This window comes from Paenibacillus auburnensis, assembly GCF_927798115.1.
Taxonomy (GTDB): Bacteria; Bacillota; Bacilli; order Paenibacillales; family Paenibacillaceae; genus Paenibacillus_AQ; species Paenibacillus_AQ auburnensis.
The window spans coordinates 1-57,671 of the sequence record NZ_CAKMMG010000007.1; the positions used below are offsets into that span (position 1 = coordinate 1).

The window sequence follows — 57,671 nt, forward strand, 5'->3', positions numbered from 1 at the left end:
ATAAAATACAATAATAAAATTCATAATCTATGAATCATAAAGAAAGCCTGAAAGCCCACATTGAAGATTGCGGGCTTTCAGGCTTGTTTTAATGCTGTAGAAAATCATTTGAGAAGACATTTTATTACACGGCGGGACGGAAGCCTTCTTCCGCCAGATACTCGTGGGCTTCTTCGAGGGTTTCGAAGGCCATTTCCAGCTGGAGTCCGGCATAGAGATACCACAAGTCTTCTTCGAATCTCAGGCTAAGGCTGTTGCCGTCCTCATTCACCCAAAGGGTCTCAGCCGAATCTGCCGCCGGTTTCTTCTTGCGCTTACTTGGCGCAGGAGCTTCCGGAATGTACATAGTCAAAGAGGCAATGGATGCCTCAATCAGCTCCCGCAGTCCGGCTTCGGAATAATCGCGGATATTTACAAGACCCTTGTTATCCGTTTCATAGCCCCGCAGCAGCCCTGCGTATACAAAGCCGTTGCCGTTAGGATGCAGATGGGAAGCAACGGTTTTTTTGTCATGCCGGCTGCCTTCGTAATGATAGTTCACCCGGCCAAGCGAGACATTCCTCCGCTCAAGCTCCGGATAGGAATCAAATATCGCTAATTTCTGTTCAAAAGTAAGCATATACAGCCTCCGGTTCACGGTTCTTCTAAGGTTATTGTTATGTCGGTGCAAGTGATTATACCACGTTGACGGCCCGCGGTACTACAGCTGCCGCCTCGTCACTGTATTAAGCGTAGAGCGGCAAAATCAGCTCGAAGGTGGAGCCTTGGGCAAGACTGCTCCCCAGCACCAGGCTTCCGCCCATCGCCTCAGCCAGCAGGCGGCTGAAGGTCAGGCCCAGCCCCAGCCCGCGAAGTGTGCTCTGCTTGTCGCTGCTGCGGAAGAACGCTTCGAAAATTCTGCCGCTGATGTCCGAAGGGATGCCCGGCCCGTTATCGGTGACGGTAATTTCAGCATATCCTTGCGGAATGGCGGTCAGACTGATGATTAGCTGGAGATTTTGTCCAGGCAGTGTAGCCTGCACACTGTTGTTCAGCAGATTCACGATGATCTGCTGGATGCGCAGGGGGTCTCCCCGCACATAGAGCGGCTTCTCCGGCAGCTGAAGCACCGGTTCATTGACCGATTCACACTGCGTAAGCTTCCATTGGTAGACGATCTCCGCCAGCAGCGGAGCGGCATCCAGCCGGTCATGCCGGACGGCCACGATGCCTGCGGTCAGGGCATTGTAATCCAGCAGATCGGCCACCATGCGCTGCAGCCGGCCCGCTTCCTGCAGGGCGATGTCGAGGAATTCTTCGGCTTCTTCGCCTTCAACGACACCCTCACGGACGGCATGAACCAGTCCTTTGATCGAGGTGACCGGTGTTTTCAGCTCATGGGAAACCCCGGCCAGCATAACCGCCCGGGACTGCTCGAACTGCTGCAGCTTGCCCGACATCTCCTGAAAGGAGAGCAGCAGCTCATGGATTTCCCGCTCCTTGGCCCCTGTGTCCAGAATGATATTGTACTCCCCGCTGCTAATCTGTGCCGCTGCGGCAGCTACCCGCTGAATCGGCTTTGCCAGCTTGCTCGACAAGAGGTAGATGGTCAGCCAGCTCAGGATGATCAGGAACAGAATCAGAATGGAGAAGAACGTAATCTCCTCCCGGGGAATATGGCGCAGTGAACGTTTGGACTGGAGTACGATTACCTGCCCCAGGGTTTCACCGCCATGTTGAATTTGGGCCACCGCAGCCTTGAATTCCGGACTGCGCGAGTCGGACAGCGTGTCATTAAGCTTGTGGTTCATCTCTTCCTGGGTCAAGGACGGCTCAGAGAAGAGCAGCTTACCCTCCGGGTCTGTAATAATCACGCACATTTCCAGCGTTAATTTGAAGAAGCGTTTGCGGTCTTCGACCAGTTTAGCCAAGGTTGGACTGATCTGCATATTTCCATCGCTGCTGACGCTGCGGTCAGCAATTTCCTGGGCGAGCAGGGCGGTGGTCTGCATGCGGTTGTTCATCGCTTCCTGCTGAATCCACCAGAAGGTCACCAGTGCGGTGAGCAGAAGCCCGATGCTGATAATAATAAGATAGCGGAGCGTCCAGTAGGAGAGGATGGAGGTACGCCTTGGCGGCTGCTTCATACGGTCCATAACTGGTACCCCGTCCCGCGCAGGGTGCGGATCTCCCCTTCTTCCGCCGGCCAGTGTGAGAGGGCCTGGCGCAGCCTCTTGATCGACAGGTCGACAGCCCGGTCACTGCCCTCATAGTCCATTTCCCACACCTGCTCGATCAGCTGGTCTCGGGTGCAGATCTGGTTCGGGCGTTCCGCGAGGAACAACAGGACTGACATGTCACGCGGGCTCAGACTGACCTCGGCGTTATTCAGGAAGACGCTGCGGGCGCTGAAATCGACAAACAGGCTGCCGAAATGGCGTTTGCCGCTTCCATCCGACCACTGGGAAGGACGGCGCAGCACGGCGTTCACCCGGGCGACGACCTCTTCGGGGATGAACGGCTTGGACATATAGTCATCGGCACCGCCGTCGAGTCCGGCCAGCCGGTCTTTAATGCCATCCCGAGCGGTGAGCATGATGACGGGGCAGCTGCTGATTTTGCGGATCTGGCCCAGCAGTTCAAAGCCGTCCATGTTCGGCAGCATAATGTCGAGCAATATAAGAGAAGGAGGCGATGCCTCGAACACTTCAAGTGCGGCTATGCCGTCGGCGGCATGGGTAACCTGGAAGCCGGCTTTTTTCAGATAGGCACCCAGCACACGGGCAATTGCTGCCTCATCTTCAACAATCAGAATGGATTTCATGAGAAACAAGCCTCCTTTAGCGGACATTTTACCACAGAACACCGGGCGGCGCTTTGACTTATTCCCGACATATTGCTTTGTTAGAATGGGAGCTAGCCGGACAAGGCAGAGAAAAATTTCTAGATGGAGGGAATCAGGATGAAGAAGAAAACATGGGTGTTGGCAGCCACAGGTGTTGTAATCGTGGGGGCAATCACAGCATTTACGTTACTGAACAACAGCTTGGGCAATAACGTGGAAATCGAGTCCGTCATTCCTGCACAGGAACAGGGAACGAATAACTCTGGAACGGCGGTAGCGAATGCGGCGGCGGCAACAGGCGCTGCAGTTACAGCAGAACAATTAAATGGTGCCTGGAGTATTGCCGACACTTCGAAAGTATACTGGTCGGTTACGACCTCCAAAGAAACGGTCAACTTCGTAAATGCCTCCGTTCAAGGGACATGGAATGTCAATCTGGATGACACAGCCTCTATGACTGGCGAAGGTTCGATTGAGATGAGCGCGCTGGATTCCGGAGAAGGAAAACGGGACGAGCACGTAAAAAGCGCGGATTTCCTAAGCGTAGAAGAGTTCCCGCAGTCGACATTTACGGTGAGCTCCTTCTCTGAGCTGCCGGCAGAATGGACGGAGGGTACTGCGGTGCCGGTTCAGATGACAGGTACGCTTACCGTAAAAGGAATTGAGAAAGAGGTTACCTTCGATTCGCAGGCGGTGTACAGCGGTGGACAGCTCATGCTGTCGGGGACGACAACCGTGACCTTTGCAGACTTTGGCATGAAGAACCCGCACTCGATCGTGCTGGATACTGAGAATGATCTTGAAGTGCGTCTGGAGCTTGTGCTAAGCAAGTAATATAGTTGGCAGGCCAAGTATCATAAAAAGAGTATTTACCCACCATATATTCGCTATTATCAGCAAAACAAGCTCATTCCGTCTATGGAATGAGCTTGTTTTTGTTCTTGTATAAGCGTGCGTAAGCTTGAGGTTTTTGGAGAAAAACCTTTCTCCAAATCAACGAAAGAGAGCTGAGGAGCGAAATGTGCGGTTCAAAATCTATTGAATTTGAATTCGCAGAATTTCGCTCAGCGCACGCTATTAACACCTTTTGAAATTTACGAAAGCTAAGCCTAGTCTCAAGAGAGTATATACGGAAACCGGCTAATGCGTCGATTCTACAGCCGCCCCATCACCGGCAGTCTGCTCAGCTTTATCCTTCACAGGCGGGATATTCTTCTTCGGTGTTCCGTCCAGCCCGTATTCCCAATCATAAGCGTCAAAAATTTTGCGGGCAACGGGCGCGGCGCTGTTGGAACCGAATCCCCCTTCGGGGATAACGACGGCGACGGCCAGCTTGGGATTCTCGCGCGGGGCGAAGGCGATAAACACGCCGTTGTCGGCCAGGTAACTGTTCTTTTTAACCGTATATTGCTGCTGGGAAGTACCGGTTTTACGTGCAAAATCATAAGGGAAATCCTCAAATGCACTCACAGAGGTGTTCATACCCTTGATGACTTCACGCCAGTACGCTTTGTCGAACTTCACTTCGTTCAGCACTTCTCTGCTGAAGGTCTTGACGGTATTTCCGGACTGATCTGTGACTTTGCTGACAAGCTGTGGCTTGATCCGGACTCCCTGGTTCGCCAGAGTAGAGGCATACTGGGCCAGCTGCAGCGCCGTGTAACGGCCTTGCTGCCCGAATGATGCAAAGACCAGCGCGGACTGGGCGCTACCGCTTTTTGCCTCTTTAACATAGTTGATAAGGCCTTTATGCTCATTCGGCAGTCCGCTGCCCGGCCGCTCACCCAGCCCGAACTCCCTCATGTATTTATCCCAGACATTGACTCCTTCAGAGCCGTACTTCTCATAGAGTTTTTTGCCGACCATATCGATCATGAAGACGTTGGAGGATTTCTCAATGGCCATGGCCGGAGATTTGAAGTATCCGTAGGCATGGCCGCCTGCGTTGCGGACGGTAGTTTCATAACCGGCTCGGCCGAAGGTTGTGCTGCCTTTGTCGGTATAGGTTGTATGTGTGGTAATGAACCCTTCGTTCAGACCGATCAATACGGTCAGCGGCTTGATCACTGACCCGAGGAATACAGCGGAATCGAAATTGTGCCCGGAACGTCCGGAGGAAATGGGTGTGACGGTACCGTTCTGATAATTCAGTTGAATCTCGTTATATACCTCTGTTGGCAGAGTGCCTGAAGTCCATATATTGGTGTCATAATCCTCCATGCTGGCCATTGCCACAATATTGCCGGTATCGACTTCCATGGCAACGGCATACCCGGTTTTGGCATCAGGGTGAACCTTTCCCTGCACAGGATTGCTGTGGACCCATTTAATCTGATCCCGAATCGCCTGCTCCGTCTTCAGCTGAATGTTCTTATCGATGGTGGTCCATACATCATTGCCTTTAACAGGAGGTACAATGGCTTCAATACCCTCGGCCATATTCTTGGCATTAACGCCTACGGTCAGGTAGCCGTTGCGCCCGCGCAGCTCCCGCTGATACTGCAGCTCAAGGCCGTCGAAACCGACGAATTCATCATCCCTGTAGGCCAGACCGGGGTCAGCGTCCTTTCGCATAGCAGCCTGAATGTTCAGATAGATATCAAGGCTCTCTTTGGATTTCTTGAATGGCTTGATATATCCGACCGTCTGTACAGCTACTGTGTCCGGATCATAGTGACGTTCATCCTCCTCGCTGACGGTGAGATTCGGATACTTGTCCTTATGCTCCATGAAGTAGGCGATTTCCTCTTTAATCAGACCGCGTTTGATCGGCCGCAGCATGAAACCCGAATAGACTTTGGAGTCAAGGTCCATGGCTTTCAGCACGGCATCCTTTGTAATCACTTCATCTTCCGGTACTTTGGCCCCGTATTTGGCGAAATCGGCAGCGAGGTTGGCGGCAAGCTGATTAGCTTTGGCGGTAGCTTCGGGGGACCGTGAGGTTAATTTGGTTTTTTTGTCCGTAACGGTTTCCGTATAGTCACTGGTTAAGGAGAAATAAAGCGTTTGCACCGAGGTGGAATAGGCCAGCTTTTCTCCGCCCTTTGCAAGAATACTTCCGCGTATCGAAGCAAGCGGTACGTTTTTGGTATCCCGGCTCGTTTCGACCTCGGTGAGCGTGGGCCCCTGAACAAACTGTACAATGGCAAGACGGACAATAATAATACAGAATATAATAAAAGTACCGAAGAAAAATATATTGATGCGCAGACTAAGCGACGGGTTCGCTCTTTGATCCTCATTCCTGTCATCCGGCCTGAAAATAGATTTCACGTTTAGCCTCCCCGAAAGATACATTTACTCCATGAAGCCAGTGAACAGTTAATTAGTATGCAATTCATATTTTACCATATAAAACCACAATATGGCATCTCTCGTAAATGTTGAGTGCCGGTCCGGAGGAGCAAAAAATGAGGATTGAAGTAGCGGCGGCGATTATCCATAATAAAGAAGGACAGCTGCTGATCGCCCGGCGGAAACCAGGCAAAGCGCAGGCAGGGCTGTGGGAATTCCCCGGCGGCAAGCTGGAAGCCGGCGAAGATGCCGTGCAGTGTCTGCGCAGAGAGTTAATGGAGGAAATGAGGATCGCCATCCGGCCTTATGAAGCATTTGGACGCCATGAGCATGATTATGGCAGCGTACAGATTACGCTGATAGCCTGGAAGGCAGAGTATCTGGGCGGGGAGATTGCGATGAGTGATCATGATGCCTGCATATGGGTGAAACGGGACGAGCTGGTAGAATACGAATTTGCCCCGGCGGATATTCCTTTTGTGGAGCGCCTGAGGAAGGAGCTTGGCTGAAGGGTAGCCGATTATAGAATGAAAGGCGGCTGATTGATTTTGACCGAGTATTTCAAGCTTGTAAGAGATGGCATTCCGGCGCTGATTGCATCGCAGGGGAAGACCTGTGCCACCAGAATACTGGACACTGAGGAATACATAGAGGCACTGCGTGCGAAGCTGCGCGAGGAAGCAGAGGAATACTTCCGGGAAGAGGAGGACGGGCATGCCCTCGAGGAGCTGGCAGATATGCTTGAGGTCATCCGGGCATTAGCTGTAATCCATGGCGGAGACAGTGAGGTGCTGGAGAGGATCCGTGCTGAGAAGGCAGAGCGCCGCGGCGGATTCAAGGACCGTATTCTGCTGCTTCAGACAGAAGGGGCTGCAGCTGATGTTCAAAAATAAAATAACGCTCACCCTAAGCAGTATCGCTGCCATCATTCCTGTATTGCTATATATGTATCTCTACCGGCAGATGCCCGATTTTGTACCTATTCATTACAATGGTGAGGTGGCGGACCGGTTTGTGGACAAAGGGAGCTACGAGGTCCTATTAGTAAGTTTATTCGGCTGGCTCAGCTTTGGGTTCATCCGGCTGCTTCAGCTGCTGCTGCGAAGGCTGTTTCTCCGCAGCTATATTGAGAATCTCGCGCTGAACCACCAGATCTGGAACGCCGCAACGCTGCTGGTGACGGTTGGATTTTCTGTAATAAGCGTGTTTGCGCTACTGGCTATGGTCTAAGCTTAGCGGCGATTCTTTTACACAAGAAGCACAGTTTGATAGAATCAAATAGACTGAAACTATTGCAGGAGGAGACTTTGATGCCAATGGATAACGCTTACAAGGTGAAATGGGGAATTCTCAGCACCGGCTGGATTGCCCACCAGTTCGCAACGGATCTGGCCCATGCCAGTAACGGTATTGCTTACGCTGTCGGATCACGCACCCAGGAAAGCGCGGATGAATTCGCCAAGAATCACGGTATTCCCGTCGCCTATGCTACTTACGAAGAACTGGTGAACGACCCGGAGGTGGATGCCATCTATATCGGGACTCCGCATCCGTTCCATAAAGAGAACGCACTGCTGGCCCTGCGCGCCGGCAAGGCTGTACTGTGTGAGAAGCCGTTTACGGTGAACAGCGGGGAACTGGAGGAAGTCGTGGCCTATGCCCGCGAGCATAAGCTGTTCCTGATGGAGGCCATGTGGAGCCGCTATATCCCGGCTAACGTCAAAGTCAGAGAGTGGATTGCTGCTGGTAAGATTGGGGACGTCCGTCTGGTTCAGGCAGACCTGGGCTTCCGCGCAGACTGGAATCCGGAAGGCCGTCTGCTGAATCCGGCGCTGGGCGGCGGAGCGCTGCTGGATGTCGGGATCTATCCGATTTCCTTCGCTTCCATGGTTTTAGGGCCTCATCCTGAGTCCGTATCCAGTACGGTACATATCGGTGAGACCGGGGTGGATGAGCACTTCTCACTGCTGTTGTCCTATGGCGGCGGAAAAAGCGCTATGCTTAACGGGGGAATCCGGCTCAAGCTGCTGGAGGAAGCTCACGTATTCGGAACCGAGGGCCATATTATTGTGAAAGGCACACTGGTGAATCCGCGGGCGGCCGAGCTGTATATCGGCGGTGAACTGGCGGAGACCTTTGAGGATGATCGTGCTTCTGTCGGCTATTCGTTTGAGGCGGAGGAAGTAGGCCGCTGTCTGCAGGCCGGTCTGACGGAAAGTCCGGTCATGACGCTGGATGAATCCGTAGCGATTCTGAAGCTGCTGGATCAGGTCCGGGCACAGTGGGGACTTAAATATCCTGGCGAACAATAAGTAAATGCTTCTGAAGAAACCGGCAGCCCCCAGAGAATGTTGTTTATAGCTCTGGGGGCCGCTGTGTATAAGGAGGATGCAGGTATGACATTGAATGCCGATCGTTATCAGGGGTGTCTGCATGGGCTGGCGGTTGGAGATGCGCTAGGAACTACGGCCGAATTCAAGGCTCCAGGCACCTTTGCACCGCTGGAGGATATCATAGGGGGCGGCGTCTTCGGCTTGCAGCCGGGGCAGTGGACAGATGACACATCCATGGCGCTCTGCCTGGCGGAGAGCCTGCTCTCGAAGCAGGGCTTTGACGCTGCTGACCAGATGCAGCGTTATTTGAAATGGTTCCGTGAGGGGCATCTGAGCAGCACCGGGGAATGCTTTGACATCGGCAATGCTACGCGGGCAGCGCTGCTTCATTATGAAGCGAGCGGAGAGGCCTACAGCGGTTCGGCCGATCCGTTCGCTGCGGGGAATGGCTCGATTATGCGGCTGGCTCCTGTCGTCATGTATTACGCTGCTCATCCGGCCGATGCCATACGATATGCGGCCGACAGCTCCAGAACAACACATGCCGCAGCGGAATGTGTCAGCGCCTGCCGCCTGCTGGCTGCTTATATTCTTGCCGGACTGCACGGGTGGAGCAAACAGGAGATGCTGGCTCCGGAGGCCTTCGGCGGCTGGCTGCAGGAGGATCAGCTGACACCGCATATTCTGGGCATAATGAATGGTTCTTACAAGCTAAAGGAGCCGCCTGAAATCCAAGGCTCCGGGTACGTGGTGGAATCGCTGGAAGCGGCGCTGTGGGCGTTTCATAACTCCGACAGCTTCGCCGAAGGCGCGCTGCTCGCAGTCAATCTGGGCAATGACGCCGATACGACCGGGGCGGTCTACGGCCAGATTGCCGGAGCTTTTTACGGATTGAGCGGAATCCCGGAGCACTGGATCTCTATACTTGCTATGCGTGAGCTGATTGCCGACTATGCGGGAAGACTGTTTGCGGATGAAACAAGGGACCTTGGGGAAAAGTAAAGGAAAGACACCAAGGGAGTGATCTGGATGGCAAGAAGAAACCGGAAATATGCAGTACCGGGAGCAGCACAGGGAATGCAGACCTTCAAAGCGGATGTAATGAGGCGCGAAGGGTACACCGTTGATCCGAACCACCCGGACGATGTGAAATATGAAGTCGCCAAAGAGCTGGGCATCCCCCTTCAGCCGGGTAATAATGGCGGTCTGACTACGGAATCTGCCGGCCATATCGGCGGTAAAATCGGCGGCTCCATGGTCCGCGAAATGATCCGCCTTGCCCAGGAGCAGCTCGCGGAGAAGGGGCAGTCTTAGGACTTTTCCGGTCTTGCCGTTGTAGTTCTAAGAAAGAGTCGGAGTTCAACTGTGATCTACAGAATCCCGCCAGATCTAACAATTATATAGTTGTTCTACACAAAAAGGAGCTTCCCCGCACGGGAAGCTCCTTTTGCCATCTATACCCGCTGATCAGCGCGGATTTAACTTCACCTTCGAGCCTTTGCCGCCGGTCTGGAGGCCGGTTTCCTTGACTCCGGCTTCCTTCAGGTCGGTGACCAGTCGCTCAAGTACAGCCTTGGCCGCAGCTGCCTCCTTGGCGCCGGAGGCCTGCACAACCAGCTGCACCGGCTTGCCGGAGCGCAGATGCTTGTCCGCCTGGCGCAGCTTCGTCTCGTAATCATGCTCCTCGATATGGGCAGTGAAGCGCAGCTCCTTGACCTTCTCCTTGCTCCCGCTCTTTCCGGCTGCCTGGCCGGGGGCTGCTTTGCGTGCCGAAGCGGCTTCCTTTTGCGCGGCTGCCTTTGCTTTGCCTTTGGCCATCAGGCTGCAGGGTGGGGGGCTGCTCATCAGCGAGGTGCAGACCAGATCCGCCCCTTGGGACCGGGCCATCGCCAGCGCCTCCTCACGGGAGACAACCCCGAGCTTCTCGCCTCTTAGTCCGGTGAGCACGACCTCGGATGCTCTTATTTGTTCATTCATGAATACTGCCATTCCTATGAAACCTCCTGCTTAAGCCATGATACTGATATCATAACGGGAAGTGGCCTGCTGTTCAATCGGGAAGCAGCTGCAAGTCCTGTATAATAAAAAAGAACCCGGCAGACTCTGCCGGGTTCGGTCTATAAAATAAATTGCATACAAAAAGACGGTATGATATAGTTAAATCTGTATCGGTTTTTTATTTAGAAAACTTCATAGTTATTGCATCTTATTTACATCTTAATCTTACCATGCGGATTAAGGATTTGTCAAACCTATTTTTTGAAATCCGGGTCAGACTGAAAAGGAGCGTGTTGAGGAGAATGGTTAACGCGAACGATTGGCAGCAGGAACAGGAACGGCTGGAACGGGTTGAAGAAAGCCTGCGGGCGGCAATCAGCGGGTTGGAGCCGGAGGTAACCGGACTGCACGAGCAGGCGGCGGATATCCGCAAGCGGTTCTGGGAGGAAGTTACGGTCAATACCAGCACCCACGAGGATTTCGAAGAGACGTTCTATAGTATCAGGCAGCAGGAGGCGATGCTGTCTGAACGGGAACGGAGTCACCGGCTGCGGCTGCAGCGCTACAGAAGCATGCAGCGGCTGCTGCCGTCCCCCTATTTCGGACGGATTGATTTTCGGGAGGATGGCTTCAGCGGCAGTGAGCAAATATATATCGGCGTAGCCTCTTTTGCCGATGACGACGGTATGAGCTTTCTGGTATACGACTGGCGGACGCCTATTGCAAGCATGTACTACGATTACTCTCCCGGTGCAGCCGCTTACGAAACGCCGGGCGGATCAATTGCGGGCGAGATGACGTTGAAGCGGCAGTATCAGATCCGCGGCGCACAGCTCCACAATGTGTTCGATACGAGCCTTACGATCGGCGATGAATTGCTTCAACAGGTGCTCGGTAAAGGTGCAGACTCACAAATGAAGAGCATCGTGGCGACGATTCAGAAGGAGCAAAATACGATTATCCGTGACGACACGAGCCGAATGCTCATCGTGCAGGGGGCAGCCGGCAGCGGCAAGACATCTGCTGCTCTGCAGCGGGTAGCCTACTTGCTGTATAAGCACCGCGGGCGGATCCGGGCCGATCAGATCGTGCTTTTCTCGCCGAATCCGATGTTTAACAGCTATGTATCCACGGTGCTTCCCGAACTGGGTGAGGAAAACATGCAGCAGACGACCTTTCAGGAATATCTTGCTCACTGGCTGGGCTCGGCGTTCCGGCTGGAAGACCCGTTCGAGCAGATCGAATATGCCATGAATCCGGCGTCTGCCTCCGGGTATGAAGCACGGATGAGCGGGATGCGGTACAAAGCTTCGGAAGATTTCCTGCAGGCTCTCCAGCACTACGCGTTGTGGCTCGGAAATGAAGGGATGTTATTCCGCAGTATCTCTTTCCGGGACCGTGAGCTGATTACTGCAGAGAAGATGAAATTGCAGTTTTACAGCTATGACAGATCCATCCGACTGGCTAACCGAGTTGCACTGCTGCAGGAATGGCTGCTGCGGGAGCTGGCTTCGCTTGAGCTTAAGGAGCAAGAAGAGCCATGGGTTCAGGATGAGCTTGATTATCTCGACAACGAGCAATATGCCGAAGCTTACAGCGCCCTGCTCAAGAAGGTTCAGCGGGAGACCGTCGTCTTTGATTTTACTCAGGAGTATGTGGAGCAATATGGAGACCTTCGCGGACAAGAGCAGGGAGAAGAAAATGTCTTCGACTTCGGCCTTCAGCAAGAAGAACTGCTGCAGCGGATGATTGTGAAGGAACATTTCAAACCGCTGAAACGGGAAATAAAACGGTTCATGTTCATAGATGTGATAGGGCTCTATAGCCAGTTGTTTGGAGAGGAGGCTGCTTACCGGACAATGGCGGATGAGGCCGGGGTGCCTGATCATTGGACTGAAATCTGCAGGCAGACGAAAGAAAAGCTGGAGCGCAGCGAGCTTTTCTATGAGGATGCAACCCCGTTCCTGTATTTAAAAGAACTCTTAGAGGGTGTACGGACGAACACAGTGGTAAGGCATTTGTTTGTCGATGAAGGCCAGGATTATTCGCCGTTCCAATATGCCTATCTCAAACGGCTGTTTCCCCGCGCGCGAATGACCGTGCTGGGCGATTTCGGCCAGGCGATTTTTCCCCAGGCCACGAATCTGCATGAGGCGGATTCCTCGCTGATCCGGCTGCATGGCGAAGAAGACACAAGACTGATCCGGCTTGTCCGGAGCTACCGCTCAACACGGGAAATTGTTGAATTCACGAAATCCATGCTGCCGGGCGAAGAGATCGTGCCGTTCGACAGACTCGGCAGTAAGCCGTTTCTCACGCAGACTGGTGGGAGCGCCGCGCGGGCGGAACGGATCCTTGAAGATGTCGCAGCACTCCAGGCAGAGGGCTACGACTCCATCGCCATCATTACGAAGACCGCTGCGGAGAGCTGTGAGGCTTATGAAGCATTAACGGCGCAAGGCCCAGGGGCTCTGCGGCTTATTACGAAGGAGACCCTTACCTTTGAAAAAGGGACACTGGTTATCCCAGCTTATCTTGCCAAGGGAGTGGAATTCGACGCTGTGCTCATCTATGATGCTTCTTCGCAGACGTATCACCGGGAGAGCGAGCGGAAGCTGTTTTACACAGCATGCACGCGGGCAATGCACCGTTTAATGTTGTACACCACAGCGGACTGGACACCTTATCTCCAGGCAACGGATGCTTCGTTGTATGAAGTAGGTTCTTTGGAACCGTCATAGATTTAAGCCCGATGACGCTCCATCCAGGCTGTTGCCCAGTCGACGAGCGGACGCTGTTCCAGCAGCCTGACCTCAGCGTTGCCGATGCGATGAACCGGAACCCTCATTTCCTCCTCGTATGCGGTTCCTAACCGGACAAAGTCGCTGTCGTCCACGGCCTGGGTGGGATAGGTAATCCACTCCCGCTTGCCGTCTACCATAACTGCACTGCTCTCATAGACCGTTTGTTTGCTTGGGAAGGAAGCCCTGGTCTCTGCTAAATGCAGTGAAGTGTTCTTGTCATGGCCGACACCGACCAGGAGCACAGAACCATTCAAGCGGTAGAGTTTATCCAAGGGAGAGCCCTCGCCAAAAATATTGCTCAGATCGTGATTCTCCGTAAGGTAGGATGCATATTTGCCGACCGCTGCGACAGAACGGGCAGGATGATCCGATCTTCGGGCCCCCGGCCATTTGCGGAGCATTTCGGCGGCAACGCCCATGCCGATAGCCGGGGTCACCTCTTTGTCATACGCCGGCCAATGCTCCCGGATGACGGGCCACCATTCTGCCGGCGCTTCCCAATGCACACCGGTGGCGGGATCGAGATTCTTCCACGTCTGCGAAGGCATCATTAGGGTGCCCTCAGGCCCGACGATTTCCAGAAGCGCCCGGATAAGAGTCTCGGCTCCACCAACGACAAACCCCAGCTTGCTGAGCGAGGTATGCACAAGCAGGTGCTGTCCTTCTTTGACTCCGCAGCTTTTGAATTGACTGATTAACTCATCCCTGGTGAAAATTGTTCTTGGTTCCTGCTCCATACTCATCTTTACCTCCACCTTTCATAACCCCGAAATATCTATATAAAAAAAGACAACCCCGCAGCAGTCTGCGGGGTTGTCTTCGGATAATCTGAAGAACATTGCCCTTCGGTTAATAAGGATTAGTGTATACCACTTTAGCTCAGTTAGGGATTACAAAAAGTTCATTTTTCTGCATGTTATTTCCAAAGCGAATTGATCTCAGCGCAAGGAAATATTAAGGCGGACTTAGCGGGAGAACAGTTCTTCAATGACCTCCAATGGATTAAGCTTCTACACTTATTCACCCGCCAGGGTTAAATTACCTGCAATATCATGATTTGTCATAACCTGTTCAGATTTAGCATGGTATAATTTTCCTGTGTATTCCTGTTGCGATATGGGATATAGCATAGTTTTTATCCGTGACTGGAGTGATTGATTATGCTGCTCAGACAAATGGCCGTGGCCTTTTTATTTAATGAAGCGGGGGAATTATTATTTCTGCAAAAAAAAGTCCGCAAGCCGGTTTCTTGGCGGATATCTAGTCCCTATCGGAGGGCATCTGGAGGACGGGGAATACAATGATCCGAAGCGTGCCTGCATAAGAGAGATTGAGGAAGAGACAGGATTAACGGAGCGGGCAGTCCAGGGACTGACGCTTCGATACATTGTTAACCGGAACAAGGGGAATCAGGAAATCCGTGTACAATACGTGTTTATAGGAAGTGTATCTGCAGACTACGGACTGGTGGAAAGTGAGGAAGGAGAGCTGCTATGGATAGATAACAGCAAGCTTGCCGGGCTGGAAATGACTGCGTCAACTAGAGCTATTATGGAGCATTATCTGGAGACAGGAATACATAACAAGCAGATCTATACGGGAACGATGTACCCGCTGCAGGGAGAACCTGCGGTGGGCTGGAATGTGCTTGAAGACTGGGAGGACAGGTGATTATGAGGAATTCTGTTTCGATTTTGGGCGTGCCGTTTTCCAAGCTGACGCTTGAGGAGACGACACTGTATCTGGCTGAGCAGATCCGCAAGGAGCGCTCCGGCCTGTTTCATTTGATCACAGCCAATCCGGAAATAACGCTCGCCAGCCAGTCCGATGAGCTGCTGCAGGAAATTATCCGCTCTGCGGATCTCGTGGTTCCTGACGGCATTGGCATTGTGCTGGCAGCCAAAAGAAAAGGTGAACCCATCCCTGAACGGGTGACCGGGTATGATCTTTTACTGCGGCTGTTGGAGAAGGGGAACGAGCGGGGCTGGAGTTTTTATTTTCTGGGAACAGACGAGCAGACGAGCAGACAAGCTGCAGAGAAGATTTCCTGGACTTATCCGGAGGTAAAGCTTGCCGGCAGGCATCATGGATTTTTCAGTCCAGAGGAAGAGCCGGGAATTATTGCGGAGATTCAGCGCAGCAAACCGGATGTGCTCATTCTCGCCATGGGTGCGCCTTATTCGGATAAGTGGCTGCACAGGCACAGACAGGAGCTGTCCGGGGTTAAGCTGGTGTTTGGTGTCGGCGGCAGTCTGGATGTCATCTCAGGCAAAGTGAAGCCTGCTCCTGCGATGTGGAAAAAGCTTAATCTTGAGTGGGCCCACCGGCTGCTGTTCGCTCCTGTTGCCAAAGGCCAGAAATCCCGCTGGCGCAGACAAGCTGCGCTGCCTAAATTTGTCTACCGGACGATCATCAGAAAATAACGGATAAGGGGCAAACGGAGTGATGGAAGAACGTAATAACCGGATTTTGCAGCTAATTTCGCTGATTTCCACCGGGGCTGTGGAATATGTCCGGTCCGCTTTTGGAAGAGAGGCCGTTTCGGTGCTGTATTATGGGGATTCTGGCACCAATCAGGGCGTATTCTGTGTGGCGGAGGATGAAGGCTGTGTGATTGCCTACGCGGCATTCAGGAAGTGTGATGAGCCGGATGTGCTGCTGGAAGTAATGGAGCAGACGATTACCCCTTATTTACAGGCAAGGGAGCAGCGGGAGATCTGCTTCAATGTATATGGAAGCAATACGGAAATTGTTCTATTTGTGCGGGAGTTAGGCTTTGTGTCTGATTTGGAAGGTTATCAGCTGCAGTATGTGAATGACCGGCCTGTTCCTGCCGAAGAGGCCTCCTTGCTCCAGGAACAGGGCTTTACGCCGGATATGCTGGAGCCGTTCATTGCTTTGTTTGATACAGCCTACGAGCAGCTGAACCTTGAGAACGGCTGGAGGACGGATAGATACCGGAGCGAGCCTGAACTGTTTTTGCGGATGCTGGAGGGGTTTGAAGCTTCTGGACAGGTACGCTCCTTTTGGCTGCAGGACAGCTTGTTAGGCGCGTATATTACAGATGGAGTGTATATCCGCGATCTTGTCGTTGCTCCGGAATTTCAGAATTGCGGGTATGGCAGGACCATCCTGCACCGCTGTGTGAATCAGATGTGGAGCAGGACGGAGAGAGGGAATATCTATTTGCGGGTAGCGGGCAGTAATACGGGAGCCAAAAGATTTTACGAACGAAATCAGTTTGTACCTATAGCAAGGTTTGCAGAACATACCTACCGCCGGCAGGAGCAGTAAGCACAATTTAAATAAGGAAGAGCGCCTTATGGATATGAGCAATGGCAGAAGGTTTGACTTGATTAAAGATACCGTGTATTGCTTCGTTTGTCCTGAAGCGGAGGTGCTTAGTGTAGAGAGCGTACCGATGCATGCAGGGACTCGGGCCGTTGAGCTGATACGCAACAAGGTAAGGCTGCAGCGAAGAGCGGGAATAAAGACGGGCCCGGATGCAGCTGAAGAGGTCTCGCTTGTTACGAAACAGGCTACTTTTGTGGAGCGTTCGGCACTTTCGCGGCTGTTCTCACAGGCTGCCAATGTTCCTTTCAGCCTGTCCGGCCAGCCGCTGCATGAAGGGCGAAGCCTGCTGTGCATTGAGGACGTGGACTACCGGACGGATTACGGCACGCTGGATATAGCTGCGCTCCAGGATAAAGAGTTGCGGGCGCTGGCTTATATTCATTATGCCAATCTGGGCTGTACTTGTGACCTGCCCTGGCTGCCGAAGGTGGATGAAGACTACATTGCCAAAAGCATTAATGAATGGTGGAGACCTTCCTGGGAGCGCGCCAAGGAGAACCCGGTCTTTGCTGAAACGTTCGGGACGGAGATCATCTCCAGGATTGAGGATATTGCCGGACGGATCGTGGAAGACATGGCACCTGTGATTCATGATGAAAGCACCTATACGATGATCCATAATGATCTGAATCCGGGCAACGTTCTGGTGAAGGGCAATGATGAAGTGTATTTCATTGACTGGGAAGAGGCGCGGTATGGTTCGCTGTTCATGGACATCCCCATGCGCTGCGGGACCCTGCAGCAAGCGGAGGATTACCGCAGGTACCTTGGTTTTTTCGGCTGCGACATTCCGGATCAGCATTTTGCCAAGCTGTTCCCTATAGCTTCCCGTTACCTTGGGCTCCGATTCATGGGCTGGAACTTAGGCGTATGGCAGCAGAATGAACAGGCTAAAAGCGGACTGATCAAATACATGGATATGGTAACGCATCCTTTATTCAGCTGATATTTTAAAAGACCTCTGACCGGTAGATATCCGGTAGAGGTCTGTTTTTGAATGATGAAACGGATGCTGTTTTAAATAGTATATGGTGTTGCTTCCATCGTTTCCGCCAGGGCCACCGCTGCTTCCAGCGTCATGCCGGCAAAGGCTTGGGCGTGGAGAAAACGTCCGCTTTTCTTGTCGTCCACAAAGGCGCCGACAGCAATTCCCGGAATAACGCTTTCGACCGGACTGGTGGCATTCGGGCCGCCGAGATCGGTCCGGCACCAGCCCGGATCCGTTAAGCTGAGGATGACATCGGTTCCATCCAGCCGGGAAGCCAAATCTTTGGTGAATTTATCTAGCGCCGCTTTGCTGGCTGCATAACCCGCCTGCTCCGGCTCATTTTTAATGCCGCTGGTTGTATTGATGACCCGTCCGAAGCCGCGCCCGATCATCTGAGGAATAAAACGGTTACATATCGTTGCGACGGAAATGAAGTTAATCCGGAAGCTCTGCTCAAAATCCTCCACCGGCGTATTCCAGTAATCGGTTCTGTAGGCGATCTGTACAGCCGCATTATTAAAGACAATATCTACGGGGGTGCCTTTGCCTTCAATTTCATCCAGCATGGCGACCACTTCTTCGTGATTGGCCAGCTCGGCCTGCACACAGTAGACATCAACACCGAGTGCCCGTACCTCTTGTTCCACTTTTGCCGTATGGGTTAGTTCCCTGCTATGGAGAATAAGATTACAGCCTTGTCCGGCCATAAAAAGTGCAGTCTGGTAACCGACGCCTCTACTTGCCCCTGTAATCAGGGCCCATTTGCCTTGTACATTTACCACGAGTATCTCTCCTTATATTGACAGATTAAATGAATATATAAGAATCAATGGCCTTGCAAATCCAGTGTTCCAAAAGCAAGTGTAGCATATTATACGGCGCTATGGATCTATCAAAAAATAGACTAAATGTGGAAAAGGAGTTTTTGCCATGTCCCAACGTTTCCAGGTTGAACTGAAAAAGCTAGTCGACAACTCTTACGAAATTGAGATCGGCGAAAGGCTGTTCCCGTCGTTGATCCGTGATTTACAGGAGGGACTTGTGCCGGGTGTGAGCAAATTCGCAATTATTACGGATTCTTCGGTTGAGCCGCTGTATGGCCAGCCCCTGCTCAAGCTGATGCGGCAGAACGGCTTTGCGGCTGAGCTGTTTGCGTTTCCGGCCGGGGAGCCATCCAAAACCCGTGAAACCAAGGCGCTCCTGGAGGATCAGCTGCTGAGCCATTCCTACGGAAGGGATTGCTGCATCATAGCAGTCGGTGGTGGTGCCGTAACAGATCTGGCCGGCTTCCTGGCAGGGACGTTTGGCCGGGGAGTGCCGAGCCTGAACTATGCAACAACGCTGCTGGCCGCAGCCGATGCTTCTGTTGGCGGCAAAACAGGCGTGAATACGCCGGTCGCCACCAATCTGATCGGTGTATTTCATCAGCCGCGCAAAGTGTACATTGAACTCGCAGCCTGGCGAACGCTCCCTGTCCGTGAGTTCAGAAGCGGCCTGGCGGAAACGATCAAGCATGCCTGTCTGGCTGATGCGAAGTTTTTTTTTGAGTATCTGGAGAATAATATCGGCAAAATTGTTACGCCGGACGGAGAACTAATCCTTGATCCGGAGACTTGCGAACAGATTGCGCTGCACAACTGCCGGATCAAATACGAAGTAGTGGAGCAGGACGAGCATGAGAGTAATCTCCGCCAGATCCTGAACCTCGGTCATACGGCGGGCAGGGCGCTGGAAGCGGTCAGTGGTTATACGCTGCTGCATGGGGAAGCCGTTGCGGTCGGTCTGGTGATCCAGGCGAAGCTGGGAGTGAAGCTGGGGTATATGACTGGAGAACAGGCTGAACGTGTCGCAGCACTCCTGCGCAGAGCGGGGCTCCCGACCGAGATTCCGGACGCCATTACAAACCGGATGCTGATGGATAAAATGTACACAGATAAAAAAGTGCGCAGCGGCCGGATCCGCTTCGTCTTCCAGGACGGAATCGGGGCGATGAAGCGTTTTGCAGATGGTTCCTATTCTACTCCGGTGGAAGAAGCGACGATTATGGAGCTGCTGGAAGAGATCCGCGGCTAAGCGGTTGGTTGTAATCCGGTGAATCCGCCTCCGCTTATCCGGGTAAGTATAGGTAAAGGATAAGTATATAAGCTGAACGAGGCGCCACCCAAAGGCGAAAGCAACGGAGGGGAAGTTTGGAACTGTAGGAGCGAATGCGTCCGGAAGTCCAAACATTCCCCGTAGTCGCATATTACGCCGGATTGGTTAATCCAATGTTCAGTTTATAAAGGAGGAGATACGCATGGGCAACCCGATTAAGGAATTTAAGAACAGTATCGACGGATTGAAGCAGTCGCTAGAAGGCGTGAAGCAGTCTGTAGACGGCCTGAAGGAACCGGTGGATGAAGTGAAAGCCAATATTCAGGAGACAGTAGATGAGGCGAAATCCCGTTCGGATCGCGTGAAGCTGCAGGTTAGACGGATGAAGGCCTCCATGCAGGAGACTAAGGCGGTGCTGGGCGAGGTCAGGGAGACGATTTCGGCGGCTGGTGAAGTTCTCTACACACAGAAGCGCCATAGAAGATTGCTCAGCCGCAGGAAGAAAGCGAAAACGATCGGATAAAGCCATTAGTCATCACTCAAAGTCATCAACCACATATAGCCTGAAAACGCAGAGCAGCGATTCCCCGGTAACGCAAGAATCGCTGCTCTATTCTTTTTGCCCATGATAAGTCAGCTGCGGCAGCCAATGCTTCAATCCGTAGCCGCTTCTTCGTTGAGATTTGCACTCAGGCTTCCCAGTGAATCAACGACAAAGACAGGAACATACTGCTCACCGATCTCTGTCTCTACATATTCATAGCTGTTTTGATACTGGCCGCTGACGACAGCGGGTCCCGTAATGGAGCCGACATTTCCTTGCAGGGAGATATAACGGCCATCAGAGCTGCCGACGCTTCTGCCTGCGGAATCGATATAGATTTCGCAGTTCAGGGTGACCTTCTCGAACGGGTGAAGCTCCAGCTCGGAAGCAGGGATGAGCGGGGAATCCTGCTGAATTTCAGCCAACTGGTAACTACCATCCTCACTTAGGCGGTACACTCCCGTCTCGCCAAGCACATCATCCCCGGTATCCGCGTTGGTTACGAGGATTAAGTTATCGTCCAGCTGCAGTTCATAACTGTCACCGGCAAAGGAGAACAGCAGGGAAATGCCCTCCGGCTTAATTTGATAGGCGGAAAAAGCGGTCCGCCCGTTCTCCTGGCTTCCTATAGCTAACACGACCGGCACTCCGGACACAGCAGACAGCTGATCGTCAAAGGCCAGCCCGCTTAGCCGTTCGAAGCCGGGAAGGATATCCCCGGTCCGTGTAGAGACTCTGCCGTCATCACTTAAATCGGCGTAATATAGCCTGCCGGTGTTATCCGTGCCGGCTACAACGGCCTTGGCGCCGTAGCGTCCGGAGGCTGTGGCCACATGGATATATCTGCCGGCTTCATCCCCTCCCGGCAGCAGACGGACGGGTTCAGCGGTGTTCCAGGCGAGCTGTGCGGCGGCAATCTCGGCTGAGGTATCCTGCAGCTGGGCGAGGCCGCTGTACAGCTGAATGGCCTCGGCATATTGGCCTCCCCGGATCAGCCGGGCGGCGCTCTTCAGCAGCTTCGCTGCGCTGCTGTCGATGAATGCCAGCACTTTGGACGAATCAGGAGCAAGTGCTGCAGATGCGGCGTAAGTGCGGTAGGCGGCAGCGTGTCCGGCGAAGGCGGATATATTATCGCCTTCCAGATCCTTGTCCAGAATAACCTGGGCACTATCCTCCGCCTGCTTCTGCACCCACGGCGCCTGATAGCTATGATTGCTGTAAGCTTCTATCATTGATAGGGAGCTGTCGAGCATAGGGCCAAAGTTGCCTCCAGCGGCCAGAACCTTCAGTCTGGCTGTATCATGCGCCTTGAACCCCGTGGCCAGCAGCTCATTCTTGGCGTCTGTTCCTCCATAATAAGCATCCGGAATCTGCAGCAGATTCCATTTGAAGAGATCTCCGTTCTCTTCACTGCCGCTGCTTTGGCTTGCAGCAAGTTCGTCGAGAAACTGGCTTTTAAACTGCCCGAAGCCTGCCGTCAGCTGTGCGGAAATGCCTGAATCCTCAGACAGCTGGCGATAATAGGATGCATAGGGTCCTCCGCTGATGAAATACTTGGACTTTAGGCTGAGCAGGGAAGCATAGCTCTCCATAAATTCGGCAAAATCCCTGGTTACAAGCTGGTCCGTTACCTTCTTCACCAGCGTGTTTAGTCCGCTGCGGATGGCTGAAATCGGCGCCAGTTCTTCCAGGCGTGCAGCAATCTGCTCCTCTTTATAATGAATGGCCGGGTTATCCGCTGCCTGGCGGTACAGATTCTCGGCCGCGATCAGATCCCCGGCGGCATAGAGCCGCTCTGCATCCTGCACCTCACGGATCTTGTCTCCGATCCGCAGAGCCTTGAGTCCGAGCAGCACCAGCATACATATACACAGAATAATCATAATATTCCGCAGGGATATGGCTTGTTTGAACGTCATAGTATAGTAGCCCCTTTTTCTAAATTAAAGTATGCCTCCAGCTTGCGGCATCCATTTAAAATTCGGGGTCCCAGCGGTACTTGGCTTCCCGCACTTCTGCTACCTTGAGATCCAGGCCGTTCCACGGCTCATAAGGACTGGCGGAGATCAGCCTGGACAAGCGCAGAAAGCGGTCCTTAGGCAGATCCTGTATGTATCTTCCGATCAACCCGGAGTAGAGCAGCGCATACCGCTTCAAGCGGACTGCTGCCCCGGCAACACTGATCAGGATGGTTTCGCCTTTGTCCATTTCAAGAATTTGCGCCTCATAATTCTTAACATAGCGAAGCGTACGGTCTTTGATCAGCTCGGGACGGATCTTGGCAATCTCGCCGATATACTCGGCGAGCAGCGGCTCGAAATCCTTCAGCAGCAGCTGCTCAAGCTCCAGGTTCATATCCTTGCGCAGCTGGAAGCCGTGCAGCAGGGCGACGCGCTGGCGGGAGATCCGGTCACCGCGCAGCAGGATAGAGATTTCGCGCAGCTTCTCATAAGCCAGCACATCGTCCTCGCGAAGCACAGCTACAGCCTCCTGGCGGTTGATCTCCAGGCCTTCCTTGATGCTGTCGATGTTCCGGCCCAGCAGCTCGTTCAGCGCAAAGAGATTCTCATTCTGCCGGACCTTCCGCTGCATATAATAGAGGGCCCCGGCCAGGACAGCTCCTCCTGCACCGCACAGTGCCATTTGCTGCAGGCTCTGGCCGAAGTAGACTGCAGCCAGGGTGAGCAGCACGATAAGCAGCAGGCGGGTATGCATTTTGCGTCCGGCGATAGCCGTGGCCTGCTTCTCGAGCGAAGTTAAGGTAGCGCGTCCGCACCCGCTGCAGCGTTCTTCGCCGAGTGCGGTAAAACGGCCGCAGCGGCGGCAGATCCGCAGCTTGTCATAAGCATAACGCGGGACTTTGAACGGCCGGAAGGTCACGGGTCTTTTCTTATTCACGGGTGCCAGTCCCTCCATTCAGTGCGGCCAGCAGCCTCTCGTCAATATCGTCACGGGTAAGCGGCTTCCGCCGCCTTGATGCATAAATAGAGATCTGGATTACGGCATATAGAAACGTAATACCGAGAATAACGTATGAAATCATGGAACTCTTCCTTTCACTGGGAAGTAGGGCTGCCTTGAAAGGCTCATAGAATGACGATTCTACCCTTGTCGGCAGCTGTCAGACGGGCACAAAGTTGAAGTTTACAATGTTTAATTATATCATAATGGCATGCTATTTACAGATTTTAGCTAACTGATAACCCCGTCTCTATTACCGAATATAACACAAGAGGAGCCATCTTTATGCTTCGTACACAGCTTTGCCCTAGAACAACCAAGAATATGCTTAAGCGGCTAATCCCTGTACTATTTCTGATTCTGTGCCTGTCCGCCTCTCCGTTTGCTGTATTGCGGGCCTCGGCAGCCTCGGCGGCTCCATCCCGTATTGATGCGGTGCTGCTGATTGATGTCAGCAACTCGATGAATAAGAGTGACAAGAACAATATCGCCGGTGAGGCGATGAAGATGTTTATAGATATGCTGTCCACGCAAGGTGATAAGGTCGGCATTGTAGCCTATACCGACAAGGTCCAGCGCGAGAAGGCCCTGCTGCAGATCGGCTCAGCCGGTGACAAGCAGGATTTGAAGGATTTCATCGACGGGCTGGACCGCGGCCCTTATACGGATATTGCCGTCGGTGTGGAAGAAGCCGTCAAAGTACTGGAGAACGGCAGCGATCCCGGCCATGAGCCGATGATCGTCATGCTGGCCGACGGCAACAATGATCTCAACGAGTCGGGCAGCCGGACCCAGAGCCAGTCTGACCAGGAGCTGTTCGCTGCTGTGGATGCCGCCAAGCAGAAAGGCTATCCGATTTATACTATAGGCCTGAATGCTGATGGCAAGCTGAATAAAAACATTCTGGCCGGACTGTCGGATGAGACAGGCGGTAAAGCATTTACTACGGATTCAGCGGATGATCTGCCGCAGATTCTCAGCGAGATTTTTGCCAGTCATTTGAAGCTGAAGGTTGTGCCTGTACAATCGATTACGGCGAACGGCAGCTACCAGGATGTTACGGTGGGCGTGCCCAACAGCAGTGTGCTGGAAGCGAATATCTCCATTATGTCGTCACAGCCGGTGACCGCGAAGCTTACCGATCCGTCGGGCAAGGAAGTCGCGATTCCGTCAAATGATGTGCTGCTGTCCAAATCGTCCTCGTATAGCTTGATCAAGCTGCTCTCACCGGAGCAGGGTGACTGGAAGCTGCAGGTAAAGGGTGTTCCCAAGGACAAGATCGACATCAATCTCGTATTTAACTATGATCTGGAGCTCAAGATAGATGCGCTGCCGTCAGCATCCTACAAGAAGGGTGACACTATCGATATCGTCTCCTATCTGTACAGCAACGGTGCTCAGGTAACACTCAGCAATTTGTATCAAGATATGAAGGCGGTGCTGCTTGCCACGGATACTGATACAGGCGCTGTACAGGAGATTCCGCTGGACAATTCGGGCGCGGAATTTAAAGGAAGCTTTAAAATTAAGGAGAGCCATAACTATGAGCTCAAGGTCCGTGCGGAGGAGAGCAGCTTCTACCGCGAGAGCGATGTGCTCAAAATCGATGCCAAGACTGGGGCTGTAAGCACAGCGCCAGCTGCGACAAGCAGACCTGCCGGCGAAGAGCCTGTTCAGGACAAAGAATCCTCGAACACCCTGTACTTTATCATCGGCGGCGTACTCCTGCTGATCATTGCGGCGGTGGCAGTGTGGATGATGCGCAAACAGGCGAACCGCGGCTTTGTCGGGCAGATGGTCGTAGAGGTGCTGGATGGCAACACCGGGGAGAAGACGTATCCGCAGTACAAGAAGCTGTCCGGGTTCCGCGGCAAATTCACGCTGCACCAGCTGCTTCAGCTGGCTCCTGAACTGAAGGAGAGTGAAAAGGTCGTATTCACACCCGGTAAAAATGACCGGCTGCTCCTGCGCAGCAGCGAAGGCATCACAGTAGAGAGATCCGGGCGGGCGGCTGACACCTCGCACGGGCTGGAGTTAAAGAGCGGGGACCGCATTTCGGTGCCGCTGCAGACAGTAGACAAAACGATTCTGCTTGAGTTTTTAATATAGAGGGGGAGAACCTATGAAACCGGTAGTAAGAGAGCATATACAGCAACTCGATGTATCACTTGGCGGGGGGATCGTCAGCGACAAAATCAGAGTAGACACGATCGATAACCCGATCCTGATCATCGGACTCGGCGGTACGGGTATCGATGCCCTGCTGCGGCTGAAATACCAGATTAACCGCCGCTTTAAGCTGCCCGAAGATCCGCTCTCCAAGAAGAAGCGCGATAAGCCGGACAACGTGGAATTCCTGGCTTTTGAGACGAATGAACAGGACCGCGGCAAAAAATACAAAGGTATCGGCCTTGATCCGCAGAACGAGTTCGTGCTGCTGGCAAACGCGGAAATCGGCGGCCTGCTGCAAAACAGAAGCATTCTCGACCCCTACATTACCGAATGGCTGTCGCCGGAGCTGAGCATTACCGATGGCATGAACGGTGCCGCCGGTGTACGTCAGGCCGGACGCCTGCTGTTGTTCACCAAGATCAATCAGGTCGTGGGTGCAATTGACAAGAAGATCAAGACGCTGTCCGTCGGCACCAGCAAGAAGCTGATGGTGTTCCTGCTCACCGGCCTCTCCGGAGGTACGGGAAGCGGAGCTTTTCTGGATATTGCTTATATCGTGCGCGGCATTATTGAACGCGACTACGGCGCGGCGGGCATTGACCGGGTCAATACACTGGGCTACCTGTTCACACCGGACGTCAATCTGGCGAATAAAAGCCTCAGCGAGCATACCCGCGAGTATATCCGTAAGAATGGCTATGCGGCGCTCAAAGAGCTGGATTACTGGATGAATGTGGACAGCCGGGGCGAGCGGTTCCGTCAGCAGTACGGAAATATTCTCACCGTGAATTCGCCGCTGCCGCCGTTCAACCTGTGTCATCTGATCTCCGCGACCAATACGGAGGGCAAGCTGCTGGAGAATGCCTATGATTACTGTATGAACGTCACGGCAGAGAACATCACCAACTTTATGGCCAGCGAAGAAAAAGCATCGGGCGAGGAATTCGCCATCCACGACTATATCAGCAACATCCGTACGAACATTGCGCAGATGAATAAGACGTACCCTGCCAATTATGAATACAACATTATCGGGGCTTCGTCGGCTGTGCTGCCGATTGAGGAAATGACCACCTATCTCGCCTACCGCCTGTTCGACAAAATGGACAAGATGTTCCAGCAGGCACCCGGCCAGGAGGATGTGGAGAAGTTCGCGCGCAAGCTTGGAATCGACCTCGATACCATGGTCAAAACCTTTGAATCCCGCGTACCCGAACCGCTGCCCGGCTATCAGAACAGCGAGCGGCTCAGCCACGCCAATGTTATCAAAAATCAGGTCGTGGATATGGACACCGAGCTGGAGCAGAACTTCCTGTCCCGGGCGCGTGAGGAATATATCAAATCCAAAAAACAGCTCCCCGGCGAAATCACCGGACGTTTCAGTGAGGAGCTGGAACGCATCTTCCTGCATCCTGAGCAGGGACCGTTCTATGTCTCGCGGCTGCTCTATACCGAAAAGGGCTTCTGCATCCTGAAGCTGATCCAGTCTTATATCGAAGCGCTGCGTGAAAGTCTTCTGCGCCTGCCGCGTGATATTGAGACAGCGCAGGACAGCGCGGAAGAGAAACTGGGCGATGCGCGCAGCGCTTTTGTCTCCAAGGAGAAGAAGAAAAACGCTTATATCGAAGCCAAGATCAACGAGTACTGGCTGCATGCCGATGTGGAGCGCACAGAGCAGATGATCCAGTTCTACGAGGATCTGTTTGAGCTGCTGAATGAGGAGAATAACCGGATTTACGGCGTGTTTACAGAGATTCTTAGTGCGCTGAGCTCGATTTTCGAGAAGAACGGGGATATTCTGCTGAGCGGTGAAGAGCAGGCGGATCACAAGGGCAACAAAACCTACTATTGGAATATCGTCAACGTGCCGGATATTTCCGCGACGATCTCTAAGGTGATGGACCAGAAGGACGGCGATGACCTGATCCGTGACTTTACTCGTGAAATGCTTAAGCATTCCGGACGCTGGGTCAGAGAGCAGGAGATCGATATTGTCCGTTCTATTTCCGAGTTCCTGAGCGATAAATTCGGGGATCTGATTACCCGTTCCATGGAAGATTTCCTGGTGATGAAATACGGCCGCGAGGAGCCGCTGGACAAATTCGTGGAGCGGATTATCGCCGGCCGGCTGGATGAGGATGCGGTTCCGATTTTCCATCTCAGCAACAGCTCGGGCAGCCTGCACTTCCCGTCATGGGGCTTCGTGTCTGTGCCGGTCAAAGCGCCTGGCATCCTGAAGGGGATCCGCAATTACCAGAATAACGCGCTCGGCAAGTCACAGTTTACAGTTAAGGAGAGCGAGGTCAAGAACCGGATTTTCTGGCTCAATACCCGCAACGGGGTGCCGCTCTTCGTCTATACGCCGCTCCGGGTGTTCGAGGAGAATTATGAACGGACGATCCTCGACAAGGAAGGCATCGGCCGCCATCTGGTAATGACCGACAAGAATAACTGGACCTACCTGCCGTCTCCGATTCCGGAGAAGTCATGGGGTGACACCTATGTTAACCCGCGTGTCCGTGAATACAACGCCAGAGTGCGGGCAGATTTCGCCCGGGCGCTGGCGAGCGGCGTTATCATCGAGAAGGGCCCCGACGAAAATACGAGCAGCCGTTTCTCGGTCATCTTCACCAAGCCGTTTGATCTGGAGAAGCTGCTCGGCGGCTATGATCTGCAGCTGGGCTCGTCCCGTCCGAATCTCGGAGAAGTGAAAAAGGCAGCCGACGAGCTGCGGACGCTGCGTGAGAACGGGCTGGAACGCGAAGGGGTCAAGGATATTTTCGGGAGCATCAACATGGAGCTGGCCCAGGAGAACCTGATCCGCTCCCCGCAGCTGATCACCCGTGTCCGCGAGGAGCTGCTCAAATATGACGCGCTGACAGCCAAAGCAGCTGAGCTGGACGCTCTACTCCGACAGTATCTCGACGAAGATAAGTGGCTGGACCAGTTCATCGAGGCGCTTTATACCGATACCATCGTCAAAAAAGGCGCACTGTATGTCTATGACCGTGACGAGGAAGAAGAGGCCTGGGAGCCGTTCGCTAATTTAATGAAAGAACGCAGCTATGTGGAATATGCCGTATACCGCCATTTCCGCGAACTGGATGAGAAGAGCCGTAGTGTGCTGCTGCGCAAAGCGGCGCGCCGCTCCGGGGAAATGACAGCAGCTGAAGATGTGACCCCGCTGCTGTATAAGCTGGAGGGACTGTATGTTTCCTTCCTGGAGGCACGCGACAGTCTGGAATACGAGCGGGTAGAGCATGCCAATGGTGATGAAATGTATGGCTTCTACAAGAGTCTGACCGGCAAGCTCGGCAGTATCCGCAGGAAGCTGAAGTAAGCCTATGATTAGAACAGAAGCGCTTGGATATGCCGAACAATACGCGGCGCAGGAAGAGGCGCAGCACAGCAAGGGGGATGGGCGCAGCAGCATCCATTACCCTGCGCTGTTCCTGTTCCTGGGCGACAAAGTAACCCCGGCCATCGGCCCGGTGCTGGAGCGCTGTGAGCGGAAGTGGGACAATGCCGCTGGCGTTCTGGCGCTGCATGCGGCCGCTCAAGGCAGCAGCGGGCAGGGCAGCGGCAAAGGATATGGCGTTAAGGTGCAGGAGACGGGTAAGGATTATACCGATGATAGCAGCAGGGAACGGGTGATGACCATGGGTCTGCCGGACACGGCAGGCCGTGACCCCCGCACGGTTCGCCAAGATGTCTACCGTGAGTTCCACGAAGACAGCCGTTATCTGGCCGGGATGAACCGGACGCTCCGGCGTCTTGGCAACAGCATAGCGGACTATGGACGGCTGTACTCTTCCTTCGACGTTATCCATCTCTCCATCATTACGCGGGTCGATGACCCGCTTAATGTGCTGCTGCCGGAAGTTGCCCTGCTGGCCCGCGCGGTGCTCGGACAGTCGTTCAAGTCGGTGCAGACCGACCTGTACGTTCTGATCAACGAGCGGGAGCAGGGGGACAACTTCGGATATTCCAGCTCGGTAGGGCTGGCTTTTCTGCGTGAGCTGGACGGAATGCAGCTGCCTGGCTACAAGTTTAATGCTCCGCTTCTGGTTACAGAGGAGGGGTTATCCATTCCGGTAGCCCATGGTCCATCTGCGATGTTTGATCTCGTCTATCTGCTCTCGGATAAAAACGAGCGCGGCATGATGTCTGCGGGCGGCATGGAAGACAACTATGAGATTATCGCACATATTAGTCTGCTCAAGAACCGAGTGCGGCCATTGTCGGACCAGGCCACCGGACACGGCGGCTATAACAATATGACGTTCAAAAGTGGGATCCGCGGCAGCACGGGCAGAGAAGGGTATGCTTCCGCCGGCTTCTCCGCGGTGCGCAGGCCGAGCAAGCCGATTGCTTTAGCGGTGCTGTACCATGCTTTTCATTACCTTGCCGCAGAGCTGCGCGGCGGGGGCAGCAGCTGGAGTCTGCGCGAGCGGCAGGCACTGCTAGGCCTCACTCCCGAAGCGCTGCGCGAGCGGGCCGCCGGCCTCTTGCCGGATGAGGCGGGAATCGCCGAGATGACCGGGCTGATGAGCCACGGCCGCCCGTCCTTTAGCGAGCTGAAGCCGCTGACGCTGCGCGAGGCGGAAGAGCTGCTGTTCGGGGGCGGCGGTGAGGCGTATTTCCGCAGCAACTTTGCGGATGTATCCGCCGCGCGGGCTGCGGCCCTTGACCCTGCCCGCGAGTGGGGCGCCGTGCTGGCGGCTCAGGAGCAGTCCGCTGCGCCGGTGACGTTCTACCAGCTGGCGGAATGGACGGCCGAGCAGGGCGAGGCCGGAGGCAGCGTGCTGAACGCGCTGCGCCAGCACATGGGCGGCCTCCGCTCGGCGATTGCCTCCGCCGAGGAGGAGCTGGACCGGCTCTACAGTGAAACTGTAGACCGCCAGTCCTTCCAGCGGGTGCCGCTGCTCGACAAGCGGACCGTGCGTAATTTCATTCATTATTTATTTGATAGTATATACACCAGGAAATACGAGATTCTGCGTCTTAAGCTGGAGCTTAACTTAGCGGTAAGCTATGACACTGCGCTGGAGCAGCTACATGCGGAGAGCAAAGCCAAAGTGCAGACGATGGAGGCGCTGGATGAAGAGCTGCGCAGTCTGGCGCTGGCCAGCACCCTGCGCTCGAGTGAAGCGGTAGACCAGAATATCATGGAGTACTACCGCACCGTGACCGCGGAAGTCATGCAGGATATTCAGACCCGGCGCGGCGCAAATATCTTTGCAAGCGACCGGTTCATGGGCAGCATCTCAGAGCTGCTCCGCCAGGGCGGCACCGCTGTCATCCGCCGCCTGATCGACGTATGCAGGAAAGAGCTGCTGACGGCGGAGCCGTTCGCACTGCCCTTCGAAGAAGAGCTGCTGCGGCGGGCGAATGTCGCAGCTGCGTATGAGAACCGCGAGATTGTGTCCAAGGAGGAGCTGTTCAAGCGGCTCTATCTCAGTCTCGAGGATGGGGCCAGCATCAATGTCCGCCTGTTCGAATATACACAGGAACACCGCCATGAAGAGAAATATTTCTTCGGCGACAGTGCCTCCGAATTTCTGCGCTATGCCCTGACTGTTGACGAGACTACCCGGATCTACCGGCTGGGTGTTGTTCACGAGCAGCGCAGAAGTGGAGTCGAGAAGCTGAACCTGATGGGCGGCTTCCATCTGGAGGATCTGCTCTATTACCGCAACGGCAAGGTTTATTATGAAACCTATGTCCAGAACGGTTACCGGCTGCATGGCGTGGATGAGGAGCAGCTGCCGGTGCTTAGATAAGTAGGATAGATGAAGTATGGGGATGAAGTATATGTAAACTTATTTCAGGGCAGGGCTGGGGGAATCCCCCGCCCTTCTGCTTCTATTGCTTAAAGTACACTTGAATAAAGCGATAATCCTTCAACTGAGGTTTCTATTGCATTTTGTACAGCAGAATCAGGCCAAACCCGTTTTTCAGAGCATTTATTCAATTTTCTGTTGTAGAGAATGCAGTAGAATTGAATTTGAACCATCCCGGAAGGCATTCTGTTGCACTAAATGCAGCAGAGTGGCTTTTGCCAGTTTCTCCGCCGCCTCCGCTAAGCAACAGACGTCAAGAGCATGACTGGCTGGCTGCACTCCGGCAGCAGTATGATTATAAATTCTAAGTTTCTTCCGGAAAGGATGAGTAACGATGCAGCGAAAAATCAATCTGCTCTTATTGTGCTTCAGCCTGCTGGGCGGCGGAGTGGCTTATATCCTCGGCGAGCTGCTGCTCGGCCGCAGGCCTTATGACCTGCCGTTTATCTTGATTGTCGGCATCTATTTCGCCATCGTGGCCCTTGGTATCGGGCTGGGTGCCCTGCTTGCCGAGATGATCTCGCCGAGACTAAACGGCTTATCATGGAAGCAGCGTTATCTTGGCATGTCGTGGAAGCTGCTGCCGCTGACAGTGGTACTGCTGTTTGGCGTCGGTGCGCTGACGGAGTTTGTGTATGAGCTGAATTTTGGCGGCATCAAACCCATCAAAAATGTGGTCATGGTCATCGACGACTCTGGCAGCATGCAGCAGAGTGATCCGGACAACAGCCGGTACGCAGCAGCCGAGGCGCTGGTCCAGCAGATGGACAAGGATAACCAGGTGGCTGTAGTGACGTTTAGCCAGGATGCCTCAGTCGTTCAGCCGCTAATCTCACTCAAAAGTCCCGAAAACCGCGAGAAGGTATCAGAGGTAATCCGCAGTCTGCAGACAACGGATGGCGGAACAAATATCAGCGGCGCCCTTACTGAGGCGATGAACGTGATTAACAGTGACGGCCAGACCAGCCGGGGAGCTATGGTAATTATGCTGTCCGACGGCTTCAGTGAGTTTGATACGTCCAGAGAGCTGATCGAGTATGTGAGCCGCGGGATTGCGGTGAACACCGTCGGTCTTGCCCTGGATGACCAGTCCGGTTCCCGCCTGCTGCAGGACATTGCTGCCACAACAGGCGGGCAATATTACGATGTTACAGATGCGGGCCGGCTGGGCGATGTGTTCCAGCAGATTTATGACCGGCTGGGTGACCGTACGCTGCTAACAGAACGCAGTGATGCTACAGCAGACAGCCCTTATTACGCGGCAGTACGGATCTTGGCGCTGATTCTGATCGGTACCGCTCTCGGTGTCGGACTGGGTATTGTGTTTGACAACCGTCATTTGGCCAAAAGCTTCGGATTCGGCGGATGGGTTGCCGGACTTTGTGCCGGTCTGATTCTTGAATTCGGACTCAGCGGCCAATCCTTCGGCGATGCGCTGATCCGCCTGATTGCTCTGCTGGTGCTGGCGGCAATCATCTCACTCTTTACCTATGTGGTGCCGGTAGGCGAAGGCCGCCTGTCCCGCAGGGGGAGAAGAGAGGCAGCCGCTGCTGCGCCTTCTTCGTCGGAGGGTTTCCATTCCCCCCGCAGGAACCGGGGCAGCAAAGGCTTTTAACCGGAGTTTGGAACGTGAATGTGAATGTGAAAGGAGCTTACAGACATGAGGTACGCCGAAGATAGTGCCTCCGCACCGGCAATTACAGATGTGACTGCCCGGGTGGAGGACCGGTTCTGTACGCTTAGATGGCGCTGGCCGGACGGCGTACAGGCGGTCTATGTCCATAAGGCATCAGCAGAAGTGCCGGATCATGGAGAGTTTCCGCCTTCCGGCATGAAGCTGTACACCCGCGAGGAGTATAAGGCGAATAACGGATACCGGGACCGGATGGATGACATCGGCCTGATTGTCTATACCATATATGCCCGGCTGGAAGGCAACGGGGAGATTATGCTGGTACGCCAGCGGGACGGTGCTAATCAAACGACTGTCAGCGCTGGCAAGGCAAGGATTTATTACTCTATAGTCCAGAAAAAAGCATTATTCGGCAAACAAAAAACGGTACATATGACGATTACCGCGGAAGCGCCTGTGCCGAAGGATGTGCTCTGCTACGTCAAAAAAAGAGGCGGTTATCCGGCCTCCAGGGAGGACGGGGTCCTCTTCCATTTCGTGCAGGACTTTGCTGCCGGACGAAATGCGCTTCCGCCGATTGAGATCGGCAAAGAGGACTTTGTACGAATCTTTTTTACTGACGGCCGCAAATACGGACTGTATTACGAGCTGGTGCCGGAGTAGGCCGGGGCAGAGGGCTGTTGATGAGCGCGTTTTAGCGACCCGGTTGGGTTATCGAAACTTAAGTTTATGCTTCACTAGCGAGTTTTGTCCGGAGCATTTCAATGGAGGTTACGCTCACAAAACTTTTAGGAGGATGAGAAATGTCGTTTTTCAGCCGCTTTATGAAGAAAAACCAGCCGCAGCCGCGGCCGCTTTTTTATGATATTGTGTGCCCTTACTGCTTCACGAAGTTTCAGCCGGAGGATGTGGTCTTCCGGGCGATGCACAGCCGTGAAGATGATGAGAACTATGCGCTGGGCGAAGATGATGCGCTGAACAAATACCGCGAGCGCTTCGGCCTCGATACGGTGGATGATATGGAAGCGATTCTGAATCCGGCGGATATTCCGGAAGAATACCATCATTACACCGACCATGTGCTGACCGGCATCACTGACCGCTACGGGGTGCTGACGCGCAGACGGCTCTGCCCGGCCTGCCATAACGAGCTGCCTGTAACAGCCGGCAAGGTACCGAGCAACATTATTTCGATCATCGGCGCTTCCCAAGTCGGGAAGTCGGTCTACATGACCTCGCTGATTCATACGCTGCAGCATACGACGGCCGGGCATTTTGACGCGGCCTGCATGCCGCTGAATGCCGAGATCAGCCGCAAGTTCCGCACGCTGTACGAGGAGCCGCTGTTTGAGCGCGGGGATCTGCTGGCCTCGACCCAGAAGGAAAAGATGCAGGAGCCGTTTATCTTCCAGTTTGTGTTCAAGGATGAGAGCAAGCCGCCGCTGACGCTGGTATTCTTCGATGTGGCCGGTGAAGGTATGGTCGATCAGGACTATCTGGGGCTGCACGGCCAGCATATTAAGAACTCCGCAGGGATCCTATTTATGGTCGATCCGCTGCAGATCCGCTCCATCCGCGAGAAGATTCGGATTAATTACGGGGACCGTCCCGGTGAATGGGTCTCGCAGTATGACGAGCCACGCGATGTGGTGCTGACGATGTTCGGCGATTTCATCGCCTATCAGGAGAAGAGCAAAACGGATATTCCGACGGCGGTCGTGCTGGCCAAAAGCGACATGCTGCATTCGCTCAAGGATGAGGATGGCGACTACATTAAATCCAACAGCAACGTCTTCAACAACTACGTGCACCGCAAGACACTGAATCTGGATGAATTCCACAACATTGACGGAGAAATCCGCCGGTTTATCGAGAAGGTGGACCGTCCGTTTAAGGATACAATGGATGTGTATTTTGCCAATACTGGTTATTTCGCCGTTTCTGCGCTGGGCAGTAACCCCGTGAACCAGAGGATAGAGGGTGTGGTCAGCCCGATCCGGGTGGACGAGCCGTTTATCTGGCTGCTGCACAAGCTGAACTATATTGAGGGGAGCGACGGGCCGTGAACAGATTTTCAGGGTCCCGGATTACCCAACAGATGTACACCCGTGAACGGCGCGGGGTTTACCGGGCAACCGAGGGCTTCGATACAGTAGCTAAGTCAGAGAGTCTCGACAACAATTTTGTCAAAAAAATGCTGCATCCCTTCTGCCTCTACGATGCTCCGGCTGAGCTCGCGGCACGCGGCGAAAAGAATGAGGACATGTATCCGGCCGCGCTGCATCTGTTCCATACGGAAGCGAACGAGACGGTCATTGGACAAAGCCGCTATCTGGCGGCTGATTTTACCGGGCAGCGCAGCGCTTTTTTTGCCCATAACTTTATCGTTCCCCCGATTCGTTCGGAGGAGATCGTGGAGCATTATGGGGATTGGCTGCATGCGGACTTTGCCGTGAGCTATGAAGGAGAACCCGGAGGGACGCTGCCGGAACTTGAGGACATTCCTGTAACGCCTCGTGAACGGCGGCCGGAGCCGCTGGCGGTACTGCGGTCACTTGGGTTTGGTGAAGAGCCATTCAAGGCGCTGCTGCAGGCGGTCATGCTCTCGGTGGCAGGAAAGAAAAAAATATACATTGCCCTGGACGTGCCGGTCTCCGAGCTGTCGCGGCGCGCTGCCGAACTGACGGAAGTCATCTACAGTGTGCTGCCGTATGATTTCCGCCGCAGGCTGGGCGTGATTACTTATGCAAGTGAGCCGCAGAACCGGAAGTTCATTCACCTGACTTATGTGGAAAAAGGCTCGCTGCGCCCGGGGGACCGGAATATCGAGAAGGATTACGTGTTTGATCTGGTCTCCGGCCGGATGTTGAATGCCGATTTCGGCGGGACGCCGCAACCCTTTGCCGACCTGGCCTGGAGGACGCTAAGCCAAAAGGGGAGCCTTGAGGACTTTGCCCGTTTTGCCGATGCGCTGCTGCTGGGCGAAGGGGTGGAACGCAAGCTCCAGCTTGCGCTATACAATGAGCTGGCGGTATTTTATGAGATTGAGCAGGGTAATGAGCCGCTGTATACCGGGAACAAAAATGCGGTGCTGGCAGGATTGCTGTCCTACCTGAAGCCGGAGGGTGCGCTTGCGTCACGGGTCCGGCTGAACGATATGTTCCTGGAGCGGTTCGACCGCGAATATGATGTGATCCGTCAACGGGGGATTCCCCAGCCGGAGATTATGGAGCAGTTTAAGGAGTATTTTGCGCTGCAGGGCCATCATTACCGGGGCAAAATCGTCGATTACTTCATAAACGGCATGTACAATTGTACAACTGCAGGCCGGGAGGATGTGCTGGCAGAGGCGTATAGCATTATCGAGAGCAATGATGAGCTTAGTGAGGCCTTCTTCCAAAAAGTGCTGGGACAGGCTGTGTTCCGCAAAGCATTATTGGAGCCCTACATGGAATCCAGGCTGGCTGCAGCGGTGAAGCCGGCGGATGTGCTGCGCTTTGCCGCCCACTGGGGCCGGTTTCTGCCTGAAATGCTCCAGCAGCCCTTTGTCCGTGATGGCGCTAAGGAATATTTGCTGGAGAAGCTTCAGCATGACGATAATCCGGTTGGGGCTGTAGCGGCAATTCATGAATTTGTCGAGAAGGCGGAAAAAGAGCGGCGCAGAGGCAGCGGCCTCTATCCTGAGGCGCTGACGCTGCTCCAGGAGCTGGCAGCTGCCGCTGACCGTTCCCTGCTGAACCGGGTATCGCTCGAGGAACTGACGCAGGAGCAGCTGCTGGATATTTCGTTCCTGCGCTACCGGGATACGGGAGAGTGGCAGCCGCCGCTGGATGCCATCAATAAACGCAAGGCCAATGCGCTCCGCGCCGCCTACCGCTGGTTCGGTGAGGAGAATCCGGATGAGGACATCTTTGCCGGCCTGGCCCCGAGAGAGCTGGACGACGTGCAGCTGCTCGGACGCCGCTGGCTGAAGGAAGCGCGCAGTGTGGAGCCGTTTGACCGGCTGCCGCTGGCCTTTTATCACAGCAGTGAACGTGAGGACGGACCGCTGGATTATGATGCGCTGCTGGAGATGGTCGCACGCAAGGCGGGCGGGGATAAAGAGGCGGTGTACCGCTTTTTCGCCTGGTCACAGGGCAGCCGGTTGTTCACCGTTTCGAATAAGAAGCTGTGGCCGGGGTACCGCAGAGCGATTCTGAAATATTTTCAGAACAGTGACCGCGAAGCGTTCAAGAACCGGGAATTCCGCAAAACCTATGCCGCCTCCGCAGGACCGGCGCTGCAAAATGTCTATAACGAAGCCCGGGGCAAGCTGGCTTCGCCGCTGGCGCGGTGGATCAGCCGCAGCCGATTTCAACTCCTGATCACCGGCTCCGTGCTGGGGATCACGGTGATTGCGGTGATCATCGCAATCAGCCTGCTGCGGCCGGACCCGGCAGATACCGTGCTGCCGGAGAGTAGTGCCGGGGCAGGCGGCAGCCAGCCGCCTGTCACTGTAGCACTCAGCGGCAGCGGAACAGCGGCGGGCAGCCGGCTGGTGTTCACCTTCGCCGATGCGGCGGAGTGCTCCGCCTTCAAACCGGCGGAGATTGGGGTGATGTCCGGCGGGGACGTGACGGACACGTACAAGGTCACGGCGACGGCGGGTACTTGCCTCGTGCCGTCGCCTTCGCCGGAGCCGGACGCCGCTGCTACTGATGGCGGCGCGTCAGCGGCTGCGAGCGATGCAGCCGCGGGAACAGACGGCGGCGCGAACGCGGCTGCCGGAACGAACGACGGCGCAGCGGGTAACGCAAGCGCCGGAACAGACAGTGGCGCGGCGGGTAACGCAGGTGCCGGCACAGACGGTGGCGCAGCGGGTAACGCTAGCGCCGGAACGGGCAGCGGGGACCAGGACGTCTCGTCCCCGCCGTCAACCGGCCAGCCCGGCGCAGCGGCTTATCAGGTCACGGTTGATCTGGAACCGGGAGCTGAGCTGGCCGCGGGCAGCATGATTGTCGCCGGTGACTACAAGCTGATTGTCCAGTCTGCCCCGGACACCGCACCTGTTCCGTCGCAGGCGGTTCAGCCTTCGGCGACAGCTGAGGCAACAACTGGTGCTGACGCTGAGACTGGCGCTAATGCCGACGGTAGAGCTAATACTGCTAACGACACTAACACTTCGGAAAATGCTAATGCTACTAACGGTTCTAATTGAACTAACGTAAGTTACGGAACCAAAGTATTTTCAGAACCGGCAATACTAACGCTCGGAGTCAGCAGACACTGTTGTGCGCCGAGTAACAAGAGTAAGCAAAGTTACACAGAACTACATCCTGAACAGCACATGTTGCCGCAAACAATACGGCAGGTGCGTTCAGGATTTTTTTATGCTGATGAGTTGGATTTCCTCCCGCTAACACCGGCTGAAAAGGGGAACATCCACAACTAGTTGGAAATAATCCCGCTAATTATCTTCTTTTCTGCCGCCTATCCTCGAAACAGCCGAATATAGTGGAGGAATTCCACTTAGTTCCCCTAGTAAGTCTATTTTCGCAGGATTAGCGGTAGTTTATCCAACTAATAGGGTTCCTTTCGTGTTTCTCTCAGAATCTGAAACATAGGCACACAGTACATAGAGTAAACCAGATACAGTCTGCGGTCATCGCGCCCACGGCAAGCCGAAGCTGTATTGAAGCAGCTTTTCTATAGACATACAGGGGAATACTAGATATGATTATGAATATTAAAATTTCATAGGCTTTTGAAAAAGGTGCGGATTCTATATCCATTGATAGAACCGCTTAAAAGGGAAGGCCGGTGTAAATCCGGCGCGGTCCCGCCACTGTGATGCGGAGCAACTCCTGCTTGAAGCCACTGTCCAGCCAATAACACGGACGGGAAGGCCGGGAGAAGCGATGAGGCATAAGCCAGGAGACCTGCCTTTTTCGCGAACGTTTCTATTCTTCGTGGGGTAAGAATGCGGAACATATGCAGATGGACGGTGGCTTGCAGGAATCAATTAGCCTCGGCCCTGAATTTGTATGCTTCCCGGACCGCCCTTAAGAGGGCGGTTTTTATGTTGTCTGCTGGACTGCAAGACTATTTTATCTATGGAAAGAGGTTAACGATGAAGAGGATGTTCCCCGTCAAGTTTTTTAGACTAGGCCTGGCTTTATTGCTGGTTATCTCGATTATAGGAGCTGCTATCGTTCCTTCCGGGCAGGCGGCAGTTGCAGCCGAATCCTCCCCGGCTGTACTGGGTACAGATACTGTTACAGATACGGTGTATGCGGCAGCGGGCCAAATTAGCGCGACAGAAGCCACTTACAAGACTGCCGAATATATTTTAGACAGCGGCGTGACGTCTGAATGGCAAGCCATCGGACTTGCCCAGGCTGGCTACAGGGTGCCGGACAGCTATGTCCAGTCCCTGACTCAGCAAGTGCAGACTGCCGGCGGCAGCTACTCCAGCGTCACCGAGTATGCACGTATTGTGCTTGCGGTGAAGGCTGTAGGTGCTGATCCGGCGGATTTTGCCGGCAACGGTTCAACCGCAGGCTACAATCTGCTCGAACGTATCTATAACAATGAGAAAATCAGCGGCCAGACGCTGAACTATCCCGTGTATGCGCTGCTGGCACTGGATTCCGGGAATTACACCCTTCCGGGGAATGCCAAGTGGACCAAGGCGGCGCTCTTAACCGAAATTCTGTCTAAGCAAAATGCAGACGGCGGCTTTGCCCTGAATTCTGGTGCAAGCGAGCCGGATATAACGGCGATGGCCTTAACGGCCCTGTCCGCATACAAAAGCGATCCGGCGGTAGTGACAGCCGGACAAAAAGCGGTAGCCTGGCTCTCGGCAACACAGGACAGTAAAGGCGGCTATGGCGATAACAGCGAAAGCGCCGCCCAGGTCATCATCGGGCTGACCTCTTTTGGGATTGACCCTGCGGGCGCCCAGTTTACCAAAAACGGAGCGGATCTGGTCGGAAGACTGCTGAGCTTCCAAACCTCATCCGGCGGATTCATTCATAACAGTGGCGGCAGCATTAACCCGTTTGCAACCGAGCAGGGACTGCAGGCGCTGGTCGCTTATAACCTGTTCAGCGGCGGCAGCAACGGTAAGCTGTACGACTTTACGAAACCTGCGGCGCAGAATCCACTGGTATATGTTCCGCTTGTCATAGAAGGGCCTCAGGGCACACTGGGCCAGGGAAATGCTTATGCAGCAAACGCGCTCGAAGCGCTGGAGAAAGTGGCGGCCCAGAAGGGGCTGGCGATTAAGAATCCGTCCGGCAGCTATGTTACGGGGATCGGCAATGTATTCGCCGGAACCTACGGCGGCTGGGACGGCTGGATGTATGCTGTGGTCCGCGGCGGACAGTGGCTGAATCCCGATGTAGGGATGAAGGACTTCAAGCTGAAGGACTCGGACCGGGTAATCGTTTATTACGCGGGCAGCGATACACAGCTTGTGGAATCCGTGACCTTATCCAAGGCGCAGCCTGGGGAAGAGGAGCCTTTTACCGTCACGGTTAATCAGATTAAATGGGTCTGGGATAACACAACCTTTACGTCCAGTCCGGTAATCTCAAAGGCAGCCGGGGTAGAGGTCGCGATCGGGGATCAGAAGGCTGTTACGGATAAAGACGGCAAAGCCGAATTCACCACAGGGGTAGCGGCAGGCGATTATACGCTGACTGTTACCGGTTATGTGGCGGGGGCTGCGCCAAAAGTTGCAAAATACACGCAGGCTATAACCGTAATCTCGAAAAATGTATCCGCCTATCTGGCGGTTGAAGGACCGGATAAAACGGTTGCAGAGGGCACGATAAAAGCAGCCAATGTGCTGGCAGCACTGAAGAAGCTGACAGCATCGCAGAGTATTCCGCTGCAAATTACGGATTCTGCCTATGGCAGCTATGTTTCCGGCATTGCCGGAATAGCGAATGGAACCCGTGATGCCTACTGGAATTTTGTTGTTTTGCGCAGCGGGGAATGGATATACCCAAGTGTGGGTATGGGGGATTTTGAACTGCAGGCAGCCGATAAGGTGCTTGTCTACTTTGGCGGAACAACTACGCAGATCGTGGATAAGGTTGAGACTTCTCCGCTGCAACCGAAACCGGGTGAGCCGTTCACCATTAAGGTTACGCAGAAAAAGTGGGTATGGAACAAAACCACTTCTACCAGTGATCCGGTGGTTTCACCTGCGGCAGGTGTACAGGTTACTCTTGCCGGTACAACCTTAACAACGGATAACCAAGGCCAGGCTGTTGTCGAAAAAGGACTGTCCAGCAAAATCTATACAGTGGCTGTTACTGGTTATGTCGGAGGTGCAGCTCCCAAAGTTGTCCGCTACACGCAGTCACTGAAGGTGGCTCCGGGCAATGTTTCGGCCGAACTGTCTATTGAAGGACCGCAGGGTCCACTGGCCGAAGGCACGCTTGATGCCTACAATGCGTTCGATGCGCTGCAGCAGCTCGCTGCTTCCAGCGGCATTCCGCTGCAAAGCACAGAGTCCTCATATGGTATTTTTGTCTGGGGCATAGGCGGAATAGAGAATGGAACTTACAGTCCTGCGGACTATTGGGGCTTCGCAGTTTCTCGCGGCGGGAAATGGATTTATCCGGATGTAGGCTTGAATGATTTTGTACTGCAGCCATCCGACAAGGTGCTTGTCTACTATACAGGAGCCAACACGCAGGTGGTCAATTCACTGGCCGTCTCCACTGCGCAGCCGAAGTCAGGCGAGGCGTTCACCGTTACGGTGGAACAGATAAAATGGGTATGGAATAATGAGACCTATACGTCAGACCCGGTAATCTCCAAGGCAGCGGGTGTACAGGTAAGCGCCGGGGAAGTAACCGTAACAACGAACGCTGAGGGTGTGGCTTCCTTCCAGCAGGGCTTGCCTGCCGGTTCATACACGCTGGCTGTAACCGGGTATGTAGAAGGGAAGACGCCTAATATCGCCCGCTACACACAGCGGCTTACGGTAATCGATCCGCCAACGGCGACCATCTCTGTCATCGGTGACAGTGTAAAGGGAACTATTCTGCCGGGTACCACAGTCATCCTGAATGACGGTGAAACCGCCTATAGTCTGCTGGTCCGCCAGCTTGGAAGCAAGGTGGTCAGCAGCGGTACAGGCAGTGACATCTACATCCGCTCCATCGACGGTCTGGGAGAAGGAGACCGCGGGCCGGAGAGCGGCTGGATGTACTCCGTAAATGGAGAATTTCCAAATTACAGCGCAGCAAGTTATAAGCTAAGTAACGGGGATACAGTGGCTTGGCGTTATACCGTCAAGAATGGAGACTTAGGAGGTAACGTTAGCGGTTCAGGCAGCGCAGGTACAATTACTGGCGTTGATATCACTGCAGACAACACGCTCCCATTGAATCAGGTTGGCCAGACAACAATTGTATCAGGTACTGTCATGACTGCGGCAGAAGCAGCGGCGCTTAAGCAGCAGCTTGCATCTAATCTGGTCTCCCTGAATCAGGATGTGACTCCGGCTGCAGCAGCATCCTTGAAAGACAGCGGCGGTGAAGTAGAGCTGAAGCTGCCTGCCGGAGCCGTGTCCGGTACGGTAAAAATCAATGTGCGGGAGAGCAGCTCAAACCGTCCTGAACTGGTATCGGGATTGTATGATTTCAAGCCTGACGGCACGAAATTCCTGAAACCAGCGAATCTCTTGATCAAGATTCCTGTTACAGCAGCTAATCCGACCAATCTGGCCCTGGCTTGGCTGGACGAGACCACAGGCAGCTGGATACCGGTTCCTGCGTCACTTGACCTCAAGACAGGGATCATTACCGGTCAAGTCAGCCATTTTACAACATATGCGGTAGTGGATCGCAGCAAATTTGAGCCTAAGCAGGACCAACTGAGGAGCGATATTGCAGCTACAGCTGCAAAGGTTGCGGCAGCCGGAGAACTCAGTGACTGGCAGGCGCTTGGCCTGGCCCGTTCCGGCCACACCGTACCGGCCGGTTACCTTAGTGGGGTGAAAGAGCAGCTTGCCGCAAGCCAGGGCGAGTTCCGCAAAGTTACGGATTATGAGCGGCTGGTACTGGCCGTGGCCGCTGCAGGTGGAGATCCGCAGAGCATCGGCGGCGGAGGCTACAATCTGATCGAGAAAATCTACAACAATGACAAAATGGCCAGCCAGGGCAGCAACGGTTTGATTTTTGGCCTGATTGCCCTGGACATCGGTTCCTACAGTGTTCCGGCAGGTGCGCTGTGGACCAAAGAACGGCTTATCCAGTCCATTCTGGGATTGCAAAGTAAAGATGGAGGCTTCCCGCTGACTGCGGGCGGAACCGATGATGTGGATCTGACCGCGATGGCGGTAACCGCACTATCCTCCCATACAGCGCAGACGGCTGTGCAGACTGCGCTGGATAAAGCGGTCACGTGGCTGTCACAGCAGCAGTTAGAGAACGGCGGCTATAAGCTGTCCGGGGTAGAGAACAGCGAGAGCACCGCACAGGTGATTATCGCTCTTAGTGCAGCGGGTGTAGGCCCGGGAGATGCACGCTTCGTCAAAGCGAAGGGCGGACTGCTAAGCCATCTGGCCTCATTCAGACAAGCGGACGGCGGTTATGCCCATGCCGCCGGCCAGCCGGAGAATAGTCTGGCTACCGAGCAGGCACTGCTGGCCCTGACTGCGTATAACCGTTTCCTGACAGGAGACAGCAAACTATTCAGTATCTCGCCTGCGTCTGACAGAAGTATCGTGTTTATAGACGAGGACCGCATTTCCTCCTGGGCGCGGGATGCCGTTTACGCCGCCTATGACCAAGGATTGATGAAGGGCGTCAGTGAAACCCATCTGGTCTTCGCGCCACAGCAGCAGCTTACCCGCGCTGAGTTCGCAGCCCTTCTGCTGAGGCTGATGAATCAGGAACCTTCCGCAGCTGCTGCAGCACCAGTATTCAGCGATGTGAAGCAGGGTGCGTGGTATTATGGAGCAGTGCTGAAGGCGAAGGAACTGGGCATAATCAGCGGTGTAACGGATGCTCTCTTTAATCCGAACGAAGTGGTTACCCGTCAGGATATGGCAGTCATGATCTCCAGAGCCTTCAAGCTGGAGACCGGAGCTGCAGCTCCGGTGCAGGCCGGGGCTTTCACGGACGAGAGCCGGATCAGCAGCTATGCGCTGTCCGCAGTGCGTGCCGTTGTTGAACGGGGGTATATGACAGGCTTTAATGGGGCCTTTGATCCGAAGACAGAAGTGTCGAGAGAAATGGCCGCAGTTGTAGCGGTTAGATTGCCTTAACAAAAGATTACCGCTGTAGGGGCAGATTTGCAGCCCGTTTTAAGATAGAATGATAACAGACATATTGGATAGGGATGGAACGGGGGAGCAGCAGGAAGCCCTCGTTCTTTCCCTTTTTTACGGAGGTGTGAACGTTAATGTTGAAATCAGCCATTCGCAGGTTGTTATATCCTATGCTCATCCTGCTGGCGCTGCTGCTGACAGCCTGCGCCTCAGATCAGCCTGCCGCCGGTACAGACGGCGGCAATGCCAACGCAACGGCTGCGGCACAAGAAGCGCAGCCGGAAGGCACCGCGTCTCCGCAGGCCGGAGACGCTGTGGTCACAGTCCCGCCGTCCGCTCCGGCGGGCCCTAGCGCTTCGCCGTCTCCCTCTGCGGAGACGGCTGCGCCGGCTGGCGCGGCCTCCACTGCCGCGCCAACCGCCGTTCCGGCGCCTGCGGGCAGCAGCCCCGCAGCCGTCGGAACGGCCCCGCGGGCTTCGGCGCCGCCAGAGACAGGCGCCGGCGCAGCCACGGCCGCAGCTGGCGGCAAGCCCGCTGCGGCAAGCCCTTCTGCCGGTGCGAAGCCACCGGCAGCCACCGCGACCGCGCGGCCGGCAGCCACGCCGCAGGCCACGGCAACAGCTTCCGCAGCAGCTAAGCCTGCTGCCGAGGCTGCCACAGCGGTCATCTCCATTACGGGAGATGAGGAGCATGGTGTGATTTTGGCGCCTGCCGCTTATGAAATCAAGGAAGGCGAGACTGCGCTGGAGCTGCTGAAGCGGATTACCCGTTCATCCAAAATCCAGATGGAATATCAGGGCGCCAAGGCTTTCGCCTATGTGGAAGGCATCGATAATCTCTATGAATTCGACCATGGGGCGGAGAGCGGCTGGATGTATAAGGTCAATGGAGCTTTCCCGGATAAAGGTGCGGGAAGCTATACCGTAAACCCCGGCGATACCATCGAGTGGCTGTATACGCTGGATCTCGGCAAGGATCTGGGAGCCAAAGCGCCATGAGCAGCGGCTTCCGCGCCATGCATCCGGCGGTCGCGCTGCTCTATTACGGCGGGCTGATGCTGTTCGCCGCGCTGCTGTTTCATCCGCTGTTCCTCGTAACGGAGATTGCAGGTCTCGCGGGCCTTCTGCTGCTGCAGGGACAGGGAAGGCAGCTGCTGCGCGGGCTGCCCTTCTATCTGCTGATGGCCGGTTCCGTGGCTGTGCTGAACCCTTTGTTCTCCCACAGGGGAGCGCACATCCTGTTCTATTTCTGGGATCAGCCGGTTACGCTGGAGGCTGTGCTGTACGGGCTGATGATGATGCTGGTGCTGCTCACGATTTTTATCATATTCATCTCTTACAATTACACGGTAACGACAGATAAATTTATGTATTTATTCGCTGCGGCTGCACCCAAAACAGCCCTGTTGACGCTGATGGCACTGCGGTTTGTGCCCTTGTTCCAAAGAAGGCTGCGGCAGATTACCCTCATCCAGCGCCTCCGGGGCATAGATGCGGGTCAAGGCAGCTTGCGCAAAAGAATGCAGGACGGCATGACGCTGCTGAAGGTGCTGCTGACCTGGTCGCTGGAGGAAGCGCTCCAGACCGGCGATTCGATGAAGGCGCGCGGCTATGGCATCCGCAAACGCAGTACTTACAGTATCTTTAAGCTGGATCGGCTGGATAAGGGAATCCTTCTGGTGCTTACCGTCAGTGGTCTGATCCCGCTGCTCGGCTGGCTGCAGGGATATGGAATCCTGGAGATTTATCCGCGTATGAAGCCTATGGAGTTCGGCGGGGGCGAAGTGGTGATGTATATAAGCTTCTGCCTGTTCGTGCTGACACCCCTGGGCCTGGAAGGAAAGGAGAAATGGTTATGGAGATCATCACGGCAGAGCGCTTATCCTTCCGTTATCCCGGAGAAGAGCGGGACTCGCTCCATGAGCTCTCATTCACAGTAGAAGAAGGGGAGTTCGTTGTGCTGCTTGGCCCGTCGGGATGTGGAAAAACAACACTGCTACGCCATCTGAAGCGTGAGCTTACCCCGGTGGGTACAGGCAGCGGCATGATCTGTTATAAAGGTCAGCCGCTGGCGGAGCTGCCGGCGGAGAAGGCAGCCGGGGATATCGGGATGGTCTTTCAGAACCCGGATGCGCAGATTGTAATGGATACGGTCTGGCATGAACTGGCCTTCGCCATGGAGAACCTGGGCTATCCGCCTTCTGTCATGCGGAGCAGACTGGCAGAGATGGCCGGGCTGTTCGGTCTGGAACCGCTGCTATACAAATCGGTGCATGAGCTCTCCGGAGGCCAGAAGCAGCTGCTTAATCTGGCCTCCGTGCTGCTGCTTCAACCGAAGCTGCTGCTGCTGGATGAGCCGACCTCACAGCTGGACCCTGTCGCGGCACGCGAGTTCATCCAGACTCTTCACCGACTGAATGAGGAAATGTCGATGACCATCATTATTAGTGAGCACCGCCTGGAGGAGGTACTGCCGCTGGCAGACCGTGTCCTGCTGCTGGAAGACGGTGTGCTACAGGCTTCGGGCAGTCCCCGCGAGTTCGTGCGGGGAGCCGGTGACGTGCGGCAAGCTGCGCGCCGGGCCTACTTGCCGACTGCATCACGGCTGTTCCTTGCCTTGTCACCGGAGGAGGAGCTGCCGCTGGAAGCCATTCCGCTGACGGTCCGCGAAGGCAAACGCTGGCTGCAGGCCTATGCGGCCAGCGGACAGGAGGTGCCTGCCGCCGGTAACCTGCAGCATGCCGCAGCAGTAGGCCAAGCAAATTCCTCTGTACCGGCTGCACCGCTGCTTGGCGCCAGGGAAGTCACCTTCCGCTATGAGAAGGATGGGCCGGAGGTGCTGCGCAAGCTGAACCTGTCACTGTATCAAGGCGAGCTGCTGGCGATCCTGGGCGGCAACGGTGCAGGCAAGTCCACCCTGCTGCAGGTACTGAGCGGTCTGGCCAAGCCGCAGCGCGGCAAGGTAGACCTCGCTAAAGGGATAACTACCGGATACCTGGCCCAGAATCCGCTGCTGTATTTCAGCTTCGACACCGTTATAGAGGAGCTGAGGCATATGGCCTCCGTTGCCGGTTTACACAGCGAAACGGCACAACCGGAGATTGACCGTCTGCTGGAGGTGTTTCAGCTTCAGCAGGTGCTGGAGAGCCATCCGCATGATCTTAGCGGCGGCCAGCAGCAGAAGCTGGCGCTGGCGATGATTATGCTGCTGAAGCCGGCGGTGCTGCTGCTGGACGAGCCGACCAAGGGGTTGGACCCTGAGGCCAAGTCCCGGTTTGCGGGCTTGCTCGGGCAGCTGCTGGACCAGGGGATCAGTATTGGGATCGTGACCCATGATGTAGAGTTTGCCGCACGGTACGCATCCCGCTGCGCACTGCTGTTTGACGGGAGCATTACCGCAGAGGGAAGGCCGTCAGAGTTTTTCAGCAGCAATTATTTCTATACTACGGCGGTAAACCGCATGGTCCGGGATATCCTTCCGCAGGCATTGACCATAGAGGATGTGATGGCCGCTTGGCACGTTTCCGCATTCCGCTTATAATTGCCATAGTCCTTTTTATCTCCGGCCTGGCGCTTACGGCAGCCTTGAAGGACCGTCATTATATGCTGCTCAGCCTTGTGCTGCTTCTCGCTGCGCTGCTGCCGGTTTTTATCCGCCTGGAACGGCGGCCGCTGGAATCCAGAGAGCTGGTGCTGCTCGCCGTGCTGTCGGCTATTGCGGCAGTCAGCCGGATTCCGTTCGCTGCACTGCCCAGTGTGAAGCCTGTGTCAGCGATCGTGATTCTGTCGGCCTATGTGTTTGGAGCAGAAGCAGGCTTCATTATCGGGGCTGTGGCCGCGCTTGTCTCTAATATCTATTTCGGGCAGGGTCCCTGGACACCTTGGCAGATGTTTGCCTGGGGGATGGTTGGCCTTAGTGCAGGCTGGCTACGGAATGCCTGGTGGATGAAGAAACGCAGCGGTATGCTGATCTTCGGCTTTGTGTGGGGGTTCTTATTCGGCTGGATTATGAATATCTGGTATATCATCAGCCTTCCGGACGCGTCCAGCTGGGGACTAGTGGCCGCTGCATATGCCTCCAGCTTTTATTTTGATTTAGCGCATGCGTTGTCCAATGTTTTTTTCCTGGCCATTCTTGCCGGCGGGTGGACCAAAGTACTGGAGCGTTTCCGCAAAAAGTACGGCTTGCTGCAGGAATAGCGGGTTTACATTGTGTAAAGTTGAATTGGCGAAAATTTTAAATAGATTATTCGACAAAATTTTTAATAAAGTATCATTTTTCGACCTTTTTCGCCGATAAATAGAATACAGCAAGTAGGGAAAAGGCGGGAACAAGGACGATGAGAGATCTAAAGGTGAAATACAAAATGGCCGTGCTTGCGGCTGTTGCAGTAATCATGGTGATCGGTATCGGGATGAATGGTATTCTGTTCACTAACAAATTAGCTGACCGGTCACAAGAGACTTACAATCTGAATCTGGTGCCTATTCATTTAGTTACAGAGATACGCGCTAATAACCGGGCCATCGAGTCCTTTCTGCTGGAAGACCTGCTTACGAAAGAGGCGGACAAGAGCCAGACGCTCACTGCCGGGATTCAGGAGAAGATTAAGCAGAATAATGAACTGATGAACCAGCTGAAATCCATCGACTTTAAGAATACTGAAGTCAGAAACAAAATTAATGAATATATGTCTCTCCTGCAGGATTACCGGGCACAGCGCGATAATATTATTCAGCTTGCCGATAAGAACCTCAATGAAGAGGGCTACCAGGTTTTCTCGGGCAGTACGTTTAGCGAGTCCCGAACGAAGATGGTGGGCCTTCTGGACGATGCGTCAGCGCTGCTGTTGGCGGATGCCAAGACGCATAATGAGCTCACGCTAAATAATGCACAGACCTCCTCGACGGTAAGCAGCATACTTATTACCGCAGCCTGGGTATTATGCATTGTAATCAGCATCGTCATCACCCGCTTGATTACGAAGCCGCTCAAAGAATTGCAGGCGCTTATGCGGCGTGCCGAAGAGGGGGATCTGACTGTAACGGCAGCTTACCAGTCGAAGGATGAAATCGGCCAGATCAATACTTCATTCAACAGTATGCTTGATAGCTTGAAGCGAATGATGCAGGGTGTGTCAGAGAGCGCAGAGGTGTTGTCAGCCTCCTCCCAGGAAATGAGTGCAAGTGCTGAGCAGACAGGACGCGCCTCCCGGCTGATTGCTGAGACCTCAAGTGAGATAGCCACAGGCTTCGAAACCCAGGTGAATAGCATTGAACGCACGGCGTTATCTGTGCTGACGATGACGGAGGACATTGCCGCTGTTGAGCATAGAAGTAATGAAATGGCGGACCTTATGGCCGGTGCAGCAGTTTCAACGGATCATGGTGCTGCGGCTGTAGATAGAATTATCGGACAGATGAAAGATATTAATGCCAGTGTATCCGCCACTCAGTCCATTGTCCGCAATTTGGGCAGTTTATCCGCAGAGATCAACACCATTATTACGACCATCAATGAAATTGCTGCCCAGACCAATCTGCTCTCGCTGAATGCGTCGATTGAAGCATCCAGAGCCGGTGAGCATGGCCTTGGTTTTGCCGTGGTTGCCGGTGAGATCCGTAAGCTGGCCGAGGCAACCGGCAGAAGCTCGCTGCAGATTACAGAGATTATTACCGACATTCAGCAGCAGACCGGCAATGCCGTGGAGTCCATGGAACTTGGCTCTGAGCTTGTAGCGCTTGGAGTGGAGCAGAGTGGAGTGGTCTCCGAGGCATTTGCCAAAATTCAGGCTTCCATAAAGGCTGCCGCCTTGCAGACAGAAGGAATCAGGGGTGCGGTCGGGCAAGTCTCACAAGAGTCGCGGGCCGTCTCAGAGGCGATGGAACAGGTAAGTGATATTTCCCGTAAAGGTGTGGAAGAAGTTCAGGATACCAGTGCTGCCAGTGAGGAGCAGCTGTCGGCGATGGAAGAAATGATGGCTTCGGCTCAGTACCTGGCGACATTGGCAGAGGATTTGCAGAAGGAAATGGCGCGGTTCAAGCTCTAACATATCTCAAACCAACAAGACCCTGGGACGAATAGATTCCAGGGTCTTGTTTATTTTAGTGCAGCAAAGATTAGTTAACCGCCGGAGTCAAGAGGCCGCCGTTGGCTAGATAGTAGGTCTGGCCGCCAAGCCAGCTGTTGGCGCTTGCGGAAGCATCATAATAAATGTCGTATCCGTTATCCTTGATATTGGAGAAGTCGGCAACGCTGCTGATCAGCGCGCTTAAGTAGGAGTCGCCAGTGACATTCCAGGTGCTGTTAGCATCCAGGGTAAGCGAAGCAGACTTCGCCGTATTCGCATTGTCAATCGCACCGCTCAGGGAGCTTCCGTTCGATAGAACCACTGCAACGCTGCTGATGCTGTCAGCGGTCACATCACCGGTCAGCGGCTGGGCATTGGCATTCAGGGTCACGCTTGCGCCGTTTGCACCTGTCGTGCCCCATTGATCTGCAGCTGCATTCAATAGGATTCCTGAGGCAGCGGTTAAACCTGCGTTTTTCAAGTTAATCACAGCCTCGGTATTGGTAGCATAGAACAAGGGTCCGGTATAAGCAGCAAGCGAGCCGCCACTCATATTGAAGGTGCTTGTACCGACCTCGGCATCACCCGAGAAGCTCTGATAGAGCATTACGCCGCTCTTTTTAGCTCCCGACAGGTTGGTGTTATTCAAGGTGATGGAATTTTTACCTTCAATGACGGCTGCCTCTGATCCGGTTGCGGTGAGCAAAGCATTGGTAACTGTAATGTTGCCGGTAGAGTAGATCCCCGGGGAGTCGGTGCCGGTTGTATTCATGGTGCCTCCGGTAACATTGACTGTTCCGTTGCCGCGATCTGTAGCGATGCTGGCAGAATGTGTACCTGAGGTAGTGATATTGGTGTTCACTGCATTAACTGTACCGGAATAGGTTGCATCCAGTCCCCGTGAAGAATCAGCGGTGGTGTTGATCGTTACGCCGGATACATTGACCGTGGAGCCTACACCCGTTGCAAATACGGCATTTGAACCGGTGGCTGCTGTTGAAATCGTAGAATCATTCAACGTAATGGTGCTGCCTGCCGTTGCCAGGAGTGCTGCGTTCAGTCCGTAAAAGTTGCTGTTGTCCTCGGAGGAAGTATTCCCTGTCTTGTTCAGGGTCACACCGTTTAGGGTCAGGCTGCCGCTGTTCGTTACTTTAACGGCCGAGGCGCCCATCGCTGTGGCGGAAATGGTATCCCCTGTTTTGGATGCTGTACTGCCGCTTAGCAGATAGGTTGCACTGCCGAGGCTGCTGGCATCAACCGTGCTGTCTGTACTGCCTGTACCTGTTGGAGGTGTTCCTTCAGGCGGAGTGCCTGTCTTGCCGTCTGTAGACACGGATTCACCGCTGGAGGTCAGGCTGACCGTCTTCGTGGTCTTGTCATAGCTCGCGCTCAATCCGACGGCTTCGGATATGGCTCTTGCCGGCAGGTAGACAGTGCCGTTATAGATGAAAGGCTCTACCGTTGCACCCGTAGCATCCTTAAGGGCCGTTTCCTGGCCGTTTAGCTTCACGATAATATCATCATAGGTGACGGCGATCTGTTTTTGAATCGTGTCGGCATAAGCGGACATGGACATCGCCAGTGAGGCGGTTACTGCGGCTCCAACGACAAAACCCTTCATCGTACTTTTTTTACTCATTCTCAATCTCATCCTTTACAAGTTGTATTGGCACTGCTATGTAGAACATGTTTCTGTGCTGTGAATGTCTACATTGTAGAACCATAAACTGAAAAGGATCTGAGGCTGCGCTGAATGTTGGTTGAATATGGGCTGAATGTTTGTTGAAAATAAAGACAATTTGCGAAGCAGTACAAAAAAAGCCCGATCCGGCCAATTACCGGAAGCGGGCTTGCTTAATCGAAGAACGTTTATATGCCTGTCTTAGGAATACCAGCCCCATACGAAGATGAAGAGAGTACCGAAGATGGTTACCAGCCCTACGAACAAGGCATAAGCAATGTTGAGATAAAGTTCTTTTTTGGTGTCTGCCGATTCCCCGATGTGCATGAACACAAAGAGCTGCAGGGATGCCTGGATAAGCGCAGTGATGAGCAGAACCGTCATATTAGCCGTTTGGGAGAGGTCTCCATAGATCACAATCAGCGCAGCGGCAGAAAGGACCAGAGAGGCCAGATAACCCATAACATGGCGAATTGGAAACAGTTGCTTTATCATATCACATCAGTCCTTTCAGGTAGACGAAGCTGAAGATGAAGATCCAGACAACGTCTAAGAAATGCCAGAACAGTGAGAAGATAAAGGCTTTATTGGCAGTAGCCGGAGTAATTCCCTGCCGCCACAGCTGGATCATGATCCCTGCGCCCCACAGGAAGCCGAAGCTGACGTGGGCACCGTGGGTTCCGAGCAGTACGAAGAGACTGGACAGGAAACCGCTGGTTTGGAGTGTGGCGCCTTCATGGACATAGGTGAAGAATTCATTGATCTCAATGCCGATAAAGCCAAGACCCATCAGGAGCGTGATGCCCATAAAGAACATCATCGCTTTCTTGTAGCCGTGCCGCATAGCATGAATGGCGAGGCCGATTGTGAACGAGCTTGTAAGCAGCAGGAAGGTTTCGATCAGCACCGGGCCGATTTCAAACAGCTCTTTGCCGCTTGGACCGTTAGCAAAGCGGTTAACCATTACGAAGTATACGGTAAACAGTGTAGCGAAGAGCGGTATTTCAGCCCCGAGAAAAACCCAAAAGCCGAAGATTTTATTACTGTTCTCTTCTGTTGAATATTCCAGCGGCTTGGACGCATCTATTTTCATACAGTCTCACCCCGCAATTTCTTTTCAGTAGCAATAACTTCTTCAGCCGGTACGTAGAAGCCGTGATCCCGGTCAAAGGACATTGCCGCCAGCATAATGATTACGCCGACTCCGGCAACGATCGCTGGAATCCACATGCTGAATACGAGGAAGAAGCCCAGGAAGAAAAAGATGACACCCAGGATAAACGGCTTCCCGGTATTGTTCGGCAAGTGAATCTTAGTGATTTTATCCTCGAACAGTGGTACATTATCCTGCTTGGCTGCCCAGAAGGCATCGCGGGTTTTTACGTTTGGCACTACAGCGAAGTTGTAAGCCGGAATCGGACTTGGTGTAGCCCATTCCAGGGTACGTCCATCCCAAGGATCGCTTGTTGTATCTCTTGGCATGTAGCGTGTACTCCAGTAAATGTTGTAGACCAGGATGACAAAACCGATTGCGAGACCCACTGCTCCGGCGAATGACAGCATATTCAGCGGACCGAAGCCGCTCTCCTCTGAATAGGTGTACATACGGCGGGTCATTCCCATCAGTCCCAGGAAGAAGAGCGGGAAGAAGGTCACGTTAAAGGAAATAATAATCCACCAGAAAGCATGTTTGCCCAGGCGTTCATTAAGACGGAAGCCGAATACTTTCGGGAACCAGTAATGGAAGCCGGCGATAACCGCAAACACTGCGCCTGGAATCAGAACGTAGTGGAAATGGGCTACCAGGAACATAGTATTGTGATACTGGTAATCCGCACTGGCCATCGCCAGCATAACGCCGGTTACACCACCGATTGTGAAGATCGGAATAAAGGCCAGGGTGTATAGCATCGGTGTCGTGAAGGTGATTCGCCCTTTACGAAGGGTGAACAGCCAGTTGAATATTTTGACCCCGGTTGGTACGGCAATCGCCATCGTAGTGATGGAGAAGAAGCTGTTGACCATAACGCCTTGACCCATGGTGTAGAAATGGTGAGCCCATACCAGGAAGGACAAGAGCGAAATGATGACCATACTGAATACCATTGAGGTATAGCCGTACAGGTTCTTTTTGGAGAAGGTGGCGATAATTTCACTATAAATCCCGAATGCCGGCAATATAACAATGTAAACCTCCGGATGTCCCCATACCCAGAAGAGGTTGGCCCAGAGCATATCCATCCCGCCGTTGGCCATCGTGAAGAATTGCGAGCCGAACAGACGGTCAAACATCATCAGGGCAAGTGCTACGGTCAGCACCGGGAAGGCGAAGACGATAATGACGTTGGTGATCAGCACGGACCAGGTAAACATCGGCATTTTCATCAGCGTCATGCCTGGTGCACGCATTTTGAGAATGGTAACAATGAAGTTAACCCCTGTGATCAGTGTTCCGATACCGGAAATCTGCAGTGCCAGGGAGTAGTAGTTGTTACCAACAGTCGGGCTGAATTCCAGACTCGCCAGCGGGAAGTACGCGGACCAGCCTGCATCCGGTGATCCCCCGATAACGAAGGAAATGTTAAGCAGCATGGCTCCCATGAAGAAAAGCCAGAAGCTGACAGCGTTGAGGCGCGGAAATGCAACGTCTCTTGCGCCGATTTGCAGCGGAATGATTACGTTCATCAGACCGATGATAAAAGGCATGGCCATGAAGAGAATCATAATCAGGCCGTGGGTGGTAAATACCTCGTTATAATGCTGCGCATCGAGGAATTTCATTTCCGGAGCTGCGGTTTGCAGACGCATCATCATTGCGTCCACGCCGCCGCGGAACAGCATCAGAAGTGCCGCGAGAATATACATAACCCCGATTTTCTTGTGATCCACGGTAGTAAGCCATTCGCGCCACAGGTATCCCCATTTCTTAAAATAGGTCAACCCGACGAGAATCCCGATGGTAGCGAGTGCGATACTGACCATGGCTCCGTAAATCAAGGGTTCGCCGTGAACCTTAAATTTGTCTAAATCCATTAGGGTGGCTCCTTTCAGGTTGTTGCTATTGCATCATTAGTTCGTGGTTTCTTCAACAGGCGAACTTGGCAGCGGTTCATCGACTTCCGGATTAGGCACACTGTCAAACTCTGTCTGGCTGGATGGCTCCGGCGAAGGATGGATTTCCTTGTTGTCCTCATGTTCCATACCGCCGTTCTCCATATCCATTTCCGAGCCGTTTCCGCTCATATGCTCGCTATGGTCACCCGGAGGAGGGCTAAACGTCAGATGCGTGGAGGAGTAGGTTTTGCGTCCAAGTACCTCGGCGGCGAGCAGACCTTTAAATTCCTCTTCGGTAAGCGCAGGTGCAGTTTCTTTAACTTCCTTCACCCAATCCTGGTAATCTTTATCGGTCATTACAAGGGTCTCGAATTCCATATGGGCAAAGCCCTTACCGCTGAAGTTCGAGTTCTTTCCGATATAAGAGCCCACAGTATCGGCCGAGAGGTTAAGCTCGGTAAGCATATCGCTCATCGCGTATTTTTGACCGGCAAGCTGGGGAACCCAGAAGCTCGTGATTGTCCCGAAGGAGTACAGTCTGAATTCTACCGCACGGTGAACGGGAATGTTGACGTAGTTAACTGTTTCAATGCCTTCCTCAGGATAGCTGAAATGCCATTTCCAGTTGGAGGACGAAGCATAAATGACCAGGGGATCCTGATCCTTGTACTCAGAGGCGACATTCTCGACTGCATGAGTGGACTTAACCGTCACAACAGACAGAAAGGCTACGATGATGATCGGGATGATAATCCAGATGGCCTCAAGAACCTTGTTGCCCTCCTCATGTTCAGGAATGTATCCTTCATTGCTCTTCTTTGCCCGATATTTCACCAGGACGAAGATGTATAAGATGTAGACAACTGCTAGGACACCGGCCATCACCAGAATGGAGAGGATGATCGTGTCAGATAAAGTTCGGGCAGCCGGCCCCTTCGGGTTCAGTACGGAAAGTGAACTGCATCCCGGCAGAATGAAGAGCAGGCTCAGAAACAAAGCGTATAACGGTCCCTTTTTTTTCATATAGAACTCCTTCCTTCAATACTTCTTTTCATTAGCCGTTCGATGGCTGGTAAAGCTTAACCTGTATCTATAGTAAGAATTACTTACCCTAATTGCAAAATACATATTTTAACATAATATCTATTATCGACCTTAATAATGGCGATAAAGTTAAATATCTGTGATCAATTTGTTACAAGTGCGGTTAGGTATGACAAAGATCACTGTAGCAACGGGCTTTAAGCTGATTTTAAGGTAGTTCAAAATTTGTTCAAACATTCACAAATGTTGCTAATTTCGTCACAATTATAATGTGTAAAAAGGATGCCGTTTAACCGCTTTTTTTGTTGATACGACAGCATTCGACGAAATATAAGGAATCACTGCCTTTTTGTATAAGAAGGGTTTGCTATGTCTTATGTCACAGCCCGAAAAAGTAACAATAATTTATGGATTGGGTTACAATCTCTCAAATTACGTTATATCTATGTATGGTAGAGTTAGAGGTAAATATACATAGATTGGAGATTCGGCTTGTGCATATGAAAAAAGTAGTGGCTTTATTGATGTCTTTATTCTTATGTTTTGGGATTCTGCAAACCACAGCTAAGGCTGCGGGGGTAGATTCAGTCTTGAAGCTGGGTGTCAACGATACCTTGACTGAAATCGAAGCTGTATCCGTCAAGGATACCTATTATGTTCCGCTCCGTGAGCTATCAGCAGAACTGAAGTGGACCATCACCGGTCTGCAGGAAGGAATTGCAGTTGCGGCCGGAGATCATTCGGTACGGCTGCTTAACAATGACGGAGGACTTCAGCTTCCGGACGGAACCGTTGCTGCGATGAGCACCTTCCTGAAGGACGGCAAGCTGATGGTGCCTCTGCGGATCAGCACCTACCTCGGGTATAGCTTAACCTTTCAGCCGGATAAATATTTACTTCGGGTACGGGATGCCGGGGCGCTGCTGAGCGATGAGGACTTCATTGTTCAATATAAAGACAAGCTGAAACCGCAGGCCGCCAGCGGAACTGCATCTGCGGGAACGTCAGTGGCCAAGGGACGGACCCTGTATCTTACGTTTGATGACGGACCGTCGGCCACGACCTCTGAGCTGCTGGGTATACTGGATAAATATGATGCGAAGGCGACCTTCTTTATGCTGGGGATCAACATGAACCGTTATCCTTCCCAGGTAAAACAGATTGTGAAGGCAGGCTACGGGCTTGGACTGCACGGAATGACTCACCGCAAGGAGAAATTCTATGCATCTCCGGCCGCTGCACTGGCAGAGATGGCGGGAGATAATGCGGTGCTGAAGAAAATCAGCGGAGCGGAAACGTCACTGATCCGGCCGCCATACGGAAGCAAACCCTATTTCACTCAAGCCTTCAGGGACAAGGTATTGACCCAGGGCTATCATTTATGGGACTGGAATGTCGACTCGGAGGACTGGAGGTACAAAGAAGACAGCGGCAAAATCTATGCTTCCGTCATGAGCCAGGTGCACAAACTGCAGAAATCGCAGACGAATCCGGTCATATTGATGCATGACCAGAAGGCGACGCTTAAAGTGCTGCCGCGCCTTTTGGAGACCTTCAAGAAGGAAGGATACAGCTTTGCGATTATCACGAAGGATATTAAACCGCTGAATTTCTGGAAGGATGAGCGTTGAGCGGGAGAAGACTGTGCTTGAGGCAGAAAGCTCAGCTATTTGAGCGCATACACCAGTAGCAGCAGCCTGTTTATCCG

The 57,671-nt window shown here is 53.7% G+C and carries 43 protein-coding genes and 1 riboswitch; of the genes, 28 read left to right on the top strand and 15 right to left on the bottom strand.

From position 1 onward, the window contains the following. Window positions 1-124: 124 nt before the first annotated feature. From L6H70_RS20315 to L6H70_RS20325, 3 genes are all read right to left on the bottom strand, one after another. Window positions 125-619, bottom strand: coding sequence for a hypothetical protein (locus L6H70_RS20315; RefSeq protein ID WP_236335920.1), 495 nt, complete (start codon window positions 617-619; stop codon window positions 125-127). A 106-nt stretch (window positions 620-725) separates the two neighbouring features. Then, window positions 726-2,135 (bottom strand): sensor histidine kinase, encoded by a 1,410-nt coding sequence (locus tag L6H70_RS20320; RefSeq protein ID WP_236335921.1) that lies wholly within the window; start codon window positions 2,133-2,135, stop codon window positions 726-728. Then, a complete protein-coding gene (locus L6H70_RS20325) occupies window positions 2,123-2,803 on the bottom strand; it encodes a response regulator transcription factor (protein ID WP_054938900.1) in 681 nt (226 codons plus the stop codon). The genes L6H70_RS20320 and L6H70_RS20325 overlap by 13 nt, the downstream gene beginning before the upstream one ends. A gap of 138 nt (window positions 2,804-2,941) precedes the next feature. Between L6H70_RS20325 and L6H70_RS20330 the strand changes: the two genes are divergently transcribed. Beyond that, the gene (locus L6H70_RS20330; RefSeq protein WP_236335922.1) at window positions 2,942-3,658 is read left to right on the top strand and encodes a YceI family protein; all 717 of its coding nucleotides are present in this window, start codon (window positions 2,942-2,944) and stop codon (window positions 3,656-3,658) included. Window positions 3,659-3,964: 306 nt separating this feature from the next. On the opposite strand, the gene L6H70_RS20335 is transcribed toward L6H70_RS20330, so the two are convergent. Next, complete coding sequence (locus L6H70_RS20335; RefSeq protein WP_236335923.1) at window positions 3,965-6,097, bottom strand: peptidoglycan D,D-transpeptidase FtsI family protein; 2,133 nt, start codon at window positions 6,095-6,097, stop codon at window positions 3,965-3,967. A 137-nt stretch (window positions 6,098-6,234) separates the two neighbouring features. Here L6H70_RS20335 and mutT point away from each other — a divergent pair, with 137 nt between their 5' ends. The 6 genes from mutT to L6H70_RS20365 all read left to right on the top strand — a co-directional run bounded on the left by mutT (window position 6,235) and on the right by L6H70_RS20365 (window position 9,765). Beyond that, entirely contained in the window at window positions 6,235-6,627 is a 393-nt protein-coding gene (gene mutT / locus L6H70_RS20340) for an 8-oxo-dGTP diphosphatase MutT (RefSeq protein ID WP_236335925.1), read from the top strand. A 39-nt stretch (window positions 6,628-6,666) separates the two neighbouring features. After that, entirely contained in the window at window positions 6,667-7,011 is a 345-nt protein-coding gene (locus tag L6H70_RS20345) for a nucleoside triphosphate pyrophosphohydrolase (RefSeq protein ID WP_236335926.1), read from the top strand. Then, the gene (locus L6H70_RS20350; RefSeq protein ID WP_236335927.1) at window positions 6,998-7,348 is read left to right on the top strand and encodes a DUF1648 domain-containing protein; all 351 of its coding nucleotides are present in this window, start codon (window positions 6,998-7,000) and stop codon (window positions 7,346-7,348) included. Before L6H70_RS20345 ends, L6H70_RS20350 begins: the two co-directional genes overlap by 14 nt. A gap of 80 nt (window positions 7,349-7,428) precedes the next feature. Then, entirely contained in the window at window positions 7,429-8,430 is a 1,002-nt protein-coding gene (locus L6H70_RS20355; protein WP_423802861.1) for a Gfo/Idh/MocA family protein, read from the top strand. Window positions 8,431-8,514: 84 nt separating this feature from the next. Beyond that, entirely contained in the window at window positions 8,515-9,453 is a 939-nt protein-coding gene (locus L6H70_RS20360) for an ADP-ribosylglycohydrolase family protein (protein ID WP_236335928.1), read from the top strand. A gap of 27 nt (window positions 9,454-9,480) precedes the next feature. Continuing rightward, window positions 9,481-9,765, top strand: a complete 285-nt coding sequence (locus L6H70_RS20365; RefSeq protein ID WP_054941932.1) for an alpha/beta-type small acid-soluble spore protein — start codon at window positions 9,481-9,483, stop codon at window positions 9,763-9,765. Window positions 9,766-9,918: 153 nt separating this feature from the next. Here the strand turns inward: L6H70_RS20365 and infC are convergent, their stop codons facing one another. Then, complete coding sequence (infC, locus tag L6H70_RS20370) at window positions 9,919-10,440, bottom strand: translation initiation factor IF-3 (protein WP_236335929.1); 522 nt, start codon at window positions 10,438-10,440, stop codon at window positions 9,919-9,921. 311 nt (window positions 10,441-10,751) lie between these two features. Between infC and helD the strand changes: the two genes are divergently transcribed. Further along, window positions 10,752-13,190 carry an RNA polymerase recycling motor HelD gene (gene helD, locus L6H70_RS20375; RefSeq protein WP_236335930.1) on the top strand — a complete coding sequence of 813 codons (2,439 nt, stop codon included), beginning with the start codon at window positions 10,752-10,754 and terminating at the stop codon, window positions 13,188-13,190. A gap of 2 nt (window positions 13,191-13,192) precedes the next feature. Here helD and L6H70_RS20380 read toward each other — a convergent pair whose 3' ends face one another. Continuing rightward, window positions 13,193-13,996: an AAC(3) family N-acetyltransferase gene (locus tag L6H70_RS20380; protein ID WP_236335931.1), complete on the bottom strand. Its 804-nt coding sequence runs from the start codon at window positions 13,994-13,996 to the stop codon at window positions 13,193-13,195. Between the two features lie 454 nt (window positions 13,997-14,450). Between L6H70_RS20380 and L6H70_RS20385 the strand changes: the two genes are divergently transcribed. From L6H70_RS20385 to L6H70_RS20400, 4 genes are read left to right on the top strand one after another with little or no spacing between them, the layout of a single operon-like run. After that, window positions 14,451-14,924 (top strand): NUDIX domain-containing protein, encoded by a 474-nt coding sequence (locus L6H70_RS20385; RefSeq protein ID WP_236335932.1) that lies wholly within the window; start codon window positions 14,451-14,453, stop codon window positions 14,922-14,924. 2 nt (window positions 14,925-14,926) lie between these two features. Next, complete coding sequence (locus L6H70_RS20390) at window positions 14,927-15,676, top strand: WecB/TagA/CpsF family glycosyltransferase (RefSeq protein ID WP_236335934.1); 750 nt, start codon at window positions 14,927-14,929, stop codon at window positions 15,674-15,676. Window positions 15,677-15,698: 22 nt separating this feature from the next. After that, window positions 15,699-16,547, top strand: coding sequence for a GNAT family N-acetyltransferase (locus L6H70_RS20395; RefSeq protein WP_236335935.1), 849 nt, complete (start codon window positions 15,699-15,701; stop codon window positions 16,545-16,547). A gap of 28 nt (window positions 16,548-16,575) precedes the next feature. Beyond that, window positions 16,576-17,553 carry a phosphotransferase family protein gene (locus L6H70_RS20400; protein WP_236335936.1) on the top strand — a complete coding sequence of 326 codons (978 nt, stop codon included), beginning with the start codon at window positions 16,576-16,578 and terminating at the stop codon, window positions 17,551-17,553. A 71-nt stretch (window positions 17,554-17,624) separates the two neighbouring features. Here the strand turns inward: L6H70_RS20400 and L6H70_RS20405 are convergent, their stop codons facing one another. Beyond that, window positions 17,625-18,377, bottom strand: a complete 753-nt coding sequence (locus L6H70_RS20405) for an SDR family NAD(P)-dependent oxidoreductase (RefSeq protein ID WP_236335937.1) — start codon at window positions 18,375-18,377, stop codon at window positions 17,625-17,627. Between the two features lie 148 nt (window positions 18,378-18,525). Between L6H70_RS20405 and aroB the strand changes: the two genes are divergently transcribed. Then, window positions 18,526-19,668 carry a 3-dehydroquinate synthase gene (aroB, locus tag L6H70_RS20410; RefSeq protein ID WP_236335938.1) on the top strand — a complete coding sequence of 381 codons (1,143 nt, stop codon included), beginning with the start codon at window positions 18,526-18,528 and terminating at the stop codon, window positions 19,666-19,668. A gap of 223 nt (window positions 19,669-19,891) precedes the next feature. Next, window positions 19,892-20,212 carry a DUF6468 domain-containing protein gene (locus tag L6H70_RS20415; protein WP_236335939.1) on the top strand — a complete coding sequence of 107 codons (321 nt, stop codon included), beginning with the start codon at window positions 19,892-19,894 and terminating at the stop codon, window positions 20,210-20,212. A 131-nt stretch (window positions 20,213-20,343) separates the two neighbouring features. Here L6H70_RS20415 and L6H70_RS20420 read toward each other — a convergent pair whose 3' ends face one another. The 3 genes from L6H70_RS20420 to L6H70_RS20430 are packed head-to-tail and all read right to left on the bottom strand — an operon-like array spanning window position 20,344 to window position 23,276. Continuing rightward, the gene (locus tag L6H70_RS20420) at window positions 20,344-22,152 is read right to left on the bottom strand and encodes a hypothetical protein (RefSeq protein ID WP_236335940.1); all 1,809 of its coding nucleotides are present in this window, start codon (window positions 22,150-22,152) and stop codon (window positions 20,344-20,346) included. A gap of 55 nt (window positions 22,153-22,207) precedes the next feature. Continuing rightward, window positions 22,208-23,131: an Ntn hydrolase family protein gene (locus L6H70_RS20425; protein ID WP_236335941.1), complete on the bottom strand. Its 924-nt coding sequence runs from the start codon at window positions 23,129-23,131 to the stop codon at window positions 22,208-22,210. Continuing rightward, window positions 23,124-23,276: a hypothetical protein gene (locus L6H70_RS20430; RefSeq protein ID WP_236335942.1), complete on the bottom strand. Its 153-nt coding sequence runs from the start codon at window positions 23,274-23,276 to the stop codon at window positions 23,124-23,126. The genes L6H70_RS20425 and L6H70_RS20430 overlap by 8 nt, the downstream gene beginning before the upstream one ends. Before the next feature lie 203 nt (window positions 23,277-23,479). Between L6H70_RS20430 and L6H70_RS20435 the strand changes: the two genes are divergently transcribed. The 13 genes from L6H70_RS20435 to L6H70_RS20495 all read left to right on the top strand — a co-directional run bounded on the left by L6H70_RS20435 (window position 23,480) and on the right by L6H70_RS20495 (window position 50,163). Further along, window positions 23,480-25,303 (top strand): vWA domain-containing protein, encoded by a 1,824-nt coding sequence (locus L6H70_RS20435; protein WP_236335944.1) that lies wholly within the window; start codon window positions 23,480-23,482, stop codon window positions 25,301-25,303. Between the two features lie 13 nt (window positions 25,304-25,316). Beyond that, the gene (locus L6H70_RS20440; RefSeq protein WP_236335945.1) at window positions 25,317-28,706 is read left to right on the top strand and encodes a tubulin-like doman-containing protein; all 3,390 of its coding nucleotides are present in this window, start codon (window positions 25,317-25,319) and stop codon (window positions 28,704-28,706) included. Between the two features lie 4 nt (window positions 28,707-28,710). Continuing rightward, the gene (locus L6H70_RS20445; RefSeq protein ID WP_236335947.1) at window positions 28,711-31,149 is read left to right on the top strand and encodes a transcription initiation factor TFIID; all 2,439 of its coding nucleotides are present in this window, start codon (window positions 28,711-28,713) and stop codon (window positions 31,147-31,149) included. Window positions 31,150-31,543: 394 nt separating this feature from the next. Further along, on the top strand, window positions 31,544-32,824 hold the full coding sequence (locus L6H70_RS20450; RefSeq protein ID WP_236335949.1) for a vWA domain-containing protein: 1,281 nt from the start codon (window positions 31,544-31,546) through the stop codon (window positions 32,822-32,824). Window positions 32,825-32,869: 45 nt separating this feature from the next. Beyond that, on the top strand, window positions 32,870-33,505 hold the full coding sequence (locus tag L6H70_RS20455; RefSeq protein WP_236335951.1) for a beta-mannanase: 636 nt from the start codon (window positions 32,870-32,872) through the stop codon (window positions 33,503-33,505). 140 nt (window positions 33,506-33,645) lie between these two features. After that, a complete protein-coding gene (locus L6H70_RS20460) occupies window positions 33,646-34,908 on the top strand; it encodes a hypothetical protein (RefSeq protein ID WP_236335952.1) in 1,263 nt (420 codons plus the stop codon). After that, entirely contained in the window at window positions 34,905-38,039 is a 3,135-nt protein-coding gene (locus L6H70_RS20465; RefSeq protein ID WP_236335954.1) for a GAP1-N2 domain-containing protein, read from the top strand. Before L6H70_RS20460 ends, L6H70_RS20465 begins: the two co-directional genes overlap by 4 nt. A gap of 536 nt (window positions 38,040-38,575) precedes the next feature. After that, a riboswitch (cobalamin riboswitch) is annotated at window positions 38,576-38,782 on the top strand. Window positions 38,783-38,951: 169 nt separating this feature from the next. Further along, a complete protein-coding gene (locus L6H70_RS20470) occupies window positions 38,952-44,111 on the top strand; it encodes an S-layer homology domain-containing protein (protein ID WP_236335955.1) in 5,160 nt (1,719 codons plus the stop codon). Window positions 44,112-44,248: 137 nt separating this feature from the next. Then, complete coding sequence (locus L6H70_RS20475; protein WP_236335956.1) at window positions 44,249-45,112, top strand: DUF4430 domain-containing protein; 864 nt, start codon at window positions 44,249-44,251, stop codon at window positions 45,110-45,112. After that, window positions 45,109-46,053 (top strand): energy-coupling factor transporter transmembrane component T, encoded by a 945-nt coding sequence (locus L6H70_RS20480; RefSeq protein WP_236335957.1) that lies wholly within the window; start codon window positions 45,109-45,111, stop codon window positions 46,051-46,053. Before L6H70_RS20475 ends, L6H70_RS20480 begins: the two co-directional genes overlap by 4 nt. Continuing rightward, complete coding sequence (locus L6H70_RS20485) at window positions 45,969-47,654, top strand: ABC transporter ATP-binding protein (RefSeq protein WP_236335958.1); 1,686 nt, start codon at window positions 45,969-45,971, stop codon at window positions 47,652-47,654. Before L6H70_RS20480 ends, L6H70_RS20485 begins: the two co-directional genes overlap by 85 nt. Next, complete coding sequence (locus tag L6H70_RS20490) at window positions 47,627-48,313, top strand: ECF transporter S component (RefSeq protein ID WP_236335959.1); 687 nt, start codon at window positions 47,627-47,629, stop codon at window positions 48,311-48,313. Before L6H70_RS20485 ends, L6H70_RS20490 begins: the two co-directional genes overlap by 28 nt. A 140-nt stretch (window positions 48,314-48,453) precedes the next feature. After that, window positions 48,454-50,163 carry a methyl-accepting chemotaxis protein gene (locus L6H70_RS20495; protein ID WP_236335960.1) on the top strand — a complete coding sequence of 570 codons (1,710 nt, stop codon included), beginning with the start codon at window positions 48,454-48,456 and terminating at the stop codon, window positions 50,161-50,163. A 70-nt stretch (window positions 50,164-50,233) separates the two neighbouring features. Here the strand turns inward: L6H70_RS20495 and L6H70_RS20500 are convergent, their stop codons facing one another. The 5 genes from L6H70_RS20500 to qoxA form a co-directional block, all read right to left on the bottom strand. Further along, on the bottom strand, window positions 50,234-51,823 hold the full coding sequence (locus L6H70_RS20500) for a stalk domain-containing protein (protein WP_236335962.1): 1,590 nt from the start codon (window positions 51,821-51,823) through the stop codon (window positions 50,234-50,236). Between the two features lie 243 nt (window positions 51,824-52,066). Continuing rightward, entirely contained in the window at window positions 52,067-52,360 is a 294-nt protein-coding gene (qoxD, locus tag L6H70_RS20505; protein WP_054938939.1) for a cytochrome aa3 quinol oxidase subunit IV, read from the bottom strand. A 1-nt stretch (window position 52,361) separates the two neighbouring features. Then, window positions 52,362-52,958: a cytochrome aa3 quinol oxidase subunit III gene (gene qoxC / locus L6H70_RS20510; RefSeq protein ID WP_236335964.1), complete on the bottom strand. Its 597-nt coding sequence runs from the start codon at window positions 52,956-52,958 to the stop codon at window positions 52,362-52,364. Further along, entirely contained in the window at window positions 52,955-54,898 is a 1,944-nt protein-coding gene (gene qoxB / locus L6H70_RS20515; RefSeq protein WP_236335966.1) for a cytochrome aa3 quinol oxidase subunit I, read from the bottom strand. The genes qoxC and qoxB overlap by 4 nt, the downstream gene beginning before the upstream one ends. Before the next feature lie 36 nt (window positions 54,899-54,934). Beyond that, window positions 54,935-55,942, bottom strand: coding sequence for a cytochrome aa3 quinol oxidase subunit II (gene qoxA, locus L6H70_RS20520; RefSeq protein ID WP_236335967.1), 1,008 nt, complete (start codon window positions 55,940-55,942; stop codon window positions 54,935-54,937). 521 nt (window positions 55,943-56,463) lie between these two features. On the opposite strand from qoxA, the gene L6H70_RS20525 reads away from it, so the two are divergent. Next, on the top strand, window positions 56,464-57,594 hold the full coding sequence (locus L6H70_RS20525; RefSeq protein WP_236335968.1) for a polysaccharide deacetylase family protein: 1,131 nt from the start codon (window positions 56,464-56,466) through the stop codon (window positions 57,592-57,594). Window positions 57,595-57,671 lie beyond the last annotated feature (77 nt).

Excerpts from the sequence above, each read along its gene's own strand:
- L6H70_RS20315 (WP_236335920.1), bottom strand. The coding sequence starts at position 619 with ATGCTTACTTTTGAACAGAAATTAGCGATATTTGATTCCTATCCGGAG.
- L6H70_RS20320 (WP_236335921.1), bottom strand. The coding sequence starts at position 2,135 with ATGGACCGTATGAAGCAGCCGCCAAGGCGTACCTCCATCCTCTCCTAC.
- L6H70_RS20325 (WP_054938900.1), bottom strand. The coding sequence starts at position 2,803 with ATGAAATCCATTCTGATTGTTGAAGATGAGGCAGCAATTGCCCGTGTG.
- L6H70_RS20330 (WP_236335922.1), top strand. The coding sequence starts at position 2,942 with ATGAAGAAGAAAACATGGGTGTTGGCAGCCACAGGTGTTGTAATCGTG.
- mutT (WP_236335925.1), top strand. The coding sequence starts at position 6,235 with ATGAGGATTGAAGTAGCGGCGGCGATTATCCATAATAAAGAAGGACAG.
- L6H70_RS20350 (WP_236335927.1), top strand. The coding sequence starts at position 6,998 with ATGTTCAAAAATAAAATAACGCTCACCCTAAGCAGTATCGCTGCCATC.
- L6H70_RS20355 (WP_423802861.1), top strand. The coding sequence starts at position 7,429 with ATGCCAATGGATAACGCTTACAAGGTGAAATGGGGAATTCTCAGCACC.
- L6H70_RS20360 (WP_236335928.1), top strand. The coding sequence starts at position 8,515 with ATGACATTGAATGCCGATCGTTATCAGGGGTGTCTGCATGGGCTGGCG.
- L6H70_RS20365 (WP_054941932.1), top strand. The coding sequence starts at position 9,481 with ATGGCAAGAAGAAACCGGAAATATGCAGTACCGGGAGCAGCACAGGGA.
- infC (WP_236335929.1), bottom strand. The coding sequence starts at position 10,440 with ATGGCAGTATTCATGAATGAACAAATAAGAGCATCCGAGGTCGTGCTC.
- helD (WP_236335930.1), top strand. The coding sequence starts at position 10,752 with ATGGTTAACGCGAACGATTGGCAGCAGGAACAGGAACGGCTGGAACGG.
- L6H70_RS20380 (WP_236335931.1), bottom strand. The coding sequence starts at position 13,996 with ATGAGTATGGAGCAGGAACCAAGAACAATTTTCACCAGGGATGAGTTA.
- L6H70_RS20385 (WP_236335932.1), top strand. The coding sequence starts at position 14,451 with ATGAAGCGGGGGAATTATTATTTCTGCAAAAAAAAGTCCGCAAGCCGG.
- L6H70_RS20390 (WP_236335934.1), top strand. The coding sequence starts at position 14,927 with ATGAGGAATTCTGTTTCGATTTTGGGCGTGCCGTTTTCCAAGCTGACG.
- L6H70_RS20395 (WP_236335935.1), top strand. The coding sequence starts at position 15,699 with ATGGAAGAACGTAATAACCGGATTTTGCAGCTAATTTCGCTGATTTCC.
- L6H70_RS20400 (WP_236335936.1), top strand. The coding sequence starts at position 16,576 with ATGGATATGAGCAATGGCAGAAGGTTTGACTTGATTAAAGATACCGTG.
- aroB (WP_236335938.1), top strand. The coding sequence starts at position 18,526 with ATGTCCCAACGTTTCCAGGTTGAACTGAAAAAGCTAGTCGACAACTCT.
- L6H70_RS20415 (WP_236335939.1), top strand. The coding sequence starts at position 19,892 with ATGGGCAACCCGATTAAGGAATTTAAGAACAGTATCGACGGATTGAAG.
- L6H70_RS20420 (WP_236335940.1), bottom strand. The coding sequence starts at position 22,152 with ATGACGTTCAAACAAGCCATATCCCTGCGGAATATTATGATTATTCTG.
- L6H70_RS20430 (WP_236335942.1), bottom strand. The coding sequence starts at position 23,276 with ATGATTTCATACGTTATTCTCGGTATTACGTTTCTATATGCCGTAATC.
- L6H70_RS20435 (WP_236335944.1), top strand. The coding sequence starts at position 23,480 with ATGCTTCGTACACAGCTTTGCCCTAGAACAACCAAGAATATGCTTAAG.
- L6H70_RS20440 (WP_236335945.1), top strand. The coding sequence starts at position 25,317 with ATGAAACCGGTAGTAAGAGAGCATATACAGCAACTCGATGTATCACTT.
- L6H70_RS20445 (WP_236335947.1), top strand. The coding sequence starts at position 28,711 with ATGATTAGAACAGAAGCGCTTGGATATGCCGAACAATACGCGGCGCAG.
- L6H70_RS20450 (WP_236335949.1), top strand. The coding sequence starts at position 31,544 with ATGCAGCGAAAAATCAATCTGCTCTTATTGTGCTTCAGCCTGCTGGGC.
- L6H70_RS20455 (WP_236335951.1), top strand. The coding sequence starts at position 32,870 with ATGAGGTACGCCGAAGATAGTGCCTCCGCACCGGCAATTACAGATGTG.
- L6H70_RS20460 (WP_236335952.1), top strand. The coding sequence starts at position 33,646 with ATGTCGTTTTTCAGCCGCTTTATGAAGAAAAACCAGCCGCAGCCGCGG.
- L6H70_RS20470 (WP_236335955.1), top strand. The coding sequence starts at position 38,952 with ATGAAGAGGATGTTCCCCGTCAAGTTTTTTAGACTAGGCCTGGCTTTA.
- L6H70_RS20475 (WP_236335956.1), top strand. The coding sequence starts at position 44,249 with ATGTTGAAATCAGCCATTCGCAGGTTGTTATATCCTATGCTCATCCTG.
- L6H70_RS20480 (WP_236335957.1), top strand. The coding sequence starts at position 45,109 with ATGAGCAGCGGCTTCCGCGCCATGCATCCGGCGGTCGCGCTGCTCTAT.
- L6H70_RS20485 (WP_236335958.1), top strand. The coding sequence starts at position 45,969 with ATGGAGATCATCACGGCAGAGCGCTTATCCTTCCGTTATCCCGGAGAA.
- L6H70_RS20495 (WP_236335960.1), top strand. The coding sequence starts at position 48,454 with ATGAGAGATCTAAAGGTGAAATACAAAATGGCCGTGCTTGCGGCTGTT.
- L6H70_RS20500 (WP_236335962.1), bottom strand. The coding sequence starts at position 51,823 with ATGAGTAAAAAAAGTACGATGAAGGGTTTTGTCGTTGGAGCCGCAGTA.
- qoxD (WP_054938939.1), bottom strand. The coding sequence starts at position 52,360 with ATGATAAAGCAACTGTTTCCAATTCGCCATGTTATGGGTTATCTGGCC.
- qoxC (WP_236335964.1), bottom strand. The coding sequence starts at position 52,958 with ATGAAAATAGATGCGTCCAAGCCGCTGGAATATTCAACAGAAGAGAAC.
- qoxB (WP_236335966.1), bottom strand. The coding sequence starts at position 54,898 with ATGGATTTAGACAAATTTAAGGTTCACGGCGAACCCTTGATTTACGGA.
- qoxA (WP_236335967.1), bottom strand. The coding sequence starts at position 55,942 with ATGAAAAAAAAGGGACCGTTATACGCTTTGTTTCTGAGCCTGCTCTTC.
- L6H70_RS20525 (WP_236335968.1), top strand. The coding sequence starts at position 56,464 with ATGAAAAAAGTAGTGGCTTTATTGATGTCTTTATTCTTATGTTTTGGG.